Origin of the sequence: Bacteroides sp. A1C1 (assembly GCF_004328515.1) — a bacterium.
Classification (GTDB): Bacteria; Bacteroidota; Bacteroidia; order Bacteroidales; family Bacteroidaceae; genus Bacteroides; species Bacteroides uniformis.
This window is the reverse complement of record NZ_CP036491.1, coordinates 346,029-403,699: the sequence shown is the minus strand read 5'-3', so window position 1 is coordinate 403,699 and position 57,671 is coordinate 346,029. Positions and strand designations below refer to the sequence as shown.

Genomic DNA, 57,671 nt, shown 5'->3' with positions numbered 1-57,671 from the left:
CAGTGGTCATGCCAAAGTGATCATTGATATATTGCGTGCAAATCATGAACCGATTGAAGCGTTGTTTGATGATAATGAGGAAATTCATTGTCTTTTTGACTATCCCGTATTACGTCCGTCGAAGGTCTGCGGACCATTGATAATCAGTATTGGGAATAATGGTATTCGCAGGAAGATTGCCAAGGAGTTAAAGGTTGAATATGGCAAAGCTTTTCATCCTTCTGCAATTATATCTGAAGAAACTGAGATAAGAGAAGGCTCGGTAGTTATGCAGGGGGCAATTGTGCAGTCGGATGCTTGTATTGGCAGCCATTGTATTATCAATACCGGTGCTTCGGTGGATCATGAATGTCTGATTGCTGATTATGTGCATATTTCTCCCCATTGTACGCTTTGTGGCAATGTGCAAGTTGGCGAGGGGACATGGATTGGTGCCGGCAGTGTTGTTATTCCGGGTGTTAAGATAGGGAAGTGGAGTATTATAGGTGCTGGTTCCGTTGTTACAAAGGATATTCCGGATGGTGTGTTGGCTGTAGGGAATAGGTGTAAGATTATCAAGAATATAGTTTTGTAAATCACGTAATTTTATGGATAAGAGAATATATCTTTGCCTCGCCCACATGAGCGGCAAGGAGATAGGTTTCATACAAGAAGCCTTTGATACCAACTGGGTTGTTCCTCTCGGACCGAATGTGAATGCCTTCGAGCAGGATTTGGAATGTTTTGTAGGGCAGGATAAAAAGGTGGTGGCTTTAAGTGCTGGTACTGCCGCTGTGCATCTGGCCCTGCTTGCTTGCGGAGTTGGTCAGGGCGATGAAGTGATAGTGCAGAGCTTTACCTTTTGTGCCTCTTCCCATCCGGTGACCTACCTCGGTGCTACTCCGGTATTCGTGGATTCTGAGGCTGATACATGGAACATGGACCCGGTTCTTCTGGAGCAGACTATCAGGGAGCGTATCAACAAGACCGGGCGGAAACCTAAAGCAATTGTTCCGGTAGCTTTGTATGGAATGCCCTACAGGATAGACCAAATCATGTCAGTGGCAGATAAATATGGTATTCCGGTCATAGAGGATGCCGCCGAAGGCTTTGGAAGCAAGTTTGACGGGCAAGTCCTCGGAACTTTTGGCAAATATGGTGTGCTTTCTTTCAATGGCAACAAGATGATAACCACCAGCGGTGGCGGTGCTTTGATTTGCCCTGATGAAGAGTATAAGCGTGAGATAATGTTCTATGCTACCCAGGCCCGTGAGTCCTATCCCTACTACCAGCATGAGCGTATAGGCTATAATTATAGGATGAGTAACATTTGTGCGGGAATCGGCCGCGGTCAGATGACGGTGGTGGATGAGCATATAGCGCACCATAAGCATCTGTGCGGTCTGTATCGTAAGTTGTTGGCCGATGTGGAGGGAATTACGCTTCATGAGAATCCTTCCGGACGTTATGACAGCAATTATTGGCTGAACACGGTACTGCTTGACGGGAATCTGCATGTGAGAGGTGAGGAGGATGCCTACCGTGAGACAGTAAAAGGCGCCGTAGGTGGTGCCGCCGGTGTTACGCATGAGTCAGTGAGTGCCCATACTTCTTGTGAGCCTAACCGTAATGTAGAGGCCATGCGTGTTTGCTTGGACAGAGCCGGTATCGAGAGCCGTCCCTTATGGAAGCCCATGCACCTCCAGCCGGTTTATTCGGCTAATCCTGCCTATGTGAATGGTGTCAGTGAGGGCTTGTTCAAACGTGGTCTTTGCTTGCCGAGTGGTCCTTATGTGACGGATGAGGATGTGAGATACATAGTGAATGAAATGAAGGAGAGTATACTATGAAACTACATAGTATCAATTTTTTATGAACTAATTTCAGAAAACAGCTTCAGTGGGGCTGTTTTCTTTGTTTATAGGCATATTTGAGATAGTTACCGAGAAGTCTTCCCTGACTTCGGGGGATGTCCATAATGTGATCCTCTGTGATAGAGAGTCATAGTTGTGTGTTGCCACTCTTACTTGAATAACCGTTCTTTGGTGGTGAATAATAACCAATAAACGTTTATCAATTATGGCAGTAGTAGCTTATTTAAGAGTAAGTACAGAAAAACAGTTTTTAGAGAATCAGCGCGAGGAAATTATACGCTTCGCGGAAAAGAATGGGTTGAGCATCGACAGATGGTACATGGAGACGGTCAGCGGAAAAGTGAGTAGCAAAGAGCGTAAACTGGCGGGCTTGTTGGACCGGATGAAACCGGGAGACTCCTTGATTATAACGGAAATTTCGCGGCTTAGCCGGACACTGCTGGAGATAATGACCATTCTTAACTCCTGCATCAAAAGGGGAGTGGTGCTGTACAGTACCAAAGAGGGGTATGTGTTCCAGAATGACATCAATAGTAAAGTGCTGGGTTTTGCTTTTGGACTGATGGCCGAGATAGAGCGTAATCTGATTTCCATGCGCACCAAAGAAGCCTTGGAACGACGGAGGAAAGAAGGAAAACATCTGGGCAGGAAGAAAGGGGACACACCCAAGATGAAGATACTCTATGCGAACAAGAGGAAACTTGTAAGGGAGCACCAAAGAGGAGAGTCGTGTGCCGAACTTGCCCGGCAGATGGGAGTGTCACGGACTACGATGTTCCGTTTTCTGAGACGTTATTGAGCAATTCGGCTAAACGAAGGTGTCAAAGGTGGGATTCCTTTTGACACGCTTCGTGTGGGCTACTTATTCGGCCGATACTTCTTTCTCTTTCTTTTCCTTCCACTCTTTCCCGCGCTTGTGCAGGTTTTTCAGCTCGAATGACAGCATGATACGGAAGAAACCTATAATCAGGAATGCAAACGAAATCATGTACACGGCGTAAAGGGCGCCTACTGCCGGTTGCCACAAGATGATGAGCGAGCAGATGACGGCAAGAATACCGAAAGCAACATACCATCCCCAGTCTCTTGTCCCGTATCTTTTGAGGTCCATGGCATAGCCTACGGATGAGAAGCCGCGGAACATCAGCCAGAAGGCAATGATGAATGGAATGACTTCCATGCTGAGCATTGGGTAGGTTATCAGGTAGAATCCCAGAATCATGTCGATGATACCTCCAGCCAGATACCATCCCCAACTGGATACCCTTCTACGGTTACTTACTGCAAAGGATATTTCCAGCAGACCGCTGAACAACATGGAGACGCTGAACAGAATGCTCAATACTGCATACCCGCTGAGAGGGGAGAACATCAGGCTTATAGCCACTATTACATAAAGAATACCAAGAATGAGTGAAATCCACCAATTCTTTACTTCCTGCTGAAGTTCGTCAAAAATAGTTTTCATGTGAATTTAATTTTTTAAGTGATTATCATTAATTCGTCCGTAGAATAACAGTTTATCTGGAAAAAAGTTTCGGGTGAACTTTTTCTGTATGTAATTTGTTATGTATACATATAATTTGATAAAACTATGGCTACAACAAAATTTAAAGGACAACCGGTAAAGGTTATCGGTGAATTTATAAAGGTGGGCTCTGTTGCCCCCGATTTCGAATTGGTAAAAACAGATTTGTCTTCATTCTCTTTGAAGGAACTGAACGGGAAGAATGTTATTTTGAATATTTTCCCCAGCCTTGACACTGGTGTGTGCGCTACTTCTGTACGTAAGTTCAACAAACTGGCTGCCGGCCTGCCCGATACGGTAGTGTTGGCAATCTCCAAGGATTTACCTTTTGCACATGCACGTTTCTGTACAACGGAGGGTATTGAGAATGTGATTCCTTTGTCTGATTTCCGTTTCTCCGATTTTGATGAAAACTACGGGGTACGCATGGCCGACGGACCGCTTGCAGGTCTATTGGCGCGTTCGGTAGTGGTTATCGGTAAGGATGGTAAGATTGCCTATACGGAATTGGTACCTGAAATTACGCAAGAACCAGATTATGATAAAGCTATTGCAGCTGTAAAGTAGAAAGTTTGGATTTGGGATAAACAATAAAAAGCGGTGGACAGAATTTATCATGCTGTCCACCGCTTTTTTATTATCATGCCGTTTTCTTTTTTATTTCTTCTTCATTCCTTTATAGATGAAGAATGCCACGATGAGTACACCGATGCCGATAAATACATAACCTATCTCATGGCTGTATTCCGTTACTTTGGCAAGCAGCTGTTCCTCGTTCTCGATGCCGGGTACTGTGGACAAGTAATATCCGATGAAAGCCAGGATGGAATTCCAAAGGCCCGCACCCAGGGTAGTGTACAGCAAGAAAGTTCCCAGTTTCATGCGTGCCAGACCGGCAGGGATGGATATCAACTGGCGTACGGCAGGTATCAGGCGGCCGACAAAGGTTGATACGGCTCCATGCTTGTCAAAATATTCTTCCGCATGCTGCACTTTGGCTTCGTCGATGAGGCACATGTGCCCGAAACGGCTGTTGGCAAACTTGTAAATGATGGGGCGTCCCAGCCATTTTGCCAGATAGTAGTTTATCAAGGCTCCGATATTTGCCCCTATGGTTGCAAACAATACCACCAGATATATATTCATGTTGTCATTGTTGGCGGCTTTCCAAGCGGCAGGAGGGACTACAACTTCCGAAGGGAAGGGGATAAACGAACTTTCAATGGCCATCAATAAAGTGATGGTCCAGTAATTGAGGTGGTCGAGACACCATTGGATAAAGGCTACTGATTCCATTTGCTAGATTAGTGGTATATAATTACTGTTATTGTAATGCATTGAAAATATTCTTCATCACTAGGGCCAGCTCTTCCTGGTTATCTTCTTGTAGTATCTGTTGCAATTTGTCCAACTCTTCCAGCCTGAACGGATGTTCGCACAGCTGGTTGTACTTCATGAAGTTCTCCTTGTCTTTGAGCAGCATATACAGAGAGGTCAGCCTTTCGTTGATACCTTCAAAGTCCGGCTCCATCTCTTTGACATGTTCAAAGGCCAGCTTGGCATAGCTCAGTTGTCCTATTTCCATGCTACACATGCCTATTTCGTGCCAGGTATCCGCATAGGGGGCATACTCTAAGGCTTTGGCCCATCTCTTCACACCTTTCTCATACTCACCTTCTTCCATGTAGATGCGTCCCTCAATCAGGTACGGGTCTATCTCTTCGGGTGCCAGGTCGTATGCTTTTTTACAATACTGGTGTGCTTTGCGTTTCTTTCCCATCTTGTGCAGGCATAGGGCTGCATTGGCATAAAGAGAAGGCAAGGCGAAGTCATGGCTGTCTTCGGCCGTTATGGCTTTTTCCAGATAGTCGTATCCTTCTTTCCACTCTCCTTTGGAGGTTTTGTTCAGGCCGATGAAGGTGTTGATGAAACCGTGGGAGACGAGATGGAACTTTTCGGCTTGCAGGTAGTTCTCCATGGCACTTTCCTCATTTCCCAATTGGAAGAAGGAATGTCCTTTCATTAGGTAGGCATCGGCAAACTCGTCATCGGCCACCGTGGCATAGTCGCATGCTTCGATTGCTTTGTCGAACATCTGCTGGTCAAAGTAGCAACGGGCCAGTCCAAACCAGTAAGGAGCCGAATACGGATTCTTGTCAATCAGCTTATTGAAGAAGAAGGTGGCTTTTTCAAACAGTCCCTGGGCATAGTAACAATCGCCGGTGACGGCAAGGTAGGCTTCTTCTTCGGCATATTTTTCGAGTCCGCGCGTCAGCCATGTCAATGCTTTTTCCGGGAATCCCATGTCGATGTACATATAGGATACATCAACGATATTGGCCAGGTCGTCCTTATCGTCTATGCTGTCGAGTATCGCTTCCGCTTCTTCTTCTTTGCCTTCGCCCAACAGTAGGTTGGCTTTCAGCACTTTCACTTCGGAAGATTCTTCGGCAATCCGTTCCAATATATCTTTGGCTTGCTCTTTATGCTGGGTGTCGAGGAACAAGTATGCCTGTTCCACCAGCAGAGCCGTATTATCCGGATGTATTCCCAAGCCATACTCTACGACCTCGGTAGCCATGGCATATTTATGATGCACGGCATACCAGTCTGCGAGGTCGGCTAAGTCGTCTGCGTCTAGATAGATGGTTCTGTTCTCTGCTTTGGCAGCTTCATATTGTTCTGCCATTTCTTGCAGTTCTTTGTCTCTTCCGGACAGCAGGTTTTTTTTACTCATATTCTTATTTATTGATTTTACCCCAAACGTCTTTCAGACCTACAGTACGGTTGAATACCATTTTTTCTGGCGTAGAATCTTTGTCAACATTAAAATAACCGATACGTTGGAACTGCAGGTAGGAGAGGGGCTGCATGCCGGCAGCGTACTTCTCGATGTAGCAGCAGGGCAGCACATTCAGGGAGTCGGGGTTGATCATCTCTTTCATGGCTGTCAGTGCGTCGCAGTTCTTCGCTTCGCGGATGGCGGCAAGCTCGTCGCGCGGGTTCTCCACTTTCCACAGACGGTCGTAGAGACGTACTTCTGCTTCGAGGCAGTGGGCACAACTTACCCAGTGGATGGTGCCTTTCACCTTACGGTTGGCTCCGGGCAGACCGCTCTTGGTATCGGGGTCGTATTCGCAATATACTTCGGTGATTTCACCGGCATCGTTCTTCTTGCAGCCGGTACACTTCACGATGTACGCGTTCTTCAGACGTACCTCTTGTCCCGGTGTCATGCGGAAATATTTCTTCGGAGCATCTTCCATGAAGTCGTCGCGCTCCATCCAAAGTTCGCGGCTGAATTCGATGACGTGGTTGCCTTCTTCGGGATGTTCGGGGTTGTTGACGGCTTCCATCTCTTCCACTTGCCCTTCGGGATAGTTGGTGATGATAAGCTTCACCGGATTCAGTACGGCAGATACGCGGGTGGCGCGGTCGTTCAAGTCCTCGCGCACGGCGCTTTCCAGCAGGGCGAATTCATTGAGCGCATCGTAGGTTGTATATCCTATTTTGTCGATGAACTTATGAATGGACTCCGGAGAGTATCCCCTACGGCGGAAACCGCAGATGGTCGGCATGCGGGGGTCGTCCCAACCGTTTACCAGACCTTCCTTGACCAGAGTCAGCAGGTTGCGCTTGCTCATCAGCGTATAGCTGAGGTTCAGTTTGTTGAACTCATACTGATGGGGGCGGTTATCGTCGAGGTCTTTGCCTTCCTTCACCCAGTCCACGAAGAGATCGTAGAGTGGACGGTGGGGCACAAACTCCAGTGTGCAGAGCGAGTGTGTCACGCCTTCGAAGAAGTCGCTTTGCCCGTGGGCGAAGTCGTACATCGGATAAGCCTTCCAAGTGGTGCCCGTGCGATGGTGCGGATGCTTCACTACACGGTAGATGATAGGGTCGCGGAAGTGCATGTTGGGGCTTGCCATGTCTATCTTGGCACGGAGCACCATGGCACCTTCCTCAATCTCGCCGCTGTTCATCTTCTGGAACAAATCCAGTGTTTCTTCGATAGGACGGTTGCGGTAGGGACTTTCCACACCGGGCTGGGTGGGAGTTCCTTTCTGGGCGGCAATCTGCTCGGAAGTCTGTTCGTCGATGTATGCCTTGCCCTCTTTGATGAGGCGGATAGCGAAGTCCCACAATTGCTGGAAATAGTCGGAAGCGTAATATTCGTTACCCCATTTGTAGCCCAGCCACTGGATGTCTTCCTTGATGGCTTCTACATATTCCACATCTTCTTTGGTGGGATTGGTGTCATCGAAACGCAGGTTGCAGACACCGCCGTGTGCGGCGGCAATACCGAAATCAAGGCAGATGGCCTTGGCGTGTCCGATGTGGAGGTAACCGTTTGGTTCGGGCGGGAAGCGTGTCTGTACTTTTCCCCCGTTTTTACCCTCTTTCAAATCGTTTTCTACTATTTGCTCAATGAAGTTCAAGCTCTTTTTTTCGCTTGTTTCTTCGCTCTTTATTTCTGCCATAATGTTACTATTTTCGTATCGTGGGGACAAAGATAGGGTAAAAAAATGAAGAATGAAGAATGAAGAATGAAGATTTATTCTTTATGTACCGGGATATATCCGCTCTCTTTGATGATTTTCTGTCCTGCGGCAGACAAGATGAAATCGAGCAGAGGGGCTACGACCGAGGCGTTTTTTCGGTTATAATAATAGTATAGCGGGCGTACTATCGGATAAGTCTTATTGGTGGCATTCTCCAGCGTGGGAGCGGCATAATGCTGCCCGTCGTATGAAACGGCGAGTGTCTTGATACGCGGTGATACATAGGCTAGACCCACATATCCGATGGCTCCGCGAGTTTGGCTGACGGATTGGATAATGGCTCCCGTGGCAGGCATGGAGAGACTGCTGCTCATGTAGTTCTTGTTTTTCAGTACGCTTTCCTTGAAGAACTCGTAGGTACCGGAGGAAGTCTCGCGGGAGTAGACTACGATTTTGCGGTCGTCTCCGCCCACTTGCTGCCAGTTGGTGACTTTGCCCCGGAAGATATCTTCCAGTTGTTGGCGGGTCAGTTGTTTCACTGGGTTGGAGGGGTGGACCACTACGGCAAGGGCATCGTAGGCGATGGGAACTTCTGCCAAGTCTTCTCCGGCGGCTTTGGCCTTCATCTTTTCGCTGAACTTGATGGCGCGGGAAGCCATGGCGATGTCCGTGGTCTGGTCCAGCAGGGCTGAAATACCGACACCGGTTCCGCCGCCGGTCACGGTGACACGGGCAGAGGGGTTTAGGGTCATAAAGCGTTCGGCGGTCTGCTGCGCTATGGGGAGCACGGTGTCGCTGCCTTTGATGCGTTGCGCCTGCATGCCAGTGGTGGCAGCTGCCAGGGCGAGGAGTAGGAGTAATTTTCTTGTCTTCATAAAACACATGGTGCAAATAGGGTAAACACATGATGCAAATTAAGGTAATGGATATTACAAATGTGTTACATGGAATGTGCTTTGAGTCGTTGTAATAGTTTTGTAACACCTTTGAAACATTTCTTTCAAACGTTAGTCACACTGCCTTAACATCCGGCCCGTTCCTTTGCATACAGAAATCAATAGGCAACATGAAAAAGATTTTTGAGAAGATTGTAGAAGGTATACTGGCTTGTAGCGGCTTTGTGACGAGTCTTACCATCGTACTTATCGTCGTGTTCCTCTTTTCCGAAGCGCTGGGCTTGTTCAGCAGCAAGGTGATAGAAGAAGGGTATGTATTGGCCTTGAATAAGGAGAACCGGGTGAGCGAACTGACTCCGGCACAGATAAAGGATGTCTTTGATGAAGAGCTGACAAACTGGAACGAAGTGGGGGGGAGGACCTTCCTATCCGCCTTTTCCGTTTGGAGGACATCACACAGTATTATACGGAAGAGCAGTTGGGCGCTTCCTATGAAAATGCAGGTGCTTGCATTACGGAGCTGGTGGAGCGTACGCCTGGCATTATAGCCTTCGTACCGCAGCAGTTCGTCGTTCGTCCGGACTCGGTGCATCTGCTGAAAGACAACACCATCTCGGTGAAGGACGTCTTTGCCGGTGCTGAATGGTTTCCCACGGCAACACCTGCTGCGCAGTTCGGCTTTTTGCCGCTCATTACGGGGACGTTGTGGGTCAGTCTGTTTGCCATCCTTTTTGCACTGCCGTTTGGTCTGTCGGTGGCAATCTATATGTCGGAGGTAGCCAATTCCCGGGTAAGGAATCTGCTGAAACCTATCATTGAGTTGCTGAGTGGCATACCGTCGGTGGTTTACGGCTTTTTCGGTTTGATTGTCATTGTACCTTTTTTGCAGCAGGTCTTCGACTTGCCGGTCGGTGAGAGCGGGCTGGCGGGCAGTATTGTGCTTGCCATTATGGCGCTGCCCACCATCATTACGGTGACGGAAGATGCGATGAGAAACTGCCCTCGTGCTATGCGTGAAGCCAGTCTGGCACTGGGAGCGTCGCAATGGCAGACTATATATAAGGTAGTGATTCCTTACTCCATTTCGGGCATCACCTCCGGAGTGGTGTTGGGCATCGGCCGTGCGGTGGGCGAGACGATGGCTGTGCTGATGGTGACGGGCAACGCCGCCGTCATTCCCCATACCATCCTGGAACCGCTGCGCACCATTCCGGCAACGATTGCCGCCGAACTAGGTGAAGCGCCTGCCGGCGGACCTCATTACGAAGCATTGTTCTTGCTGGGTGTCGTGCTGTTCTTCATCAGTTTATTGATAAATTTCACGGTGGAAGCAGTTTCGCCAAGACGAAAATAAAAGAAGGTAGATATGGTCAATAGAAAGCATCTTTCGCAAAACGTGGCATTTGGCTTGTTCCGTCTGTTGAGCTTGAGTGTGGTGGGGATTCTTTTTGCTATCCTCGGTTTCATTATATATAAAGGTATAGGAGTCATCGATTGGGAGTTCCTCACAACGGCTCCTGCCAACGGTATGACTGCCGGCGGAATCCTTCCTGCCATTGTAGGTACGTTCTGCTTGATGGCGGGCAGTGCCTTGTTTGCTTTTCCGGTGGGAGTGATGAGTGGCATTTATATGAATGAGTATGTGCCGAAAGGCTGGGTGGTACGCTTCATACGGATGATGACGAATAATCTGAGCGGCATCCCTTCCATCGTGTTCGGTCTGTTTGGCATGGCGCTGTTCGTCAACTATATGGATTTTGGAGACAGCATCCTGGCAGGTTCGTTGACGCTGGGTCTGCTAAGTCTGCCTTTGGTTATCCGCACCACGGAAGAAGCGCTGAAAGCCATCCCCGACAGCATGCGCGAGGGAAGCCGCGCGTTGGGAGCTACCAAGCTTCAGACCATTTGGCATGTCATTCTGCCGATGGGGATGCCCAATATCATCACCGGACTGATTCTGGCGTTGGGGCGTGTTTCGGGCGAGACGGCACCCATCCTTTTCACCTGTGCCGCCTACTTCCTGCCACAGTTGCCTGCAAGCATCTTCGACCAGTGCATGGCGCTTCCTTATCACCTCTACGTCATCTCTACTAGCGGCACCGATATGGAAGCGCAGCTTCCCATCGCCTACGGCACGGCACTAGTGCTGATACTCATTATCCTCCTGGTGAACCTGCTGGCAAACGCCCTGCGGAAATACTTTGAGAAGAAGATTAAGACGAATTGAAAACATATACAATAGGTATGAAGAACAAGATAGAAACCCGTGACGTGAATTTCTGGTATGGCGATTTCCATGCCCTGAAAGGCATCAGCATGGACATTGAGGAGAAGTCTGTGATAGCCTTCATCGGCCCCTCGGGCTGTGGAAAGTCTACCTTCCTGCGCCTGCTGAACCGCATGAACGATTTGATTCCCGACACCCGTCTGACCGGCGAGATACGCATTGACGGACAAGACATCTATGGAAAAGGAGTGCAAGTGGATGAACTCCGCAAGAACGTGGGCATGGTGTTCCAGCGCCCCAATCCTTTCCCAAAAAGCATCTTCGAGAACGTTGCCTACGGACTCCGTGTGAATGGCATCACCGATAACGCCTTCATCCGTCAGCGGGTGGAAGAAACCCTGAAAGGCGCCGCTCTTTGGGACGAGGTGAAGGACAAGCTGAAAGTCTCCGCCTACGCCCTCTCCGGCGGTCAGCAGCAACGTCTCTGCATAGCCCGTGCCATGGCGGTGTCTCCTTCAGTCCTGCTGATGGATGAGCCGGCATCCGCCCTCGACCCCATCTCCACTGCCAAGGTGGAAGAGCTTATCCACGAGTTGAAGAAGCAGTACACCATCGTCATCGTCACCCACAACATGCAGCAGGCAGCGCGTGTCAGTGATAATACGGCTTTCTTCTATATGGGGCAGATGGTGGAGTTTGGAGATACCCGGAAGATATTTACGAATCCCGATAAGGTGGAGACGCAGAACTACATCACGGGACGCTTCGGGTAGCGGATTGTTCCATACAAGCAAAAATAAGTTGTACAAAAGTAATCTTAAAATAGAAACATTATGGTGAAGTTTATCGAATCTGAACTCGTCTTGCTGAAAAAGGAAATAGACGAAATGTGGACCCTGGTATATAATCAGCTCGACCGTGCAGGTGACGCCGTGCTTACGCTGGACCGGGAACTGGCCCAGCAGGTATTGGTGCGCGAACGTCGCGTCAATGCTTTCGAACTGAAAATAGACAGCGACGTGGAGGATATCATTGCCCTTTACAACCCCGTTGCCATCGACCTGCGCTTTGTGCTTGCCATGCTCAAAATCAATACGAACCTGGAGCGTCTGGGAGACTTTGCAGAAGGCATCGCCCGCTTTGCCCTCAACTGCCATGAACCGGCATTGGATACTGAGCTGGTCAAGCAACTCCGTCTCGAAGAGATGATAGCCCAGGTGCTCTCCATGCTCGAGCTTGCCAAGCAGGCACTTCAGGAGGAGAGCCAGGAATTGGCTACCGCTGTGTTTGCCAAGGACAATATGCTGGACGAAATCAATGCTGATGCCACTGCCATCCTTGCCGACTACATCAGCCGGCATCCGGAGAGTGCACTTTCTTGTCTGAACCTGGTGAGCGTGTTCCGCAAGTTGGAGCGTTCCGGTGACCATATCACGAATATTGCCGAAGAAATAGTGTTCTTTATCGACGCAAAAGTGTTAAAACATAGCGGGCGGACAGATGAACACTACTTAAATGATAAGAAATAAACAAAATTTTAGGATAATTTCAGTGTTTCATGGAAAATAGCCTTATATTTGTCCATTGAAAACGATTGCAGGTGTAGAAAAATGCTTTGAAATGATAATAAACTTAAATGATTTCTCAAAAAGATGTTATAAGACATGTTTTTTAATTTGGTTAGTATCACGAAAAGCGCCTATATTTGCATCGTTATCCTGAAAACAATCTTTTTACCTTAAAAAAAAAACTAATACCTATTGAAAACTGAAAAAGGAGGCTTTGTGAAAAGCTTCCTTTTTTTTGTACCTATACGAAGGGCTTTTTGTATCTTTGCGCATATTAATAATAAATCGCGTATAACCTAAAAGTATATAGAACCATGTTTTCCGGAATAGTAGAAGAATGTGCCACATTGGTGGCGATGGTCAAAGACCAGGAGAATGTACATTTTACTTTCAAGTGTTCATTCGTCAGTGAATTAAAAATAGACCAAAGTGTGTCTCACAACGGTGTTTGCCTTACAGTAGTCAGTCTGACAGATGATACCTATACCGTGACGGCCATGAAGGAAACGCTGGACCGTTCCAATCTTGGCTTGTTGCAGGTGGGAGATGAAGTGAATGTGGAGCGTAGTATGATGATGAACGGCCGGCTGGATGGCCATATCGTTCAAGGACATGTGGACCAGACTGCCACTTGCATCGATATAAAGGATGCGGAAGGAAGCTATTACTTTACTTTCCGGTATGCTTTTGACAAGGAGATGGCAAAGCGCGGCTACATCACGGTAGACAAAGGCTCGGTAACGGTCAATGGTGTCAGCCTGACCGTGTGCAATCCCACCGACGATACTTTCCAGGTGGCCATTATTCCTTACACCTTTGAGCATACCAATTTCCATGCTTTCAAAGTGGGCAGTGTGGTGAATCTGGAGTTCGATATCATTGGTAAGTACATCAGCCGCATGATACAATATAAATAAGGTAACGGCACTATGGACGATTTCCTGCAATTAGTGGCATCCCGTCAGAGTGACCGTGCCTATGATATGACTCGTGCCGTGGAGCCTGAGAAATATCGGTGATTTACTTTTTAGACACAGATGACGCAGATGACGCGGATTTTTTTAATATTCCCATCCGCGTCATCCGCGTCTAAAAAATAATCAAAAAGAAAGCAGATACGGAGTTTCTGGAAAGACTTCCGCGTGCTTACAAATCCTTTAGCAGCACCTTGCTTGCATTCTTGTAGTATTCCTCCCGTGCCTTCAGCAATGCTCCCCATTGGTTGTTGAATTCATTTTCCTTATCAATTTTGAAATCTTCTGAGCCGTGCGTGTCCAGTTTGTCCAGTAGGAGGGCCACATTCATTTTGTTGATATCCATGGAAGGCTGGTAAGCGATGTCTTCACTCTTTTCATCGGTCACCACTTCATGTAGGAGGTTGATTTCCTGCAATTCATAAAGGGTTTCGTGTGTCAGCCGGATGGGAATCTGGCACTCTTCGGATATCTCTTCGGCTGTATAGGGCTGGGCGTCTTGTTCAAAGCGCTTGGCTATGAGAGACATTATCAGGATGGAGATAAAATCGCGGTAGCGCCGGCTGATATTGCGCGCATCCTTGTCGAAGCTGAAGTTCCGGATATTCTGTCCGGCGTAGGTCAGTTCGGCACCGAATAGGCAGATGGTCCAGGATACCTGCAACCATAGCAGAAACATCGGAAGGGCGGCAAAACTACCATAGATGGCATTGTAACGGGAAACCCACAACTGGCTGCTGATGTAAAGGAATTGGAATGCCTGGTGTGCCGTACCTGCCAGAATACCGGATATGAGTGCGTGTTTCAGCTTGACCTTTGTATTCGGCATAAAGACGTACAGTGCTGTAAACATGAACCAGGTCAGCACGAAGGGGATGAGGCGCACCATAAACTTGCCGACGGGAGCCAGCAGGGTAAAGTCTTCGAGGTTCTTCACCATCGTACTCATGAAGATGGAAAGACCACCGGACACCACCAGCAGAATGGGCATCAGCAGAAGCATAGAGAAGTAATCCGTTATTTTGCGGTACATGCTGCGCGCCTTTTTCACCTGCCAGATGCGGTTGAAGGTGATTTCCATATTGTTGATTAGATTCAGGACTGTCCACAGCAACATAATCAGACCCACTCCGATGAATATTCCACTCTTGGTCTGAGACAAATACGAATTCACGAATTGCAGGATGACTTCCGTGGTTTCCGTAGGACCGCCGAAACCGTTGACAATCTGGCTTTCCATCAGATTATCGAATCCGAAACCGCGGGCTATGGCAAACAAAATGGCAAGAATAGGCACGATGGCAAGCAACGTACTGTAAGTCAGCGCCGAGGCTTTGTTTACTATCCGGTCTTTGGTGAAGCGGTTGATGCAAAGATAAATCGTCTTGATGATATTGTATACGGAAAAGGTCGTTCGCGTGACTTCATCTTCCGTAATACGCCAGATGTCGTAGGTGAGGAATTTCCAAAGGGCAGCAATACGCTTGTTCATGCTATTATCTCGATTATCCATTGTCAATAAAAAAGCAGTCAGTCTGTAAGCCGGGTTCTGTTCTTCTGTTTCTGAAAAAGCCTAATTAGGAATTATCCATTCTTCATTATCCATTCTCCATTAAAGAAGTGTCTGTCATTTATCTGAGCCGCATGTCACCATACAAGCTTTAGCGGTCTACCCTCCGACATGGAGCGAGCAACTCTCATAACGTCGGTTTACATGACCTTACAACTCCCAAGACGCACAGCCCTTGTGTCGCCACAAGACTGGTAGGCTCTTACCCCACCTTCTCACCCTTACCGTAGCCCAAGGGCGACGGCGGTTATTTTCTTCTACGTTACTCTACCCTCACGGACAGCTTTCTGTTAGGAAGTGGGACGCTCTGTGTTGCCCGGACTTTCCTCATACGCACGAGGCGCAAGCGACAGACCGACCAACTGCTTTATAGGGTACAAAGATACGGAATATTAATGAAGAATGAAGAATGAAGGATGAAGAATTTGTTGTGCAGTGTGCGGATGCAGTACGGATGAATCCTTCATTCTTCATTCTTTACCCTTAATTATCTTAAAAACATGTATCTATTTCGGAATAAATTCGTAGCTTTGCTATTAGTAATAACCCCCAAATCCTTTTGGCCAATGAAAAAGTTATCCTCTCTTTTTTCTTTATTTCTGTTAATCCCGCTTTTTGCTGTCGCTTCGGAAGTGGGTGACCGTACAATACCTGCAGAAGTGGCGCAACTCGCTGACAGTTTGAAACAAAAGTTTGCACCGGACAAGCGCGTGGCTTTGTTCGATGTGGATTACTCTTTCTCCGGAAAGAATGTGATGTTGCGTGGTGTCACCACTTCGGCAGAGGCAAAGACGGCTTTGCTGGATGGTTTGGCAAAGAAAGGATATGCGGTGATGGATTGTCTGCAAGTGCTTCCGGATGAGGCCGGACTTGAAGGCAAGACGTATGGCATTGTCAATGTGTCTGTGTGCAATCTTCGGGTAGCCCCGGATTTCTCTTCAGAAATGATGACGCAAGGCTTGATGGGTATGCCGGTGCGGGTGTTGCAGCGCGACGGCTGGTACCGTATCCAGACACCGGACAACTACATTGCATGGGTACACCGAGTAGGCATACATCCCGTCACGCGGGAAGAGCTGACCGCTTGGAACAATGCAGAGAAAATAGTGGTGACTTCGCATTATGGCTTTGTCTACTCACAGCCCAGCCAGGCATCGCAGACCGTCTCTGATGTTGCTGCAGGAAACCGCCTGAAGTGGGAGGGGACAAAAGGTGCCTTTTATAAGGTGGCTTATCCCGACGGCCGTCAGGGATATATCTCCAAATCCATCTCCATGCCTGAGAAGAAATGGCGTGCCACCTTGAAGCAGGATGCCGCCAGCATTATAGCCACGGCGCATAGCATGATGGGCATCCCTTATCTTTGGGCTGGCACTTCCTCCAAAGGGGTGGATTGTAGCGGCTTCATGCGCACCGTTCTTTTCATGCACGACATCATCATTCCGCGGGATGCTTCCCAGCAGGCATACGTGGGCGAGCATATCGATATCGCTCCTGATTTCAGTAACCTCCAGCCGGGCGATTTGATTTTCTTCGGGCGCAAGGCGACGCCGGAACGCAAGGAACGTGTGGTACATGTCGGCATGTATATCGGCAACAAGCGTTTCATCCATTCGCAAGGCGATGTGCGCGTCAATAGCTTCAGCCTCGACGACGAGCTGTTCGATGAATACAACCTCGGTAGACTGTTGTTCGCTACGCGCGTGTTACCTTATATAAATAAGGAGGCGTCGCTCAATACAACGGAAACGAATCCATTTTATTCAATGTAATAATGTGCTAATGTGCCAATATGCCAATGACCTGCGGCGTGACGGTGCAAACATAACGTAGCATATACATAGCGCAGTCCATTGGCACATTAGCCCATTAGCATATTGGCACATTTAATACACACACAATTATGTCAAACAGAAGAGATTTCCTGAAAACCGCCGCTTTTGCCGCACTCGGCTCAGGCATGGCAATCAATCATGTATTTGCCGGAGGAAATGACGCTCCTTCCTTGTTCAACGTGAACAGTAGGGCAGGTGTAACCCCAAAAATGAAACTGCGTTTCTTCCCCTATGAACTGAAATTGCGCCATGTCTTTACAGTGGCCACCTACTCGCGTACTACCACTCCCGACGTTCAGGTCGAGATAGAATATGATGGCATTATCGGTTATGGTGAAGCCTCCATGCCCCCGTACCTGCAACACGAACTAGGTACGATGGACAGTGTATTAGCTTTTTTGAAGAAGGTGCAGGATGTCATCGGCCAATTCTCAGACCCCTTTCAGCTGGAAGATATACTGGCTTATATAGACAGCCTCTCGGCAGGGGATTCCGCTGCTAAAACTGCTGTGGACATCGCCTTGCACGACCTTGTGGGCAAACTGTTGCAAGCCCCTTGGTATAAGATATGGGGGTTGGACAAGGAGAAGACTCCCTTTACAACTTTCACCATCGGTATTGATACGGCCGACGTGGTGCGTGAAAAGACGAAAGAGTGTGCCGACCGGTTCAATATCCTTAAAGTAAAGCTGGGGCGGGAGAACGACAAAGAAATGATAGAGACCATCCGTTCGGTGACGGACCTTCCGATTGCCATTGATGCCAACCAGGGCTGGAAAGACAAACATCATGCGCTCGATATGATACATTGGCTGCACGAAAAAGGAATTGTCATGATAGAGCAACCGATGCCCAAGGAACAATTGGACGATATCGCATGGGTCGCTCAGCAAAGCCCGTTACCCATATTTGCCGATGAGTCCATCCAGCGTCTGAAGGATGTGGCAGGCTTGAAGGGCGCCTTTACGGGCATCAACATCAAGCTGATGAAGTGTACCGGCATGCGCGAAGCCTGGAAGATGGTGACTTTGGCACGTGCATTGGACATGAAAGTGATGGTAGGCTGTATGACCGAGACCTCTTGTGCCATTACCGCTGCCTCCCAATTCTCTCCGGCAGTGGACTTTGCTGACTTGGACGGTAGTCTGTTGATTGCGAATGACCGTTTCAAGGGTATGGAGGTTGTGAAAGGTAAGATAACGTTGCCCGAATTGCCGGGTATTGGAGTGGTGAAGTTATGAGAAAGCTATTGTATACCGTCGCTCTGTTTGTGATGGCTTCTGCATGCAGCACGAAGCCCGAGAGCAAGCCCTACAATTGGGAGGACGACCTGCACCAACGTCTGCTTACGGACTTCTGTATGACGGAATCCCAGGTGAAGGACTATATCCGCAAGTATATTCCCGACGTGACCGATGAGCAGATGCGCCAGTGGGAAGCCTCCAAAGCTTTGGAGTGCATGATGCTGGATGGAGAGAAACGCTATTTCCGCAATGCCGGACCTAATCTGTTTCGTGTGGACTCCACTTGCTATGACATCAAGATAGCCAAGGAAGGCACTTCGCCGAGTGGCAGCGAGAAAGTGAATATGGAGAACCTGCCCGAAATCATTTCTGCTGTGAAGAAAGAGGGCAAGGCCATTGTTGCGCCGAAGCGCATGCGCGTCACCTACACGTTGACCGTAGATACCAATGCCGTGCCTGCCGGGAAAATCATCCGTTGCTGGTTACCCTATCCCCGTCAGGACCAGGCCCGGCAGCAGGATGTCAAGTTCATTTCGGCCAGCGAACCGCAATACACCTTTTCGTCGCCCGAGTGCCGTCACAGTACATTGTACATGGAGAAACGTGCTGTCGAAGGCGAACCGACCGTATTCTCCGAAACCTTTGAGTTTACCGCCAACGGCGAATGGCATAATCTGAAGCCGGAAGACGTGCAGCCCTATGATACGACGACCGCCCTTTATAAGGAATATACTGCCGAGCGTGAGAAGCATATCGTCTTTTCCCCGCGCTTGCGCGAACTTGCTGCCAAATTGACAGCAGGTGAAACCAACCCCTACCTGAAAGCCAAACGTATCTTCCGTTGGGTGAATGACAACTTCCCGTGGGCTTCTGCACGCGAATATTCCACCATTGAGAATATCCCGGAATATGTGTTGGATAACCGTCACGGAGACTGTGGCCAAGTCAGCCTGCTGTTCATTACGCTTTGCCGCATCAGTGGTATTCCCGCACATTTCCAGAGCGGCTTTATGATGCATCCCCGTGCATGGAATCTGCACGATTGGGCAGAAGTCTACTTCGAGGGTGTGGGTTGGGTGCCTGTCGACCAGTCATTCGGCATTCCTGCCTTTGCCCGCAATGCCGACGAAGAATATTTCTTCCTGGGTGGTATAGACTCTTGGCGCATGATTGTGAACACTGATTACGGCATGCCGCTACAGCCCGAAAAGCAGTATCCCCGCAGCGAGACCGTCGACTTCCAGCGTGGCGAGGTGGAGTGGGAGGGAGGTAACCTCTACTTCCCGCAGTGGGACTACCACATGGACATTGATTACTTGAATTATTAAGGTGCTATCTGCTCTCTAAAAACAGATGATGCGTTCAGCCCGAACACATCATCTGTTTGGTATAAACGCATCATCTGTTTACCCCAAATGCATCATCCGTTTCGGCCGCAACGGGTGATGCGTCTTTTTATGCCCTATCTGTCAGTTCTTTAACAGTCAGCAATCGTACATAAATGCTAATTTGTCAGTCTTTGCCGTTAACCGCTGTTAAGCCCTAAATATCCTCTGTTAAAAGAGAACAAAAAAGAGTGACAAGCGGAATAACTGAACGTTTTTTGTCGTTATTTTAACGTCGTAATGTTAAACGAAACTTGAATATTAACAATTTAAAGAATAGGAAGAATAGTATGAAACAGACAACAAAAAACATCCTTGGAGTTGCGGCTATCGTGCTCCTGAGCTCTGGAGTGGCTGGATTGACCACTTATAAGATGCTGAATAAGGAAAAGCCTGCCGCATTCAGCGAGTTGTTCCAACAGAACCCCAATAATCTGCTACCGGCGGCTTTCCATGCAACGGATGCCCAGCCTGTGGATTTGACACAAGCAGCGGAGAGTTCGCTCCATGCTGTAGTGCATATACGTGCCACTCAGTTGAGTAAGACCCAGACGGTACAAGAACAGCCGGATATTTTTGACTTCTTCTTTGGAGACGGTCGTGGACGCCAGCGCCAGATACAGACCCAGCCGCGTGTAGGTTTCGGTTCGGGTGTCATCATCTCCAAAGACGGATATATTGTGACGAACAATCACGTGGTGGAAGGTGCTGATGAAATCACTGTGAAACTGAATGACGACCGTGAGCTGAAAGGACGCATCATCGGTACTGACCCCAGCACGGACTTGGCATTGATTAAGATTGAAGGGGATGACTTCCCGACAATTCCGGTTGGTGACTCCGACCAGTTGAAGGTGGGAGAATGGGTATTGGCAGTAGGTAATCCGTTCAACCTGAACTCTACCGTAACAGCTGGTATCGTCAGTGCAAAAGCCCGTTCCATTGGCTCTTCTGCCTCCAATGGACAAGCTGCAAACATCCAGTCTTTCATTCAGACGGATGCTGCCATCAACCAAGGTAATAGTGGTGGTGCGTTGGTGAATGCCAAAGGCGAGCTGGTTGGTATCAATGCCATGCTTTACTCACCCACGGGTGCTTATTCCGGCTATGGTTTTGCCATTCCTACCAGCATTATGACAAAGGTGGTAGCCGACTTGAAACAGTTTGGTACCGTGCAGCGCGCGCTCCTTGGCATCAAGGGTAGTGATTTGAGCACAGACCTGCAGATGGACGAACGCTGGACCGAAGAACTGAAGAAGAAGGCCGACGAACTTGGTGTGAAAGAGGGTATCTATGTGGCCGAAGTTGTTGAAGGTGGTTCCGCTGCCGGCATCTTGAAGGAAAATGATGTAATCATAGCATTGAACGGCAAGAAGATTCACAAGTTCTCGGATTTGCAGGAAATGCTGGCAAAACACCGTCCGGGCGACAAAGTGAAGGTAACAGTGGTTCGTGACAAGAAGGAAAAGGAATTCGAAATCACGCTGAAGAATGAGCAAGGCACTACGAAGGTAGTGAAGGATGCCGGAATGGAAATCTTGGGTGCAGCCTTCAAGCCCGTATCTTCCGAGCTGAAGAAGCAGTTGAACCTGGGTTACGGTCTGGAAGTTACCGGGGTTACCAATGGCAAGATGGCCGATGCAGGTATCCGCAAGGGCTTCATCATTCTGAAAGCCAACGGAGTGCCGATGAAGACGGTGGACGATTTGGAAAAGGCGATGAAAGAGGCAAGAAAGTCTCCTGAGCAAGGTTTGTTCATCACCGGTATGTTCCCGTCAGGAAAACGTGCAATGTATGCCGTTGATTTGACTCAAGAATAAAAAATAGGGATAGTTAGGTAAGAAGATTGTAATATTAGCTAACAATAGCGAAAAAGGGGGTGTCGGTACAATACATACCGGCATCCTTTTTGTTATATAGGATAAGATATAAATAAGGTGAAAAAGTTGGGATGAAATTATTGTAACAAAATAATTTGTCGTACCTTTGCAACCCAAATCTGTATTATAAGAATGAGACAACTTAAAATTACAAAAAGTATCACTAACAGAGAGAGCGCTTCTCTTGACAAGTATTTGCAGGAAATCGGTCGCGAAGACCTCATTACTGTTGAAGAGGAAGTGGAGCTCGCTCAGCGCATCCGCAAGGGTGACCGTGTTGCACTGGAGAAATTGACACGTGCCAATCTGCGTTTCGTTGTATCTGTGGCCAAGCAGTACCAAAACCAAGGTTTGAGTTTGCCCGACTTGATTAACGAGGGTAATTTAGGACTGATCAAGGCTGCCGAAAAGTTCGATGAAACACGTGGTTTCAAGTTCATCAGTTATGCAGTATGGTGGATACGTCAGTCCATTCTGCAGGCTTTGGCAGAGCAGTCGCGTATTGTACGTCTTCCGTTGAACCAGGTAGGCTCGCTGAATAAAATCAGCAAGGCCTTCTCCAAGTTCGAGCAGGAAAACGAACGTCGTCCGTCTCCTGAAGAGCTTGCCGATGAACTGGAAATCCCTGTTGACAAAATCTCTGATACGCTGAAGGTGTCCGGCCGTCACATTTCGGTGGACGCACCTTTTGTAGAAGGAGAGGACAACAGCTTGCTCGATGTGCTGGTCAACGACGACTCCCCTATGGCCGACCGCTCTTTGGTGAACGAGTCTCTTGCGAGGGAAATTGATAGAGCTCTTTCTACGTTAACCGATAGGGAAAAAGAAATCATACAGATGTTTTTCGGTATCGGACAGCAGGAAATGACATTAGAGGAAATCGGCGACAAATTCGGCTTGACCCGTGAGCGTGTGCGTCAGATTAAGGAAAAAGCAATCAGAAGATTAAGACAAAGTAATCGTAGTAAATTGCTCAAATCTTATTTGGGATAAATAAGAAATATCAGTTTCCGACAAATAGAAGGAATTAAAAAACCGTACGTCTTTAGTAGGCGTGCGGTTTTTTTTATATCTTTGCCCCCATTGATAATTCATAACTTATAACTCATAACTCAATGAAATACGTTCGTATACTTTGTGCCGTAGCTTTGGTTTTTGCATTGTGCTCGGCTTTTACAATGAAAGATAAGGAAAAGGCTGTATATGCTTTTGGTGTGGCGGCTTCTTTCAATGACTCCATCGTATATTATACAGACATCCAGGTATTGGACAGCGTAGAGCTGGATAAGAATGGATTCTTGCCCAAGCGTGATTTATACACTTACCAGCTCAAGAACTATCTGGAGTACAATCTGAAGAAGCCGGACTATACTTGTATGATTTATTTCTCTGAAAACAGGAAAAAGTTGGAAAAAGAGGCTGTAAAGGTAAAAGGTAAGTATAAGAAGAGTAAGAATATGGTTTTGCAGGTGGTGAAGCCTGAAGCTTTCACATTTACAAAACCGCAGGAATAATTTAGGGAATATACATATGATGAAATCCAGACTCTTTCTACTATTGTGGATGTGCTGCTCGGTTTTACTGACAGCATGCGAAAACGAGGATCCCATACCGGAACCTCCCGTTGCTGGTAGCCGCACGGTACTGGCATATCTTGCGGCAGATCATCGTGGTACACTTAATAATTTGTCTTCTTTAGCCTTATTAGATTTGGAGGAAATGAGATTGGGTATGGCAAAAGTGAACAATAGTAGTAATATGCGCCTATTAGTTTATATTGATACTGATTCTTCTCCACGTCTCATTGAGTTGAAAAATGAAGGTGGTAAATTGCAGGAAACAACGGTAAAGACCTATGAAAATCGTAATTCTGTGGGTGTGGCTGAGACTTTGGAAGTCTTTAATGATGTCTTTAAAAACAGTGAATACAGAGCTGAAAGCTATGGTTTGATTTATTGGTCGCATGGAGATGGTTGGATTCCTAATCCACTTCCTTCTACCAGATGGGTAGGGCAAGACACAGGTTCGGGCACTCATTACATGAATATTGAAGATTTGGTTACAATATTGTCTGCTGATGCTGTTCCTCATTTTGATTTTGTCTTGTTCGATGCCTGCTTTATGCAGTCCATTGAAGTGGCTTATGCCTTGCGCAACTTTACTGATTATTATATTGGTTCACCTACAGAAATACCTGGACCGGGGGCACGCTATGATGTACTTGTTCCTGCGTTGTTTTCGGACGGTGAAGTGGCGTTGAAGGTAGCTGCCGCTTATTACGAGCCTTACAAGAAAATTTATAATGGAGGGAGTGGAATATCCAATACGAATTGGACAGGCGGTGTTTCCGTTTGTGCGCTACAGAGTTCAGTGTTAGAGTCTTTGGCAAGTATTACCAAGCAAGTCTTGTCAGAGAATGCTGATAGTGAGGAATTGCGTTCTCTTGTTTTTAATTACGACCAACGTCGTGAAAGTAGTAATATTGGTTATTATGATTTTGTCCAGCTGATGCAACAGTTAACTGATGCTTCTGGCTTTGCTACTTGGAAGCAGGTTTATGATATGGCAGTACCCTATTGGGAGACTACTTCCAAGAACTATTCTGGTTATACCGGCATGTTTTCTATGGAAGGTTCAAGCGGTGTTTCCCATTATATACCGTCTTTGTCTAAACAGGCGGCTGCCGCAGCGTTTCGTTCCACGGATTGGTATAAGTCTGCCGGTCTTTCCAAGCTGGGTTGGTAAGGCTATTCAAAGTTACATATTGTATAAGGCTGTGTCCGGAAAAAGTATATGAGTGCTTTCTCATAATCTATTTTTAGGCGCGGATTACGCGAATTACGCGGATTAGTTAATCGAATCCGTGAACTTCGCGTAATCCGCGCCTAAAATATATCTATTAAGAGTACTTTTACCCCTTCTTTTTATGCCTATTCTTGTTGAAAATTAGTTATTTAACAATATTTTCTTATGGAAATTATGTTTTATTGAAAATAATTCTTTTCTTTGCATCGTCAAACTTAAAAAAACAAAGAATTATGAAATATGTAATCATTGGCGGTGTAGCAGGTGGAGCCACGGCAGCCGCCCGACTAAGAAGAGTGGACGAAATGGCTGAAATTCTCTTATTGGAGAAAGGCCCTTACATCTCGTACGCTAATTGTGGTTTACCTTATTATATAGGCGGAGTGATAGCAGAGCGCGAGAAGCTGCTGGTGCAGACACCCGAATCTTTCGGCAAGCGCTTCCGCATTGATGTGCGTGTGCAGAATGAAGTAATCGCCATCCATCCCAAAAACAAGACCGTTACCATACGCAATGTGGAAGGCAAGGAGTACGACGAAAGCTATGACAAACTTTTGCTTTCTCCCGGTGCCAACCCCGTGAAGCCCCCCTTGGAAGGCATTAATTCCGAAGGCATCTTCACGTTGCGCAATGTAGAAGATACCGACCATATCAAGGCTTATATCTCAGACAAGCAGGTGAAGCGCGCCGTGGTGGTAGGTGCCGGTTTCATCGGATTGGAGATGGCAGAGAACCTGCATCATGCAGGTGTCCATGTGTCCGTAGTCGAAATGGGTAATCAGGTAATGGCGCCTATCGATTTCTCCATGGCGGCACCCATCCATCAGCATTTGTTACAGAAAGGCGTCTCCCTCTATCTGGAAGAAGGCGTGACCCATTTCAAGCGTACGGACAACGGAATCACTGTATTCCTGAAAAGCGGAAAGACCATTCCTGCCGATATGGTGTTGCTCTCCATCGGTGTGCGTCCTGCCACTGTATTGGCGCAACAAGCCGGCTTGAAGTTGGGCGAGATGGGCGGTATCTGGGTAGACGAACACTTGGAGACTTCCGAAAAAGACATCTATGCCGTGGGCGATGCCATCGAATATCCTCATCCGCTGACCGGAAAGCCGTGGCTCAATTACCTGGCAAACCCTGCCAACCGCCAGGGACGTATCGTTGCCGATAATATGGTGTTTGGCAATACCGTCTCCTACGAAGGAGCTATCGGCACCTCCATTGCCAAAGTATTCGACATGACGGTAGCTTCTACGGGTCTTGCAGCCAAACGCTTGAAGCAGTGGGGCATGGAATACCAAAGCTCGGTGACGCACTCGGCATCTCACGCCGGTTACTATCCGGATGCCCTGCCTTTGACTTTGAAACTGACTTTCCATCCTAAAACCGGTAAACTCTATGGCGCGCAATGTATCGGTTACGAGGGGGTGGACAAGCGAATCGACCAGATTGCCGGACTCATCAAGCAGGGTGGCACAGTCTACGATTTGATGGAGACGGAGCATACGTATGCACCTCCTTTCTCCTCAGCCAAAGACCCCATCGCCATTGGCGGATATGTGGCATCGAATATTATTAGCGGTGCTATGCCCGTCATCTCTTGGCGCGAGTTGGTGGAAGAGAAGGATAAAGTGATGCTGATAGATACCCGTACGCCCGAGGAGTTCTCTTTCGGCACCATTCCGGGAGCTGTTAATATTCCGTTGGATGAAATGCGCGAGCATTTGGCAGAGATACCTACGGACAAGCCGGTAGTGCTTTTCTGTGCTGTGGGTTTGCGTGGTTATCTGTCCCTGCGCATCCTGATGGGACGCGGTTATCGCAATGTGCGCAATCTGATAGGTGGTTATAAGACCTATTCCATGGCAACAGCGCCTCTGCCGTCTCCATCTGCTCCGGCAGGAGGTGACTCTTCTTCTGCTTCTTCGGCTGCCTCTGCTGACAACGACGATGTTCCTGCGGCGGCATCTGTCTCCAAAAAGGAACCGTTGAAGATAAACGCTTGCGGCTTGCAATGTCCGGGACCTATCATGCAGGTGAAGAAGGCGATGGATAGCATTGCTGTGGGCGAGCGTGTGGAGATTGTGGCTACCGATGCCGGTTTTGCCCGCGACGCCTCTGCCTGGTGCGATACAACGGGAAATAAATTGATAGAGAAGCATGACGAGAAAGGACGCTATACGGTAGTCATCGAAAAAGGCGCTCCGGCTTGTACATCCGCTTCCAACACTCCCGTAGCCGGGGGGAGGGGAAAGACGCTGATTCTGTTCAGTGACGACCTGGACAAAGCGCTGGCAACCTTCGTTTTGGCAAACGGAGCAGCGGCAACGGGACAGAAAGTAACCATTTTCTTCACCTTCTGGGGACTGAACGTCTTGAAGAAAGTGCAGAAACCCAGCGTGCAGAAAGATTTCTTCGGCAAGATGTTCGGCATGATGCTGCCGGCCAGTTCTTTGAAACTGAAGTTGTCGCAGATGAATATGTTTGGCATGGGCAGTCGCATGATGCGCTTCCTGATGAAGCGCAAGGGTGTGGATTCTCTGGAGTCGTTGCGCTCGCAAGCATTGGCGCAAGGAGTGGAATTCATCGCTTGCCAGATGTCTATGGATATGATGGGCATCCGGCACGAAGAACTTCTGGATGAAGTAACCATCGGTGGCGTGGCTACCTATATGGAACGTGCGGACAAAGCAAATGTGAACTTATTTATATAGGAGAAAAAGATATGGAGACTTTATGTAAAATTCGTGATATTTATCGGGCTATTGCCGAATTCGAGGTGCAGTTTACGCAGATGTACGATTTGTCACTGAATGAAGGAATGCTGTTGTGCACGCTGCTCAATACTCCTAAGCTTACCTCCAGTAAGATAGCTGAGGCACTGGGTTTGTCTGCCTCCAACACTTCAAAGGTCATTCGTTCCGTAGAGGAAAAGAAACTCATTACCCGTCTGATAGGTAAGGAAGATAAGCGTCAGATGCGTTTTTTTCTTACGACAGAAGGCAAGAACCGGATTTCGGATATCAAGAATGCTACTTTTGAATTGCCGGGGCTGTTGCAGCAGGTGGTCAGCCTCGTATAGCTTTGTATAAAAGCAAATAAATATCGTGTTTGCAGGAGGTTAATATCCTGCAAACACGATATTTATTTTTTGTATGACACGTTGTTAACTTCTTGCACGACATGTTGTTAGTATCGTGTATTGCACGCTATTAATTGTTTGTATCTGTTCATGTGTATTTCCATCTTTTATTACTGAGAAATTTACTAAGAATCCTTAATAATATTTTTTCGACAATTCTTAACTCTTAATCAATTCTTTTCTCTGTTTTAAATAACGAACTTGATTGGAAAAGCCATTCCAGATAGTATGGGGGGCATAGCTCCGTACGTATGGATATGGTGGGAGGATGGACGAACACTCTGCCTTACTCCTTGTTTACCTGTGAGAATGTGGTGAGTATTGCTATTGAGCTGAACGGGCAGCACCTTTACAAGTGTACATCAAACCTTGCGTAGAACACCGCATAGTGTTGCGCTCTATTGTACGCTGGCTGCCCGAGCATTTTAATTATTCATGATGATACGGCCCCCCATTTAGTATGTTCATTGCCCTGTAGAGTTGTTCCACAAAAATGAGGCGTACCATCTGATGGGAAAAGGTCATGCGTGAGAGGGACATCTTCTCGTGTGCCGCTTCGTATACTTTTTGAGAGAATCCGTAAGGGCCTCCGATAATAAATACCAGCCGTTTGTTTACGGTATTCATCTTGCGCTTCATATAGTCTGCAAACTCTATGGAGCGCATCTCTTTTCCACCTTCGTCCAGCAGTACGACCACATCTCCCGGCTGGAGAGCTTTCAGTATCAGTTCCCCTTCTTTTTCCTTCTGAACTTCCATAGAGAGGCTTTTGGTGTTTTTCAGTTCGGGGATGACTTCCATCTCGAATGAGAGATAGCGCTTGGTGCGTTGCACATAGTCGTTGATGGCTGTTATAAAGTGTTGTTCTACAGTCCGTCCTACGACGAGCAGAGTAGTTTTCATACTGGTTCTGTTTTGATTAGCGCACAAATTTAGCATTTTTTTATTGTATTTTGAGACAAATGCTTACCTTTGCCTATCATAAATACTTGTGAAAATGAAAAAACGGGTAGTCTTTTTGTTGACCGGTCTCTTCATTTGGACGTCTGTGCTGCTGGCCCAGAACGTTCCCGAGGGAGTGATTGGGGCCTTCAAGGAAGGAAGCTCTCAGGAACTCAACAAGTATCTGGGTGACAAGGTCGATTTAATCATTCAGAATAAGTCGACCCACGCCGACAAGCGGACGGCAGAGGGCACAATGGCTGCTTTCTTCTCCAACCACAAGGTTGGCAGTTTTAATGTGAACCATCAGGGGAAACGTGATGAGTCTGGTTTCGTCATTGGTACCTTGACGACCGCAAATGGAAACTTTCGGGTGAATTGTTTCTTCAGAAAAGTACAGAACAAATATGTTATACATCAAATAAGGATAGATAAAACAGATGAATAAGGAAGAAGAATTGATTGACAGGCTGATAGACCTGGCTTTCGCCGAAGATATAGGCGATGGAGACCATACAACCCTTTCATGCATTCCTGCTACGGCAATGGGCAAGTCCAAACTGCTGATAAAAGAACCGGGCATACTGGCCGGTATCGAGATAGCCAAGGAGGTGTTCCGTCGTTTCGACCCTACCATGAAGGTGGAAGTGTTTATTAATGACGGTACAGCCGTAAAGCCGGGTGATGTGGCCATGATTGTGGAAGGCAAGATACAGTCTTTGTTGCAAACGGAGCGTCTGATGCTGAACATCATGCAGCGCATGAGTGGCATTGCCACCATGACACATAAGTATGCCGAGCAATTGAAAGGTACGAATACCCGTGTACTCGATACCCGCAAGACTACTCCGGGCATGCGTATCCTCGAGAAAATGGCGGTGAAAATCGGTGGCGGTGTAAACCACCGTATCGGCTTGTTCGACATGATTTTGCTGAAAGACAACCATGTGGACTTTGCGGGAGGCATTGACAAGGCCATCAACCGTGCGAAGGAATATTGCAAGGAAAAAGGTAAGGACCTCAAGATAGAAATAGAAGTGCGCAACTTCGACGAATTGCAGCAAGTACTCGACCTGGGTGGCGTAGACCGTATCATGTTTGACAACTTCACCCCGGCAATGACAAAGAAAGCTGTGGAGATGGTAGGTGGCCGCTATGAAACGGAATCTTCCGGTGGCATCACGTTTGATACGCTCCGCGACTATGCCGAATGCGGTGTAGACTTTATTTCCGTAGGAGCTTTGACTCACTCTGTGAAAGGATTGGACATGAGCTTTAAAGCATGTTGATAAAGGCGGAAAGCATTATTGCAGAATAATAAGGAAAGCCTCTCATAAAGAATGCTGCATTACGGCAGATTTATGAGAGGCTTTCTATTGGTAACTAGCAAAGTAGTGGCTCTTGGAAAAACAGAAGGTGTATTGGGGTGAAACAGGTGGTCTGTTTGGGACGGATAGATGATGCGTTTGGCTATAACGGATGATGTGTTTCATAGTAATGGATAATAGTGTAGGAAGATATGAAAAACATAACATGGAATAAAGTAAAAACAACTGTCAAAGATTGGCAAGTGGGAGACTACATCCGGCAGACTTCCATTGTGGTGATTGGCGTACTGATTACTTTTGTCGGTAGTGAGTTGGTTACTCAAAACTCCGAGAAAAAGGATATTCAAGCCACCATGTCGCTGATTAGGGATGAACTGAAAAGTAACCGGGAAAATTATAAGAGTATCGTTTCAGAGTTTAGAGAGGATGAACGTCTTTCCAGCTTATTGGTGGAGCATGACTTAAAGCATCGGACGATACCGGAAGATTCATTGATACAGTTCCGCTTTCTTATGGGGCATATCCGCAGTTTTTATTATAGTCAGAATGCATTGGATATACTTAAAAACTCCATGTTGATGCAGAAGATTTCAGATAAAGAGCTACTGTTGCAGTTGACCGGAATCTATGAGGTATTGGATGGATTTAAGGCAACTATGAATGGCTATTACGATATGAAGGACGAAATTATGGTTCCTTTCCATTTGGCATTGACTGACGAACAGACGGACCAGATAAATCGTGGAGGATATGAGGCGTGGGATATTTACTTGTCGGACAGGTCGGTACGGAACTTTGTCAGGGTAGCGCAGAACTATTTCACGCCGGACTATGTAGAACGTGTGGGAAAACGTATAGACGAGGCAATACAAGCGCTTGAAAAGAAGTATCATTTAGAATAAAAAGATATGGGAAAGATAAACTTTAATAGGCTGAACCATACGGTAAAAAGTTGGCACATAGGTGATTATTTCCGTCAGTTCAGTATTGTGGCTGCGGGTATCATTGTCACTTTCTGGGGAAGTGACCGGATTACCGAGAATGCCCGTCAAAAGGAAGTGCGTGCTACGATGCAGTTGGTAACGGAAGAGTTGGAATATAATAGGCAGGAGCTCCGTAATATAAAGCACTTGTTGGATATTGACATACACATGAGTCTGTTGTTGAGGGAACATGATATGGATGTATCCAAGATACCGATAGATACTCTGTGGAAGTATGGCAAGCTTTTCAATAATATGGATGAATTCTCTTATAGGACAGATGCGCTGGACGTGCTGAAAGGTTCTTCATTGATGCAGTATATACCGGACAAACGTATGTTGCAGGATGTATTGCAGACTTATTTTGAGTTGGGCAGGAAACAAAAGGATGTCAGTGATTACTATGCAACGAAAACAGATGCTCTTATGAGTGCTGCCATGTCCAGGGAGTTGGCGCATGTTTTTGATGGTGACGACAGTCTTCGGGACCAGGCCTTGTTTCTTGTGCAGTATAAGAAATTTATCAATTACGTCAACATGGTTCCCGGTTTTCTGTATTGGCATGAATTTGATGAATTGGATGAGATGCTGGACAAGCAAATACAGGCTTTGAGAGCCAAATATAAATAATCTCCGTTCTTTAACTTCTTTTTAGAATTAATTCAGCAGCATTTTCCGCAATGCTGCGTCTAACTAACAAACGACGCGAAGAGGCGTCCGTAAAACGAGCACTGACATTGGAAAATGAGATAGAACTGATTGAGGGCTGCCGGGCAGGAAAGGATTCCGCCCGAAAGGAATTATACACCCTCTACTCCAAGCAGATGCTGGCGGTATGTTACCGCTATACGGGCGATGTCGATGCGGCCCATGACGTATTGCACGATGGCTTCATCAAAATTTTCACCCACTTCACCTTCCGTGGCGAATGTGCATTGGGTACCTGGGTGACAAGGGTAATGGTGACGCAGGCGATAGACTACCTGCGGAAACAGCAACGTTTCAGCCAACTGGTGGTGAATGAGGAACAATTGCCCGACATTCCGGATGAAGCGGGCATTGCCGAAACTGGAGGCCGCATTTCCGAAGAAATGCTGATGGCGTTCGTGGCGGAACTTCCCGATGGATGCCGTACTGTATTCAACTTATACGTCTTTGAGGAGAAATCGCACAAGGAAATAGCCGAAATCCTCCACATCAAAGAGCATTCGTCTACCTCGCAGTTGCATCGTGCCAAGTGTTTGTTAATAAAAAGAATTAAAGAATATACTGAATATGAGAGAAAATGATGAAATAACCGGTTTATTCCGCAGTCGTCTTGCCGGCGCAGAGATGACAGTGCGGGAGGACTTCTGGGAAGGGTTGCAACGTGACTTGCCGTCACCGGTTGCCGCAAAAGGCAGGAGGCAGCTTTTTCTTTCTCCGAGGTTTCACCGCGTAGCCGCAGCCGCCTCTGTTGTATTTGTACTGGGAGCTGCTTCTGCCGCTTTCTGGTATTTCTCTCCGAAAGAGGAAATCAAGGAGGCCTTTACACAAGTGGCGGCCATGACGCCGGAAGGTAACTTGAACGGGGATGTGGTGCAGGAAAGTTTTCCCTCTATCCATCAGGCCAACCCCATGGCACAAAAGCCCGGTACACAGCATCCCGCCAACGGCATTCCGGCAGGATTGACGGCGCAGGCCGATGAGGATGAATCCGTGTCTGTCCATGTTTCCATCCGGATTACCCAACGGGTGTACGGAAACCGGCAGCAGCCGGGAAACGGTTATTACAGTAACGGAACTCCGGCCGGAAACGGAAACTACCATTCAAATCCTGGCCATAAGGATGCTGATATAGATAGAATGCTGCCATCTTCTGAGGAAGAACCGGCAAAGTCTGTGGCTGTATCGCCATCCAAGCCCCGTAATTGGGCATTGAAAGCAGGCATCGGCATTTCCCTGCCGAAAGGGAATTTTCATATGCCGTTCACGGCCGGGGTAAGCGTGGAACGTCGTTTGAACAAGCATTTCTCCTTGGAAGCTGGTCTTCAGTATAATTGCTTGGATGGTGACCATACGTTGCATACGCTGGAAGTTCCGGTAAGGCTGAACATGATGCTGGCCAGTACGCCGAAAGTGGATTTCTATGCTATGGTAGGCGGAGCAGCCGAGAAATGCATTGCAGGTGCTCCGGACAATGGTTTCGGCGCAGAGCCGGTACAGTTGTCGGTTGCTGCCGGAGTAGGGGTACGCTATAAAATGAACGACCGTTTTGCCTTGTTTGCAGAGCCGTCTGTATCCCATCATTTCGATACGGACTCGCAGACAAGAACCTTGCGTACGGAACGGCCCACCAATCTGAATCTGTTGTGCGGCGTGCGCATGACTTATTAATCTTAAATACCATACAAATATGAAGACTCTATACAATAAATTACATATATTCGGGCAGACTATGCTGCTCATATTCTTTACTCTTTCTGTTCTCTCTTTGGGCTCTTGCAGCAAAGAAACGTTGGACTACAACCATCCGGATGTAGACTTGTTTGTCAAGCAGTTGAAGGCTGGTAAATATTCTACCCAAAGTCCGGATGGATTGAGTAATATGCCCAAGTTCACTTCCGAAGATATAGAGGAATTGCTGAAGTATGCCGAGGACTTGACGGTTATTCCCTCTTTCCCCTTGGCTCCGGTATCCTATTCGGCAGGTGGTAAGTTGCGTTTGGGCGAATGCATCTTGTGGACGGTAGAGACTATCCGTCTCGGGAACAACGCTTCAATGGGATGCAAGATGGTGCATACGGATGCGGAGAATTATGAAGGTATTTACTTCCTTTCGGACGAAGAGGTGCTGGATGCCGCCTCGCGCTACCGCCGTTGGTGGGAAACCCGTAAGTATCCACGGACTATGTGGACGATTGATCCCTGCTATGACGAACCACTTTGTGGCAGTGGATATATGTGGTGGTGAAATGTTTTTAGGGATTAGGGATTAAGGATTAGGTATTAAGTAATCAAACTGTCAAGTGAAGAGATTTATACTTGTAATGGGGTTGCTCTGTGCAGTAGCCTTCCCTTTTTATGCCCAAAATTGGACTTCTCAAGACTCGTTGAGGCTGAACCGGTTGCTGAAGGGAGAAGGGGAGGTGAAGCTGAATCCGGAGGTATTGAAGGAACTTGAAATGAACAGTTCCTTAGGTACTCCGAAAGCGGTGACGGACAAGTCATGGATGGATTTTGATAATTCGCTGCCCGTCATACCGAAAGTGCCCGAGAAAAAGGTTGTGCTTACCCTACGCCCTTATACGGCCAATACTAAATATAATTGGGACCCCATTTACCAGAAAAAGATTAAGGTGGACAAAGATACTTGGCGGGGAGACGAATTTTATGCACTTAAGATTCTGATGATTCCTACGAACTGGGCTAAACATCCGTTTGATGCTGGTCCGCGTGAGACGGTGGAGCAGATTGAAGCAACCGGTTTGCGTTACCGGGTGACGGAGCGGGCCAATAATATGGCTGTGGGCGGTTGGCAGGGTACCAGTGGCGGTGGAATTTCCGGTTTAGACCTGATGGCGCCTTTTACCCGTGAGTTTTGGAATTTCAAAGGTCGCAAGCGCCGTGCCCGTACGCTGGAAGTATTGAAGGCGTATGGAGATTCGATAACTGTTTTGGAACAACAGTAATTTATCACTTTTTGTCAAATTTTGAACTTTCTTTCTCCCCTTCTTGTTTTCATTAGTAAACCTTTAAAAAAAGTAATAATGAACAGAGTGACTTCTCTATTCGGAATAAGATATCCGATAATTCAAGGTGGTATGGTGTGGTGTAGCGGCTGGAGACTTGCTGCTGCTGTAAGCAATGCGGGAGGGCTGGGCTTGCTCGGCGCAGGTTCGATGCATCCCGAAACGTTGCGGGAGCATATCAGGAAATGCCGTGAGGCTACGCATCATGCTTTTGGTGTGAACATTCCCTTGATGTATCCCCAGATAGAAGAGATAATGCAGATTGTGGCCGACGAGGGAGTGAAGATTGTATTTACATCTGCCGGCAGCCCGAAGAAATGGACCGGTTGGTTGCACGAGCGTGGCATCACGGTGGTGCATGTTGTTTCGTCCTCGCGTTTTGCCGTGAAGGCTGAAGAGGCGGGTGTTGATGCAATAGTTGCCGAAGGCTTCGAAGCCGGTGGGCATAATGGGAGGGAGGAGACTACCACTCTGTGCCTGATACCTGCTGTACGTGCAGTTACTACACTTCCGCTGATTGCCGCCGGTGGCATTGCAACGGGTGAGGCCATGTTGGCTGCCCGGGTGCTGGGTGCGGAAGGTGTGCAGATTGGTACACGCTTTGCCTTGACGGCAGAGAGTTCTGCAAGCGAGGTGTTCAAGGATTACTGCTTGCATTTGGAAGAAGGGGATACCCGTCTGCTTTTGAAGAAGTTGGCTCCGGTGCGTCTGGTGCGCAATAACTTTCGCAGCGCCGTAGAGGCTGCTGAGGCTGTGGGAGCTTCAGAGGAAGAACTTCGTATCCTTTTAGGGCGCGGCCGTGCCAAACGTGGTATTTTTGAGGGTGACTTGGAAGAAGGGGAACTGGAAATAGGGCAGGTATCTGCCTTGCTGCATGGAAAGGGAGTGCAGTCTGTGGCGTCGGTCATGCAAGAGTTGGTGGAGGAGAGCAGAAGGGCGTGGGAGAGAATGCAGGAATTGGATCTCTGACTATTCCCGTCTTTTGGTATCATATAACACTAAAAAAGGAATATCCCCGAAATCACCGGGAATATTCCTTTTTTAGTTTCAACTTATAACCTTTTATCCTTTGGGGATATTGGTTGTGTCTTTTGCCATATTTCCACTTGTGGTAGAATTACTTGTGCCATTGTTGCTGGTAGTGGCGCTACCGGTAGCCATATTTGTAACACTTTTACCGGTTGTCTGTACAGCGGGTTGTTCTTCCCAATGGAACGGTTCGAAGCTACTGTTCGGGTCAACCCAGGACGGTTTCTTGGAAGCATAAATAATGAATGGGGCAATGACTACAATCAGCGCACCGATGATGAGTACGGAGAACCATACTGTGTTGCTGCCTGTTGAAATCTGGCTGGGCGGGATAAAGCTCAGTACGAATGCCAGCAATGATCCGCAGAAACCAAGACCACCGATGAGCCACATCAATCCGTTGCCATTCTTGCCGATACGGAACGGACGGTTCAGCTTCTTCATCTTATAACGCAGCACGATGGCTCCGGAGAACATCAGCATATACATGATAAGATAGAGGACTACGGTCAACTGTGACAGAATCTGGTAGAAACTCTGTACGGAAGGCATGACTACGAACAGAAGGCTCAACACGGTTACTGCACCACCTTGTACATAAAGGATATTCTTCTGTACGCCCAGCTTGTTTGTCTTTTGGAAGAACGGAGGCATGTAGCCTGCTTTTCCTACGGCAAAGATACCTTTGGACGGACCGGCAACCCATGTCAATACACCTGCCAGTACGCCAAATGCCAAAGCGATGGCAATAATCGGTGACAGCCAGGAAGCACGGATGTAATGGAAGTAGTTGTCGAAGCCTACAAGCAGACTCTGTGTCAGACTGATGTCTTTGGCCGGGATGATGATACCCAGTGAGAAAGTACCGAGTACGAAGATGATAACCGTAATGGCCGCACCGATGAACACTGCCTTCGGATAATTCTTGGAGGGATTGTTCACGTCTTTTACGTGAATACCGCCCATTTCCATACCGGCATAGAAGAGGAAGATACTGGCAGCAAGCACCACGTTGTCGAAGTTCGTCAAGTCGGGGAAGAAGCTGCTGTGGAAATCCAGGTTGGAGTGTCCGCCGGTGGCAAGGTAGATGATACCTAGGATAATCAGCAGTGCGGCAGGAATAATGGTCCCGACCAGGCCGCCGACTTTTGCCACTTTACCTACCCAGCTCATACCCTTCATGGAGATGAATGTGGCTAGCCAGTAGATGATGAGGACAACGACGAGCGAGTAATATTTGTTGTTGGCCAGTGACATGTCGTGTACGTCGTTCATGCCGATGAAAGCAATGGATACGGCACCGAATGTCAATACGGTAGGATACCAGATTGTACTTTCAATCCATTGTACCCAGATGGCAAGGAAGCCCAGCTTTTTTCCGTAGGCTTCGCCTACCCAGCGGAACACACCGCCTTGCTTGTCTTGAAACATGGCAGCCAGTTCCGCGGCGACAAGTGACGTCGGAATCAGAAAAACAATGGCTGCAAATAAGTAGTAGAAGGCCGAACTCATTCCGTACACGGCCTCGGCAGGAAGTCCACGTAGGGATACTACTGCCGTCACATTCATGATTGCCAGGGTAAATACCCCCAGCTTCACTGTTTGTTTAATATTTGCCATAAGTTAAGGTTTTAGATGAAAAATATATTCAAAATCAGCGTCTATAACAACACTTGGGAAGAGTTGTTCCCAACGGATAAGTGAAAATTCCGGTTTTAACTATTCAGGAAGCATCAGCTTTAGGCGCGGGCTTCTGTGCCGCTTTCTTGTAGAACTCTTCTTTTTCCTTATTGCGCCGTTCGACCAGGCTCGTTACATACACTGTAAAGATAGGGAACATCATCATGCCCAGCGCAGCCAGCAGTACAGACAGTACCCGTCCGGTGGGAGTGACTGCTATGATATTGGAACCTACCGTCGTCACATCCATAAATGCCCACCACAAAGCATCTCCATATCCTTTGACCAGAGGATTGGGACCATGCTCCATGACATAAAAGGCCAGGCTGGAAAAATAGACGGTGGCCAGCAGCATGGTAAGATAGGAAACGAACAGTCCCGATGCACGGTTGTACGTCAGCCAACCCACTACGATAGCCATGGCATATCCACCCCGTACTAATGGGATAAAGCGCAACATATAGGTTATTTCCGGTGAGAAAGTCCATCCCATATAGGCAATGATATTTTGGTAAGGTATGGCTACCAGTAGGAAAATGAAATGTGTGGCTACATAGTGCCCCTTCTTCTCTGCCAGAAACCATTCCAACACAAAATCAGCCAGGAACAGAGCGCATATCCACAGCTGTACTTTCATGTAGACTGACTGTTCGTAAAAGGGAATCCCCTTGAACGTGTCGACAGAGATACTGATGACTAAAAATAACGAAAGTATCAGTATGATGACATGTAATATGCCGTAAATACCTTTTTCCCGCAATACAAATTCTGATAGAGCCATTTTCATGATGAAGTCCATTATGAAGTTATGAGTTATTAGTTATAAGTTATTTGCTAATTACGATGCATATACCAACAAATAACTCATCACTTATAACTCATAACTAAAAAATCTTATTCTGTAATTGTCACGTTATCACCGTTGAACACACCCAGACCGAGCTTGTTCATGATGAACTTAATTGCCGATTGGGCCTTTACGGAATTTCCCGCTTCGTCCAGGGGAGGAGCGAAGGCCGATACCCCCATGACACCGGGCAATACGGCCATTACGCCGCCGCCCACACCGCTTTTGGCCGGTATGCCGGCGGTGTACATCCAGTCGCCTGAATGTTCGTAGAAGCCTACGGTAGAAATCATCGACGTGATTTTCGGTGCCAGGCTGGCTTCGAACACCGTTTGTTTGGTGACTGGGTTCACACCGTTATTGGCGATGGTTCCTGCGGCAATGCCCAGTTGCTGGGCCGTGATGCCGAGAGAACACTGGCGGGTATAGAGGTCGAGTGCCATATCCGGATCATCGTAGATGCGGTTGTAGTTTTTCAGCAACCAGGCAATGGAGCGGTTGTTGAAATTGGTAGCCGTTTCCGATTTGTACAGTTCGTCGATGAGTTGCGGGGCAGAGCCGCATAGCTCGGTAATGTTCTGTACAATGGCATCCCATTTCTTGTCGGAGTTTCCTACTGGCTGCACCATGGAACAGGCTGAAATGGCACCGGCATTTACTAACGGAGTGGAAGGGTGGTCGTTTTCCAGCAAAATGGCGATGATGGAGTTGAACGGTAGTCCCGTGGCATCGGCACCTATCATGTCCAGCACTTTCTGTGCGCCGTATTGGCGCAGGATAAGGATGGCTGTGTGTACCTTCGAGACGGACTCTATACCGAAACGATAGTCTGTATCGCCTATATTGATGGTCTGCCCGTTCATCAGGCAGATGCTGAGTCCGAACAGTTTGGAGTCTATGTTGGCAAGGTAGGGGATATAATCCGCATTCTTGCCTCCCGTACTGCCCTTCACCTCGTTGTAGGCTTCTTGGGCAACCTCCTTTATTTGTGAAATTGATATTTTCTTTTCCATATTAGCTGTTACTTTTTATGTGTACGGCATCCGTGATTGAATATTTTGGCTTCCACCGGCAGATTCTTTTCCTGCGCCATACGGGTGGGAGTCGGGTAGTCCAGTTTCTCCAGCTCCGTGATGGCATTCTTGATGTCACCCAGCAGCATGTCTGCCATGTCGCGGCTGAATCCTTGGCGAACAACGACACGCATTACGACATAGTCTTCCAGCTTTGAAGGCAGAGTATAGGCGGGTACCATCCAACCGTGTTGTGACAGCTTGTCCTGCAGGTCATAGAGAGTCCATTTGGCAGCTTTTGCATATTCCGGTTTCAAGTACCAGATGAACAGCGGGTTCACAACTTCGTCGGAATAGTTTACGAACGGAGCCATCTTGCCGATTTCGTCATGGATATACTTGGCGATGGTCAGGGAGTTGTACTGTACTTCCTTGTAACCCTGGAATCCCAAACGGATGAACTGGTAATATTGACCCAGAATCTGTGCGGCAGGACGGGAGAAGTTCAGGCCTACCTGAGTAATGTTGGCACCGAGGTAGTTTACGCTGAATGACATTTCTTCGGGCAGATATTCCTTGCCTTTCCAGCAAACCCAACCCAGCCCCGGATAAACCAGGCCGAATTTATGTCCGCTGACGCTGATGGAGAGTACCCACTTCAGACGGAAGTCCCACTTCTTTTCGGGATAGAGGAACGGGAGGATGAAACCGCCGCTGGCGGCATCTACGTGGATAGGAATGTCGTAGCTGGTCTTTGCATTGTAGGCATCGAGGGCTTTGTCGAGGGCTTCGACGTCATCGTTCAGTCCTGTCCATGTAACACCTTGGATAGGCACGATACAGATGGTGTTCTCATCACACATCTTCAAGGCTTCTTCGGGGTCGAGCGTGGTCTTGTCGAGTGTCAAGGGCACTTCACGCATTTCAATCTGCCACAATTGGGCGAATTTTTCCCATACCACCTGGAAACCGGTTGAAATAACGAAGTTGGGTTTGTCGAACGGTTTGCCTTGTGCTTGACGTTTCTTGCGCCAGCGCAACCAGGCTGCCACACCACCCAGCATACATGCCTCCGAGGAACCGATAGCAAGTGCGCCGGTTTTCCAGGTTTCTTTTTCAGGAGAGTTCCAGAGGTTGGCCACGATGTTGATACATTTACCGTTCATTACGGCGATGCGCGGATATTCGGTCTCGTCGATGTAGTTGATGTTGATGGCTTCGTTCATCAGCTTGGTGGCATATTCGTCCATATAGGTAGTGACGAATGTAGCCAGATTCAAGCGAGGCTGCGTTTGGGCGAAGGTCTCGTCTTTCACCATCTGATAGGCGATTTCCGGGGTAGTAGGTCCGTCGGGAATCTTTTCTACGGGTGAGGGTTGTAACATACGGTTTGAGCCGAATACTTCAGTTTTTGCATCTCCTTTTCTGAAATTCAAATCTTCCATATTAATAAGTTTTTTAAAGGTTTAGGCGGCGGGGCTTTTCCCCGTCGAATATCCCACAACAACGGGGTTTGCGGATGAAAGTTCCGGGGTTTTGCATTATTTGGCGTTTATTAAAGGGCAGCGTAGTAAAATCTTAAAAAACGAACATTCTGAAGGTGGGTTTGTTGTTCCCACATTATTCATTTAATTAATATACTACTATATGAAAATCAATACCGGAAGGGGTACAATCCCCCTAATCACGCTTGTCGGCATTTGGTCTGTCTCTGCATTGACTTCCTTGCCGGGGTTGGCCGTGTCACCTATTTTGGGACAGCTTACCACCATTTTTCCACATGCCACGGAATTGGATATACAGATGCTTACCTCCCTGCCTTCGCTGCTGATAATTCCTTTTGTGCTGTTGGCGGGCAAGCTGGCCGAGAAACGTGACTTTGTGCGTCTGCTGAAAGCGGGACTTTGGATGTTTGCCGCCAGTGGGGTACTTTATCTTTTTTCGGACAAAATGTGGCAGTTGATGGTGGTCAGCGCTTTGCTTGGCATCGGTTCGGGGGTGATTATTCCGTTGTCCACCGGTCTGGTTTCACGTTATTTCACGGGGGAATATCGGGTGAAGCAGTTTGGTTACAGTTCTGCCATCACCAATGTGACGCTGGTTGTGGCAACGGCGGTGACTGGGTGTCTGGCAGAGGTAAACTGGCACTTGCCTTTCGTGGTATATCTGCTTCCGTTGGTTTCTCTGCTGCTTGTCGGATATTTGAAGGGGGATACCGGTCAGCCGCAGACAGCAGAAGATACGGCTGCCGTTGTTCCGGAGGAATCCAAACGTGCGGTTCCCGGTAAATACGGCATCCATATCCGCCATCTGCTACAGTTGATGCTGTTTTATGGCGTCACTACGTATGTAGTGCTGGCGGTTACTTTTGACTTGCCTTTTTTGATGGAGGCCCATCACTTCTCCAGCGGAAATTCTGGATTGATGATCTCCTTATTCTTCTTTGCCATTATGGCTCCGGGTTTCTTCCTGGGGCATATCGTGAAGTGGATGGGGAAACACACAAAGTTCTACAGCCTTTTGTCCATTGCAGTGGGTTTGCTCTTGATATGGATTTCGCCTAAAGAATGGCTGATAATACCGGGATGTATGTTGGTTGGTTTGGGATATGGTGTCATTCAACCGCTGATTTATGACGAGACAGTAGATACGGCCATACCGGAAAAAACAACTTTGGCACTGGCCTTTGTAATGGTGATGAATTATCTGGCGATTCTATTGTCCCCGTTCATTACAGATTTCTTTCAGACCTTGTTCCACACTAATTCCAAGGAATTTCCGTTTATTTTCAACCTCTGCATCACACTGCTCGCTATGTGGTGGGAGTATGCGAGGAAGAAGGATTCTTTGTTGGGGAGGAGTTATGAGTGATTTGTTGGTAATTGTGCTGCGCTATCATGCTGAAAGAAAAACACCAACAAATCACTCATCACTTATCACTCAATGGCTTCATATTTCAGCCCGAAGACGTCGGCTACAGCTTTGTATGTTACTTTGCCTTCCACTACGTTCAATCCCTGCGCCAGAGCCGGGTCGTCCTTGCAGGCTTGTCTCCAGCCTTTGCATGCCAGGGCTACGGTGTAGGGCAGGGTGGCATTTGTCAGTGCCATGGTGGAGGTGAAGGGTACGGCGCCGGGGATATTGGCAACGGCGTAGTGTACAATTCCGTCCACAATGTAGGTAGGGTCGCTGTGCGTGGTGGGGTGGGAGGTTTCGAAACAACCGCCCTGGTCGATGGCTACGTCTACGAGTACCGTACCGGGTTTCATCATCTTCAGCATTTCGCTGGTGATGAGGTGTGGGGCCTTGTCACCGGGGATGAGGACGGAACCGATTACCAAGTCGATGTTCGGCAATTCCATCTTGATGTTATGGGTGGAAGAATAGAGTGTCTTTACGTTTTTCGGCATCACTTCACTCAGGTAGCGCAGGCGGGGAAGGTTGATGTCGGCAATCAGTACCTCGGCACCCATTCCGGCAGCTATCTGTGCGGCATTGGTGCCCACGATACCACCTCCAAGGATAAGTACGCGTGCGGGACGTACGCCCGTTACTCCGCCCATCAGTTTTCCCTTGCCGCCTTGTGGCTTTTCAAGGAAGCGGGCTCCTACTTGTGTAGCCATGCGTCCTGCCACCTCACTCATAGGAGTAAGTAGCGGAAGTGAGTGGTCTTCTTTTTCCACGGTTTCGTAGGCAATGCAGACGGCACCGCTTTCAATCATGGCTTCGGTTAGTAATTTATCGGCTGCAAAGTGGAAATAGGTGAATACCACTTGTCCCTTTTTAATCAGTTTGTACTCCGGTGCAATAGGTTCCTTTACCTTGACAATCATGTCGGCTGCGGCATACGTGTCTTCAATGGTCGGTAAAGTCTTTGCACCTACGGCGATGTAGTCATCGTCGGAGAAACCGCTGTTTACGCCTGCTGTGGCCTGCACATACACCGTATGACCTTTTTTCACCAATTCGGCTACTCCGGCAGGGGTCATTCCCACGCGGTTCTCGTTGTTCTTGATTTCTTTAGGTACTCCGATAATCATAACCTTAAAGTTTTAATTGGGGGGTTAAACATGGCGCAATATAGCGATTTCCCGGCTTGGGTGTTATCGGTGCATCTATGTTCTTCAACAGAATTTTTATGCATGTTTTAATCAATGATAATTGTAGCTTTCTGTAGGTAGAGAGAACTATTCTTTTTATATTTGCATGCATTTAAAATAATATTGACTGTACAAAATATGAAATATTCTATATTTTTCTCTCTTTTGTTCTTTATTGGTAGTGTGCAAAGCGGCTATGCCCAAGAAACCGATACAGACAAGCCTTCCTTCATCCCGCCTTTTGATTTTCCCATCACTTTCTCCGGTAACTTCGGCGAGATACGTGCCAACCATTTTCATGGCGGACTGGATTTCAAGACAGGTGGCACCATAGGCAAGCCGGTACGCGCTCTGGCAGACGGATATATTTCGCGTATCCGCGTCACCCACGGCTCAGGTTATGTGCTCGATGTAACTTATGACAACGGCTATTCGACGATAAACCGCCATTTGAGTGCTTTTGTGGGTGACATTGCCCGTCGGATAGAAGATTTACAATATGAAAAAGAAAGCTGGGAGGTGGAAATAACTCCCGACCCCGATGAATATCCCGTGAAGGCCGGTCAGATAATAGCTTTAAGCGGAAACACCGGTTACTCTTTCGGTCCGCACCTGCATCTGGATATGATAGAGACGGCTACGGACGAATATATAGACCCGTTGCCTTTCTTCATGAACAAGGTGAAAGACAAGACTGCCCCGCGTGCCGAAGGTATCATGCTGTTTCCACAGCCGGGAAAAGGAGTGGTGGAGGGCAAGCAGACGCGACGGGCTTTTCCGGCACATCCAACAAAACCCATTACCGCCTGGGGACTGATTGGTGCAGGTATCCGTGCCTACGACTATATGGACGGAGTGCAGAATAAATATGGTGTGAAGGCGGTGATTCTCGAAGTGGACGGCGAGGAAGTCTTCCGCAGTACGGTAGATCGCTTTGCCTATGAGGAGAACCGCTATATCAATTCGTGGACACACGGCCAGTACATGAAGTCTTTCATAGAGCCGGGCAACCACTTGCGCATGCTACAGGCATCCAACGGCAATCGCGGACTGGTGGACATCAACGAAGAACACCCTTACCGGTTTGTCTATACACTGAGCGATGCGCTGGGAAATACCTCTAAAGTCCGCTTTACAGTCCAGGGACAGAAGACGATAATTGCTCCGGTGGAATGTCGTGAGAAATATGCCCTCAAATGGGACAAGGTGAACTATCTGCAGGAACCGGGGCTGGAATTGGTCATCCCGAAAGGAATGCTCTACGATGATGTCTTGCTGAACTATTCCGTGCGGGCTGATAGCGGCGACATAGCTTTCACCTATCAATTGAACGATACCCGTATTCCTATGCACAATGCCTGCGATTTGCGTATCGGCTTGCGCCGGCGTCCGGTAGAGGATGTGACCAAATATTATGTGGCGGGCGTAACGGCGCGCGGTGGAAAATACCGTATCGGCGGTAAGTATGAGGATGGTGTCATGAAAGTGCGTATACGGGATTTGGGGACTTATACCGTGGCGGTGGATACGGTTCCGCCGGTGATAACTCCCGTGAACCAAGCCCAATGGGGACGTACGGGAAAAATCATCTTCAAGGCCAAGGACAAGGAAACCGGCATCAATACCTATCGGGGTACGATTGACGGGAAGTATGCCTTGTTTGGAAAGCCCAATTCCATCAGCGGTAACCTGGTGTGCGAGCTTGACCCGAAACATGTGGAGAAAGGCGGCAAGCACGTGGTGGAGATGACGGTGACGGATGGCTGTGGCAACCGTACCACCGAACAGTTTGATTTTGTATGGTAAAGACTGAAATATTTAGTAACATTATAATTTAGAAGTATGAAAAGTAAAAGACTGACTCTTTCCGTCTTGTTTGTTGTGGCAGCCGTGGCGAATGCGCTGGCCTGCACCAATCTTATCGTGGGCAAGAACGCTTCTGCGGACGGTTCTACCATTGTTTCCTATTCTGCCGATTCTTATGGTTTGTTCGGCGAGTTATATCATTATCCTGCCGGTATGCACAAGAAAGGTACGCTGATTGACATACACGAGTGGGACACCGGCAAATACCTCGGGCAGATAGAGCAGGCCCGCCAGACGTACAATGTCATCGGCAATATGAATGAGTTCCAGCTCACTATCGGTGAGACGACATTCGGCGGACGTCCCGAGCTGGTGGATACCACCGGCATCATCGACTATGGCAGCCTGATTTACCTCGGTCTGCAACGCTCACGCACCGCCCGCGAGGCCATTAAGGTGATGACGGAGTTGGTGCAGGAATACGGCTATTACAGCAGTGGCGAGTCCTTTACCATTGCCGACCCCAACGAAATATGGATTATGGAGATGATTGGCAAGGGACCCGGTGTGCGCGGTGCCGTATGGGTGGCTGTCCGCGTGCCCGATGATTGTATCTCTGCTCATGCCAACCAGAGTCGCATTCATCAGTTCAACATGAACGACAAGGAGAACTGTATGTACTCCGCCGACGTCATCTCCTTTGCACGCGAGAAGGGCTATTTTGACGGTGTGAACAAGGATTTCAGCTTTGCCGATGCCTACGCTCCGCTCGATTTCGGTGCCCGTCGCTATTGCGAGGCCCGTGTATGGAGCTATTTCAATATGTTTACCGACCGTGGCAACGAGTTCCTGCCTTATATATTAGGTGAGACGAACACTCCGATGCCTCTGTTTGTGAAGCCCAACCGCAAGGTTTCCGTGCAGGATGTGAAGAACGCCATGCGCGACCATTATGAAGGTACTCCTCTCGACATCAGCAAAGATTTCGGCGCAGGCCCGTATCATACCCCGTACCGCCTTTCCTCGCTTTCTTTCAAGGTGGGTGACCAGGAATACTTCAATGAACGTCCCATCTCCACCCAGCAGAGCGGTTTCGTATTCGTGGCACAGATGCGCTCCGAGTTGCCCGATCCTATCGGTGGAGTATTGTGGTTCGGCACAGATGATGCCAACATGACGGTATTTACGCCCGTATACTGCTGTACGGACAAGGTTCCCGTATGCTACACCCGTGTGGACGGCGCCGATTACATCACTTTCTCCTGGAACTCCGCTTTCTGGATTTTCAACTGGGTGGCCAATATGGTTTATCCCCGTTATGACTTGATGATGGGCGACGTGCGTGCCACTCAGACAGAGTTGGAGACAACCTTCAACGAAGCGCAGGAAGGCGTTGAGGCTGCTGCTGCCAAACTACTGGAAAAAGACCCTGCCAAAGCAAAGGCATTCCTTACCAACTATACGAACATGACTGCCCAAAGCACTTTCGATACTTGGAAACGTCTTGGCGAGTTTCTTGTCGTAAAGTATAATGACGGCGTTGTCAAACGTATGAAAAACGGTCAATTCGAACGTAATTCCATCGGCCAGCCGGCAGGCGTAATCCGCCCGGGATACCCGAAGGAGTTCCTTGAAGAGTATGTTAAGCAGACGGGAGACAGATATAAAATGCCTGAATAAAATTAGGATATTTGAACTTATTCTTCTACATTTGTGTCTTACAAAAAAGTTTATATTAACCCTTAAAACAATAACAGTCTTATGGAAAATCAGGAACTGATTAAGCAGGTGACTGAGAAAGCCGAAAAATGGCTTACCCCGGCATATGATGCCGAAACTCAGGCAGAAGTGAAACGCATGTTGGAAAATCCAGATAAAACCGAATTGATAGACAGTTTTTACAAAGACCTGGAGTTTGGAACGGGTGGTCTGCGTGGCATCATGGGTGCCGGTACAAACCGCATGAACATCTACACCGTAGGTGCCGCAACACAGGGCTTGTCCAACTATCTGAACAAATGTTTTGCCGGAAAGAAGGATATTTCCGTTGTTGTGGGGCACGACTGCCGCAACAATAGCGACAAGTTCGCAAAGATTTCTGCCGACATCTTCTCTGCAAACGGCATCAAGGTATATCTTTTTGATGACCTTCGTCCTACGCCCGAAGTTTCATTTGCCATTCGCCACTTCGGCTGCCAGAGCGGTATCAACATTACAGCCAGCCACAACCCCAGAGAATACAACGGCTACAAGGCTTATTGGGATGACGGTGCGCAGGTGCTCGCTCCGCACGATACAGCCATCATAGACGAGGTGAATAAGGTGACGGTGGCCGACATCAAGTTCAACGGCAACAAGGACTTGATTCAGATTATCGGCAAGGAAGTGGATAAGGTTTATCTGGACATGGTTCACTCCATCTCCATCGACCCCGAAGTCATCCGTCGCCAGAAAGACCTCAGCATTGTGTATACTCCGCTTCATGGCGCAGGCCGCGTGCTCATTCCGGACTCATTGAAGGAGTGGGGATTTGAGAATATCAACTGCGTGCCCGAACAGATGGTGAAGGACGGCAATTTCCCGACGGTGGTTTCTCCGAACCCCGAAAATGCCGAAGCCCTTTCCATGGCCATTGCGCTCGCCAAGAAGATTGACGCCGACATCGTGATGGCAAGTGACCCGGATGCCGACCGTGTCGGTATGGCCTGCAAGGACGATAAGGGCGAGTGGGTGCTTATTAATGGTAACCAGACTTGTCTCATTTTCTTGTACTACATCATCAAGAACCGTATTGCAATGGGCAAGATGCAGCCGAACGACTTCATCGTGAAGACCATCGTGACCACTGAACTCATCAAGGCTGTGGCAGACAAGAACAAGATTGAAATGCGCGACTGCTACACCGGCTTCAAGTGGATTGCTCGCGAAATCCGTCTGAGCGAAGGCAAGCAGCAGTATATCGGTGGTGGTGAAGAAAGCTATGGCTTCCTGGCCGAAGACTTTGTCCGTGATAAAGATGCGGTTTCTGCCTGCTCCTTGCTGGCCGAAATCTGTGCTTGGGCCAAAGACCAGGGTAAGACGCTCTATGACGTATTGATGGAAATCTATGTAGAATACGGATTCTCAAAGGAAACCACCGTGAACGTGGTGAAACCCGGTAAGAGCGGTGCCGAAGAAATCAAGGCGATGATGGATAACTTCCGTGCCAATCCTCCGAAGGAAATCGGCGGTTCGGCTGTCAGCTTGATTAAGGATTACAAGACATTGGAGGCTACCGATGTCCGGGGTAATGTAAGCAAGCTGGATATGCCCGAGACTTCCAATGTACTTCAATATTTCACTGTAGACGGCACGAAGATTTCTGTCCGTCCTTCCGGTACGGAACCGAAGATTAAGTTCTATATCGAGGTGAAGGGCGAGATGGGTTGTCCGAAATGCTATGCCGGCGCTGATGCCGAAGCTGAAAAGAAAGTGGAGGCAGTGCGCAAGTCACTCGGCATTTGATAGGAAAGAGGAAAAAATGTGTATATAGTGTTTGGAGAGGCGTAACCCGTGAGGGCTGCGCCTTTTCTTTTTGCTTCTGTGTTGAAAGAAAACTTAAATAAAGACTTAAACCCGATGGTTGATGAACAAAACGTTTGCAGGGAAGTTTAGTATATGTAGATTGCGGTTACACACCGATTGGTTGATGTGAATGAGAGTCGTTTCATTCGTAGTTGTTCGTTTGTGAGTGTGTGTTTTCCGCAATTTGCTTTTTTAAATTTCTTCCCCCCTCTTTTTTATTCTTTAATTTTTAATTGTTCTCCATCCACCAGTCTATCAGCCTTCTTGCTATACTCAGCTTTCGTGGTATTTCGGGCAGGTTGTCTTTGGAATAGAAGGCGGCAGCGGTCAGCTCATCTTCCTGCAGTTTTATCTCTCCGCTTTCGTAGTCGGCAATGAAACCCACCATCAATCCGCTGGGGTAGGGCCAGGGCTGGTTGCTGAAGTAGGTGATGTTCTTTACCTTCAGCCCCGTTTCCTCAAAAACTTCCCGTTCCACACATTCTTCCAGTGTTTCGCCGGCTTCGAGGAAACCTGCCACCAGTCCGTAGAAGGTCCCGCGGAAATTGCGTGCATGCACCAGCAGGATTTCGTTTCCTTTGCGTATTAGTACGATGATGGCGGTGGAAACGGGAGGGTACATCTCATTGCCGCAGTTGGGACACTTCTTCATGATGGGGGTCTGGTGCTCCATGGCGGTGCCACACACGGGGCAGAAGCGGCTGTGCTCGTCCCAATAGAGTATCTGGAAGGCCTTTCCTGCGGAACGGTATTCGTCCGGGGTGATGTAGTCGTACGATGCGCGCAGGCCTATCATTACCCATTCGTCGCTCTCGGTCACAGGCTGTTTCAGGGCAAATGCACGTACTTGCTTGCCGTTGGGGGGGAACACTTCGTGTATATTACTTCCGGCTTCCGGTGTCAGAGGAGGCTCTATACTGACGGGTACGCTGTATTTTATTTCTCCTTTGTCTGTATATCCTTTTTTCAGTAGCAGTTGGTCTTTGAAGAAGACGAACCACTGAGTGCAGGGTTGGGGTTCTGTTGATTTTTCCATTGTTTGTTGTTTTATTATTTGGGGGGATGAACACGAAAATACCAAGGCACAGAGATTCTTTTCAAAGAGATAAAGCATTAATTTCTATGTCTTTGTGTCTCTGTGTTCGCCCCCCCTAAATTTCGTTTGCTGTGTCTTTTTCTTGCCGCACATAGACCGTTGACCTTCCCATTCCGCGGCGGCGCAGGAACCCTTGCCGGATGAATTTGTTCAGCTCGTCTATGGCGGCATGTCTGGTTAGTCCGCTCAATTGGATGTATTCGTTCTTGTTGATGCATACATTCTGCTTGAGGAACAGTTCCAGTTCGGCTTTTCTTGTTTCTTCGGTGGTCTCTACTACTTTTTTCGATTTCTTGGTAGTGGAGTGTACACGTTCCAACGTCATTTTCTTCTTGATGTTGTTGCGGAACGTGCTGCTGATGCGCAGGTGTACGTTTTGGAATTGGACGGATTCGGAGCGGATTTTCTTTTTCTCGTCGTCGGTTTCGCGCAAGCATTTCAGTGAAGTGCTGAAGAATCCGAGTTCTCCCAGCTCCACGATGTTTCCGTTGGCAAGGAGGTCGCACAACTCGTCAATGCAGGCATCCAATGCTGCCCCTATCACATTCTTGGGCAGATGTTGGAAAGTTGCGATATGTTCCACAAACTCCTTTTGGGTATAAGTCCTTTTCGGGCAGATACGTGCGTGGAGTGATTTCTTGTCTTCTTTCCCGTCGGGCGAAGGCGTTTCGTAAAGGTCGTAATACGCGCTCATAAGATATTTATTTTTGTTTATAGCGATAAACAGTTCTCGTCGCTTCGGGGAATTATTTTTGTCGCTAAGCGGATTAATTTTCTTCTTCCTAAAAACTAATCGTCCGATAACTGTTGCATTATCGTCCAACAGTTGTTTAATTATCGTCCGACAGCTGTCGGACGAAACGGAAATGGGTATGTGACGATTATTTCTTAGTGAACAAAGGTATAAAATATAGTGATACGAAGAGTAGTGTTTGGGGAGGAAAGTTTTAGTTTTCGGCAAAAGGGGGATATTGGAAATGATAATTAGTTTTTGGAAATAAAAAATCCCCCGTTAAGGACGAGGGAACCTAATGTTTTCACAACGGAATAATCCTTATTGTGACTTGCTTCATTTTAGTATGACAAATGTATAAAATAAATATGGAAATACAATGCTTATATTGAAAAAAAAAATACCTTTGAAGAAAATATTCAAAATATAATACTATGAGAACGATACTTGGATTGGATTTGGGAACCAATAGTATAGGATGGGCTGTAATAAACTCTGTAATTAAAGAACAGACCGAGAAAATTTGGATAGAAATGGCTGGCAGTAGAATAATTCCGATGGATGCTGCTATCTTGGGAGACTTTGACAAAGGGAATTCTATATCACAGACAGCTGAAAGAACCCGTTTTAGAGGGGTGCGTCGATTGAGAGAGCGACAATTACTACGCCGTGAACGGTTGCATAAAGTTTTGAAGATTCTTGGCTTCCTGCCGGAACACTATTTAAAAGGAATAGATTTTGAAAAGCATACGGGTAAATTCTTGTCAGGCAGCGAACCGAAATTGCCATGGGTAAAGGATAGATGGGGAAAATACTCTTTTTTATTTCAGACAGCGTTTAATGAAATGTTGGCGGATTTTGCAAAGCACCAACCTTCATTGGTTTTTGATGGTAAAAAAATCCCTTATGACTGGACAGTTTATTATCTCCGTAAGAAAGCTTTGACAGAAATGATAAGTAAAGAAGAACTGGCATGGATTCTTTTGAACTTTAATCAGAAACGTGGTTATTATCAGCTTAGAGGAGAAGAGGAGGAAGACAATGCAGGAAAATCTGTTGAATTTTATGCATTGAAAGTCTTGTCGGTGGAAGCGACTGATGAAAAGAAAGGCCGGGATATATGGTATAATGTACATCTGGAGAATGGATGGGTATATCGTAGAAGCAGTAATGTCCCATTGGACTGGGAAGGACGGGTAAAAGAGTTTATTGTCACTACTGACTTAAATCCGGACGGTACTCCAAAGCTTGATAAGTATGGTGAGGTGAAGCGTTCTTTCAGAGCGCCTAAAGAGGATGATTGGATGTTAATAAAGAAAAGGACCGAAGCGGACATTGCCGGTACTCATAAAACGATTGGGAGTTATATATATGATGCTTTGTTGCAGGAGCCACAACAAAAGATAATAGGAAAATTGGTGAAAACAGTAGAACGAAAGTTTTACAAGGAGGAACTGAACTTGATTTTGCAGAAGCAATGTGCTTTTCATGCAGAATTGCAGGATAGAGATTTATACATGAGGTGTATTGAAGCGTTGTATCCGGGTAATGAAGTGCAACGGAGAAATATAGCTAACCGGGACTTTATCTATTTGTTAATAGATGATGTCTTGTTTTATCAAAGGCCGTTGAAAACCAAAAAGTCATTGATAGCTAATTGCCCTTATGAGGAAAATGAATATGTAAACCGCAAAACAGGTGAAATCAAAACAGCTCCGTTAAAGTGTATAGCCAAGTCACATCCTCTTTTTCAGGAATTCCGTTTATGGCATTTCCTTTCCAATATTCGGGTATATCAAAAGGAAAGGGAAGTAAATGGAACTTTATATTTGGATGTGGATGTGACAACGGAGTTTTTGAAAACAGAAGATGATTATGTGGCTCTATTTGATTGGCTGAACTCTCGAAAGGAAATAGATCAGAAAGCTTTTCTGAGATATCCTGCGTTTGGACTGAAAAAGGAAATAAATAATTATCGTTGGAATTATGTCGAGGATAAGTTCTACCCATGTAATGAGACGAGACATGCGATTCTTTCCCGTTTGGAAAAGGCCGGTATTGGTATTGACTTTTTATCTGATGAAAAAGAAACAGCCTTGTGGCATATCTTATATTCTGTAAGTGACAAGCAGGAAATAGAGAAAGCATTGGCGACTTTTGCGGTTAAGAACGGATTGAATGAATCCTTTGTGGAAGTGTTCAAGAAGTTTCCTCCTTTCAAGTCTGAATATGGCGCTTATTCTGCCAAGGCGATAAAGAAGTTGTTGCCTTTGATGAGGTGCGGAAAGTATTGGGATATGTCGTTGATTGATGGTACAACCAAGGAAAGAATAGAAAGGATAATAGCAGGTGAGTGTGATGAGAGTATAGGTGCCAAGGTTAGAGAAAAGGCGATGAACTTGTCGGATATATCTTGTTTTAAGAGGCTTCCGTTGTGGTTGGCTTGTTATGTAGTGTATAATCGTCATTCCGAAGATAAAGAAATAACCAAATGGGAAACCCCTGCTGATATTGATGCTTATCTGGCTGCTTTTAAGCAACATTCACTACGAAATCCTATCGTAGAACAAGTGATAACCGAGACATTGAGAGTTGTCAGGGATATTTGGAAACAGGTTGGGAAAATTGATGAAATCCATATTGAGTTAGGACGCGAGATGAAAAATCCTGCGGACAAGCGAAAAAGAATGACTACTCAGATTCTGGAGAATGAAAATGCCAATTTACGTATAAAGGCATTGCTTGCTGAATTTGTGAATCCGGAATATGGGGTAGAGAATGTCCGTCCCTATTCACCAAGTCAACAAGAAATATTGCGGATTTATGAGGATGCAGTTTTAAAGGGGGAAGAACAGATTCCGGAAGATATAGATGTGATATTGAAAAAATTCAATACCAGTAAATTACCGACGAAATCAGAATTCTTGCGTTATAAATTATGGCTGGAACAGAAATATCGTTCACCTTATACCGGTGAGCTGATACCTTTGGCTAAATTATTTACTGCTGCGTATGAGATAGAACATGTTATACCTCAATCCCGCTATTTTGATGATTCATTCTCTAACAAAGTGATATGTGAATCTGCTGTGAACAAGTTGAAAGATAATCAACTGGGATATGAGTTTATCAAGAATCATCATGGACAGAAAGTGGAAGTGGGTTTTGGAAAGACAGTAGAAATCTTTTCTGTGGATAGTTACGAACGTTTTGTAAAAGAACAATATGCAAAATCGGGCATAAAAATGAAGAAATTGTTGATGGATGATATTCCCGAGCAATTTATTGAACGCCAATTAAACGATAGCCGGTATATCAGTAAGGTTGTCAAAGGACTTTTGTCGAATATCGTTCGTGAAAAGAATGATAGCGGTGAATATGAACCGGAGGCTGTTTCAAAAAACATATTAGTTTGTACAGGAAACGTGACGGACAGGCTGAAAAAGGATTGGGGCATGAATGACGTCTGGAATAGTATTGTAAGTCCTCGTTTTGAACGTTTAAATGCTTTGACCGAAACCCAGTGTTTTGGACATTGGGAGAATAAAGACGGAAAAAAAGTTTTTCAAACAGCAGTGCCCCTTGAATATCAGAAAGGATTCAGTAAGAAGCGTATAGACCATCGGCATCATGCTATGGATGCAATAGTAATAGCTTGTGCTACACGGAATCATGTAAACTATCTGAATAATGAGTCTGCAAGCCGGAATGCGAAAATTTCCCGTTATGATTTGCAGAGACTGTTGTGTGATAAGAGTAGGGGGGATGGTAATGGTAATTATAGATGGATTATAAAGAAACCATGGACTACTTTTACGCAAGATGCAAGGGAAGCGTTGAGTGGGATAATAGTTAGCTTGAAACAGAATTTGCGTATAATAAATAAAACAACCAATATCTATCAACATTTTGATGCAAATGGGACTCGTGTTTATGAGAAACAGAAAATCGGTGATAGTTGGGCTATCCGTAAACCGATGCACAAAGATACGGTTTTTGGAGCGGTAAATTTAAGAAAGGTAAAGGTGGTACGCCTATCTGTCGCTTTGGATACTCCTTCTATGATTGTTGACAAAAGAGTAAAAAATAAGGTTCTTGAATTGTTATCATATAAGTATGATAAGAAGAAAATTGAAAAATATTTCAAAGAGAATGCTTTCTTGTGGAAAGAGCTGGATATAGCCAAAGTCGCTGTTTATTATTTTACGGAAAATACTACTGAACCTTTAGTTGCAGTACGTAAATCATTGGACTCAACTTTCAATGAGAAGAAGATAGCATCGGTGACGGATACTGGCATACAGAAAATACTCCTGAATCATCTGAAATCGAAAGAAGGAAAGGCGGAGTTGGCTTTTTCTGCAGAAGGTATAGAAGAAATGAACCGTAATCTTTTACAACTGAATGATGGTAAAGGACATCAGCCTATATATAAGGTGAGGGTGTATGAACCGCGTGGAAATAAATTTAAAGTCGGTGTACTTGGCAATAAAGGTGCCAAATGGGTGGAAGCTGCTAAAGGTACTAACTTGTTCTTTGCTATTTACATAACAGAAGATGGAAACAGAACGTATGAGACTATTCCTTTAAATTGGGTTATAGAGCGTGAGAAACAAGGGCTTGTTCCTGTACCGGACAGAAATGAAAAGGGAGATAAATTATTGTTTTGGCTGTCTCCTAATGATTTGGTATATCTGCCAACCGAAGAAGAGCGGGATTTTGGTAGGATAAATGAACCGATAGATAGGGGGAGGATTTATAAGATGGTTTCATCTTCTGGTAATCAATGCTTTTTTATACCTCAAAGTATATCAAATGCTATTATTTCCACTAAAGAATTAGGTTCTAATAATAAAGCAGAAAAATCATGGGATGGTGAAATGATAAAGAATATTTGTATTCCAGTAAAAGTTGATAGGTTAGGCCGTATTATAGAAGTTAAGTATAGAGTAAATGAATAATATAAAGTTGTTTCAAGAGAAAAAGATCCGTTCCGTATGGAACGAGGAAGAACAGCAATGGTATTTCTCTGTTGTAGATGTAGTTGGTGTATTGACTGATAGTGTGAATCCTACGGATTATCTGAAGAAGATGCGAAAACGGGATGAAGAACTGGCTACTTACCTGGGGACAACTTGTCCCCAGGTAGAAATGGTGACAGATACAGGAAAAAAACGAAAAACGTTGGCGGCAAATGTGCAGGCTTTATTCCGCATCATCCAATCTATTCCTTCTCCTAAAGCTGAACCTTTCAAGCTTTGGTTAGCACAAGTAGGTTATGAGCGTGTACAGGAAATAGAAAATCCGGAATTGGCTCAAGAGCGCATGAAAGAACTATATGAGCAAAAAGGTTATCCAAAAGATTGGATTGACAAACGTTTGAGAGGAATCGCCATTCGTCAGAATTTGACGGATGAATGGAAAGAAAGGGGAATCACGGAAAAAAGTGATTATGCCATTCTTACGGCAGAAATATCTAGAGCAACGTTTGGATTGACTCCTTCGGATTATAAAATATATAAGGGGCTGACGAAGAAAAATCAGAATCTTCGTGACCACATGTCTGATTTGGAGTTGATATTTACAATGCTTGGAGAACGTGTCACAACGGAAATTTCTCAGAAAGAAAAACCAGATACATTTACTAAAAGTAAGCAAGTAGCACAACGTGGAGGAAATGTAGCCGGAGTAGCACGTGAACAAGCTGAAAAAGAGTTGGGTAGAAGTGTTGTTTCTCCTGAAAATTTTCTGTTGGATTCTGATAAACAGAATGATACTTTAGAGCTTCCTTTTCTTGAAAATGATGAATGAATAACTTGTAAAGTCTATATGCTATGATTAAGAAAACACTTTATTTTGGGAATCCGGTCTATTTGTCTTTAAAAAATGCCCAGTTGGTGATTAAATTGCCGGAGGTGGTGAAGAACAGTGCTTTACCCGAAGGGTTCAAACGAATGTCCGAAGTGACTAAGCCAATAGAAGATATTGGAGTAGTGGTGTTGGACAATAAGCAGATAACCATTACTTCGGGAGTATTGGAAGCTTTGCTTGAGAATAATTGTGCAGTCATAACCTGCGATTCTAAAAGTATGCCGGTTGGTTTAATGCTTCCTTTGTATGGGAATACTACACAAAATGAAAGGTTTCGTCATCAACTTGGTGCGTCTCTACCATTGATGAAACAACTTTGGCAGCAAACAATAAAAGCCAAAATAGAGAATCAGACGGTAGTATTGCATGAATGTGCTGGAGAAGAAATAAAGTGTATGAAGGTGTGGGCTGCAGATGTAAAGAGTGGAGATTCTGATAATTTGGAGGCTCGTGCAGCTGCTTATTATTGGAAGAATTTGTTTAAAATAGAAGGCTTTACAAGGGATAGAGAAGGTATTCCTCCTAATAATTTGTTAAATTATGGGTATGCTATTTTGAGGGCAGTTGTTGCTCGTGCTTTGGTGACAAGTGGGCTTCTACCTACTTTGGGAATACATCATCATAATCGTTATAATGCTTATTGTCTGGCAGATGATATAATGGAACCTTATCGCCCTTATGTGGATAGGTTGGTATATGATATATTCAAGGAAGCAGAACCGAATTGTGTTGAATTGACGAGAGAATTGAAAGCGAGGTTACTGACAATTCCTACATTAGAGACTGTTATTTCGGGAAAACGTAGTCCGTTGATGGTAGCTGTTGGGCAGACTACGGCTTCTCTGTATAAATGTTTCAGTGGTGAGTTGCGTAAAATATCCTATCCAGAGATGTGATGGACCGGTTTAGTGAATATCGCATTATGTGGGTATTAGTGTTGTTTGATTTGCCTACCGAAACCAAGAAGGATAAAAAGGCGTATGCGGAATTTAGAAAAAATCTGCAAAAGGATGGATTTACGATGTTCCAGTTCTCTATATATGTTCGTCATTGTGCGAGTTGTGAGAATGCGGAGGTACATATAAAAAGAGTTAAATCTTTCTTACCGGACTATGGAAGTGTCGGAATTATGTGCATTACGGACAAGCAATTTGGAAATATAGCACTTTTTTATGGGAAAAAGACTGTGGATGTGAATATGCCTGGACAACAATTAGAATTATTCTAAAAAAATCCCGCGCAATGGCGGGATTTTTTTAGAAGCAGCATTCTTTTTTTATATTCTAATACTATGTGTAATCGTTTGAATATTAGATTGTTACTTGTAATCAGCTGTTTCCAATGGTTCAAAGATACTAAAATGAGAGCAAATCACAACTGACTCGTTGTCAGAATCCTCGCACAGTTGCTGTTTCCAATGGTTCAAAGATACTAAAATGAGAGCAAATCACAACCAGTTACTATCTGCTGCGTTTACAGCGCCGCTGTTTCCAATGGTTCAAAGATACTAAAATGAGAGCAAATCACAACGCGTTAATC

Annotated in this window: 48 protein-coding genes, 1 other RNA gene, 3 pseudogenes and 1 CRISPR repeat array (2 of these 53 cut by a window edge); of the genes and pseudogenes, 37 read left to right on the top strand and 15 right to left on the bottom strand. The window is 46.6% G+C overall.

Going from position 1 to position 57,671, the window contains the following annotated elements:
• The 3 genes from EYA81_RS01735 to EYA81_RS01725 form a co-directional block, all read left to right on the top strand.
• Window positions 1–574, top strand: partial view of an acetyltransferase gene (locus EYA81_RS01735; RefSeq protein ID WP_008664826.1) — the 3' portion only. 17 nt of this gene lie to the left of the window's left edge; only the last 574 of its 591 coding nucleotides appear in the window; its start codon lies beyond the left edge, outside the window; it ends in the stop codon at window positions 572–574.
• A gap of 13 nt (window positions 575–587) precedes the next feature.
• Window positions 588–1,829, top strand: a complete 1,242-nt coding sequence (locus EYA81_RS01730; protein WP_008664824.1) for a DegT/DnrJ/EryC1/StrS aminotransferase family protein — start codon at window positions 588–590, stop codon at window positions 1,827–1,829.
• A gap of 229 nt (window positions 1,830–2,058) precedes the next feature.
• Window positions 2,059–2,652, top strand: a complete 594-nt coding sequence (locus tag EYA81_RS01725; RefSeq protein WP_005831322.1) for a master DNA invertase Mpi family serine-type recombinase — start codon at window positions 2,059–2,061, stop codon at window positions 2,650–2,652.
• 63 nt (window positions 2,653–2,715) lie between these two features.
• On the opposite strand, the gene EYA81_RS01720 is transcribed toward EYA81_RS01725, so the two are convergent.
• Window positions 2,716–3,321, bottom strand: a complete 606-nt coding sequence (locus EYA81_RS01720) for an HdeD family acid-resistance protein (RefSeq protein ID WP_008664823.1) — start codon at window positions 3,319–3,321, stop codon at window positions 2,716–2,718.
• A 126-nt stretch (window positions 3,322–3,447) separates the two neighbouring features.
• Between EYA81_RS01720 and tpx the strand changes: the two genes are divergently transcribed.
• Window positions 3,448–3,948 carry a thiol peroxidase gene (tpx, locus tag EYA81_RS01715; protein ID WP_005831317.1) on the top strand — a complete coding sequence of 167 codons (501 nt, stop codon included), beginning with the start codon at window positions 3,448–3,450 and terminating at the stop codon, window positions 3,946–3,948.
• A gap of 90 nt (window positions 3,949–4,038) precedes the next feature.
• Here tpx and EYA81_RS01710 read toward each other — a convergent pair whose 3' ends face one another.
• The 4 genes from EYA81_RS01710 to EYA81_RS01695 form a co-directional block, all read right to left on the bottom strand.
• Window positions 4,039–4,677: a DedA family protein gene (locus EYA81_RS01710; protein ID WP_005831315.1), complete on the bottom strand. Its 639-nt coding sequence runs from the start codon at window positions 4,675–4,677 to the stop codon at window positions 4,039–4,041.
• Window positions 4,678–4,705: 28 nt separating this feature from the next.
• The gene (locus tag EYA81_RS01705; RefSeq protein WP_005831314.1) at window positions 4,706–6,118 is read right to left on the bottom strand and encodes a tetratricopeptide repeat protein; all 1,413 of its coding nucleotides are present in this window, start codon (window positions 6,116–6,118) and stop codon (window positions 4,706–4,708) included.
• Window positions 6,119–6,122: 4 nt separating this feature from the next.
• Window positions 6,123–7,862 carry a glutamine--tRNA ligase/YqeY domain fusion protein gene (locus EYA81_RS01700; protein WP_005832304.1) on the bottom strand — a complete coding sequence of 580 codons (1,740 nt, stop codon included), beginning with the start codon at window positions 7,860–7,862 and terminating at the stop codon, window positions 6,123–6,125.
• A gap of 74 nt (window positions 7,863–7,936) precedes the next feature.
• On the bottom strand, window positions 7,937–8,758 hold the full coding sequence (locus EYA81_RS01695) for a PstS family phosphate ABC transporter substrate-binding protein (RefSeq protein ID WP_131225304.1): 822 nt from the start codon (window positions 8,756–8,758) through the stop codon (window positions 7,937–7,939).
• A gap of 191 nt (window positions 8,759–8,949) precedes the next feature.
• Between EYA81_RS01695 and pstC the strand changes: the two are divergent.
• The 6 genes and pseudogenes from pstC to EYA81_RS01665 form a co-directional block, all read left to right on the top strand.
• Window positions 8,950–10,133 (top strand): annotated as a pseudogene (gene pstC, locus EYA81_RS01690) (phosphate ABC transporter permease subunit PstC).
• A gap of 12 nt (window positions 10,134–10,145) precedes the next feature.
• Entirely contained in the window at window positions 10,146–11,006 is an 861-nt protein-coding gene (gene pstA, locus EYA81_RS01685) for a phosphate ABC transporter permease PstA (protein WP_035448806.1), read from the top strand.
• Window positions 11,007–11,023: 17 nt separating this feature from the next.
• Window positions 11,024–11,779 carry a phosphate ABC transporter ATP-binding protein PstB gene (gene pstB / locus EYA81_RS01680; protein ID WP_016274364.1) on the top strand — a complete coding sequence of 252 codons (756 nt, stop codon included), beginning with the start codon at window positions 11,024–11,026 and terminating at the stop codon, window positions 11,777–11,779.
• Between the two features lie 60 nt (window positions 11,780–11,839).
• Window positions 11,840–12,535 (top strand): phosphate signaling complex protein PhoU, encoded by a 696-nt coding sequence (gene phoU, locus EYA81_RS01675; RefSeq protein ID WP_057282083.1) that lies wholly within the window; start codon window positions 11,840–11,842, stop codon window positions 12,533–12,535.
• Window positions 12,536–12,888: 353 nt separating this feature from the next.
• Window positions 12,889–13,491, top strand: coding sequence for a riboflavin synthase (locus EYA81_RS01670; RefSeq protein ID WP_005832292.1), 603 nt, complete (start codon window positions 12,889–12,891; stop codon window positions 13,489–13,491).
• Window positions 13,492–13,503: 12 nt separating this feature from the next.
• Window positions 13,504–13,584: pseudogene (locus tag EYA81_RS01665) on the top strand (NAD(P)H nitroreductase); the annotation flags it as partial.
• 136 nt (window positions 13,585–13,720) lie between these two features.
• Here the strand turns inward: EYA81_RS01665 and EYA81_RS01660 are convergent.
• Together EYA81_RS01660 and rnpB are read right to left on the bottom strand one after the other, a co-directional pair.
• On the bottom strand, window positions 13,721–15,040 hold the full coding sequence (locus EYA81_RS01660) for a YihY/virulence factor BrkB family protein (RefSeq protein WP_005832288.1): 1,320 nt from the start codon (window positions 15,038–15,040) through the stop codon (window positions 13,721–13,723).
• A gap of 30 nt (window positions 15,041–15,070) precedes the next feature.
• Window positions 15,071–15,484, bottom strand: an RNA gene (gene rnpB / locus EYA81_RS01655) — RNase P RNA component class A.
• 200 nt (window positions 15,485–15,684) lie between these two features.
• Here rnpB and EYA81_RS01650 point away from each other — a divergent pair.
• The 10 genes and pseudogenes from EYA81_RS01650 to EYA81_RS19855 form a co-directional block, all read left to right on the top strand.
• Window positions 15,685–16,890, top strand: coding sequence for an NlpC/P60 family protein (locus EYA81_RS01650; protein ID WP_034522629.1), 1,206 nt, complete (start codon window positions 15,685–15,687; stop codon window positions 16,888–16,890).
• A 131-nt stretch (window positions 16,891–17,021) separates the two neighbouring features.
• The gene (locus EYA81_RS01645) at window positions 17,022–18,194 is read left to right on the top strand and encodes a dipeptide epimerase (protein WP_131225303.1); all 1,173 of its coding nucleotides are present in this window, start codon (window positions 17,022–17,024) and stop codon (window positions 18,192–18,194) included.
• Window positions 18,191–19,525, top strand: coding sequence for a transglutaminase family protein (locus tag EYA81_RS01640; protein ID WP_119957825.1), 1,335 nt, complete (start codon window positions 18,191–18,193; stop codon window positions 19,523–19,525). The genes EYA81_RS01645 and EYA81_RS01640 overlap by 4 nt, the downstream gene beginning before the upstream one ends.
• 347 nt (window positions 19,526–19,872) lie before the next feature.
• Window positions 19,873–21,402, top strand: a complete 1,530-nt coding sequence (locus EYA81_RS01635) for a Do family serine endopeptidase (RefSeq protein ID WP_005831283.1) — start codon at window positions 19,873–19,875, stop codon at window positions 21,400–21,402.
• A gap of 192 nt (window positions 21,403–21,594) precedes the next feature.
• Window positions 21,595–22,455, top strand: coding sequence for an RNA polymerase sigma factor RpoD/SigA (locus tag EYA81_RS01630; protein WP_002561589.1), 861 nt, complete (start codon window positions 21,595–21,597; stop codon window positions 22,453–22,455).
• A 122-nt stretch (window positions 22,456–22,577) separates the two neighbouring features.
• Window positions 22,578–22,976, top strand: coding sequence for a hypothetical protein (locus EYA81_RS01625; protein ID WP_005832284.1), 399 nt, complete (start codon window positions 22,578–22,580; stop codon window positions 22,974–22,976).
• 19 nt (window positions 22,977–22,995) lie between these two features.
• Complete coding sequence (locus EYA81_RS01620) at window positions 22,996–24,207, top strand: clostripain-related cysteine peptidase (protein WP_034523208.1); 1,212 nt, start codon at window positions 22,996–22,998, stop codon at window positions 24,205–24,207.
• A 293-nt stretch (window positions 24,208–24,500) separates the two neighbouring features.
• The gene (locus EYA81_RS01615; RefSeq protein WP_131225302.1) at window positions 24,501–26,981 is read left to right on the top strand and encodes an FAD-dependent oxidoreductase; all 2,481 of its coding nucleotides are present in this window, start codon (window positions 24,501–24,503) and stop codon (window positions 26,979–26,981) included.
• An 11-nt stretch (window positions 26,982–26,992) separates the two neighbouring features.
• Window positions 26,993–27,349: a MarR family transcriptional regulator gene (locus tag EYA81_RS01610; protein WP_117601275.1), complete on the top strand. Its 357-nt coding sequence runs from the start codon at window positions 26,993–26,995 to the stop codon at window positions 27,347–27,349.
• Between the two features lie 280 nt (window positions 27,350–27,629).
• A pseudogene (locus EYA81_RS19855) lies at window positions 27,630–27,812 on the top strand (hypothetical protein); the annotation flags it as partial.
• 26 nt (window positions 27,813–27,838) lie between these two features.
• On the opposite strand, the gene rlmH reads toward EYA81_RS19855, so the two are convergent.
• Window positions 27,839–28,312: a 23S rRNA (pseudouridine(1915)-N(3))-methyltransferase RlmH gene (rlmH, locus tag EYA81_RS01605; RefSeq protein WP_117601274.1), complete on the bottom strand. Its 474-nt coding sequence runs from the start codon at window positions 28,310–28,312 to the stop codon at window positions 27,839–27,841.
• 94 nt (window positions 28,313–28,406) lie between these two features.
• On the opposite strand from rlmH, the gene EYA81_RS01600 reads away from it, so the two are divergent.
• The 9 genes from EYA81_RS01600 (at window position 28,407) to EYA81_RS01560 (ending at window position 35,362) form a co-directional block, all read left to right on the top strand.
• Complete coding sequence (locus EYA81_RS01600; RefSeq protein WP_119962138.1) at window positions 28,407–28,799, top strand: DUF4783 domain-containing protein; 393 nt, start codon at window positions 28,407–28,409, stop codon at window positions 28,797–28,799.
• Entirely contained in the window at window positions 28,792–29,640 is an 849-nt protein-coding gene (nadC, locus tag EYA81_RS01595) for a carboxylating nicotinate-nucleotide diphosphorylase (RefSeq protein ID WP_117866338.1), read from the top strand. Before EYA81_RS01600 ends, nadC begins: the two co-directional genes overlap by 8 nt.
• A gap of 230 nt (window positions 29,641–29,870) precedes the next feature.
• Window positions 29,871–30,581 carry a hypothetical protein gene (locus EYA81_RS01590; RefSeq protein WP_117965814.1) on the top strand — a complete coding sequence of 237 codons (711 nt, stop codon included), beginning with the start codon at window positions 29,871–29,873 and terminating at the stop codon, window positions 30,579–30,581.
• A 6-nt stretch (window positions 30,582–30,587) separates the two neighbouring features.
• Window positions 30,588–31,292, top strand: coding sequence for a hypothetical protein (locus EYA81_RS01585; protein ID WP_117601270.1), 705 nt, complete (start codon window positions 30,588–30,590; stop codon window positions 31,290–31,292).
• A gap of 50 nt (window positions 31,293–31,342) precedes the next feature.
• Window positions 31,343–31,951, top strand: a complete 609-nt coding sequence (locus tag EYA81_RS01580) for an RNA polymerase sigma factor (RefSeq protein ID WP_117601269.1) — start codon at window positions 31,343–31,345, stop codon at window positions 31,949–31,951.
• The gene (locus EYA81_RS01575) at window positions 31,938–33,038 is read left to right on the top strand and encodes an outer membrane beta-barrel protein (protein ID WP_131225301.1); all 1,101 of its coding nucleotides are present in this window, start codon (window positions 31,938–31,940) and stop codon (window positions 33,036–33,038) included. Before EYA81_RS01580 ends, EYA81_RS01575 begins: the two co-directional genes overlap by 14 nt.
• 19 nt (window positions 33,039–33,057) lie before the next feature.
• The gene (locus tag EYA81_RS01570) at window positions 33,058–33,615 is read left to right on the top strand and encodes a DUF4943 family protein (RefSeq protein ID WP_117601267.1); all 558 of its coding nucleotides are present in this window, start codon (window positions 33,058–33,060) and stop codon (window positions 33,613–33,615) included.
• Between the two features lie 55 nt (window positions 33,616–33,670).
• Window positions 33,671–34,333 (top strand): DUF4858 domain-containing protein, encoded by a 663-nt coding sequence (locus EYA81_RS01565; protein ID WP_117601266.1) that lies wholly within the window; start codon window positions 33,671–33,673, stop codon window positions 34,331–34,333.
• 78 nt (window positions 34,334–34,411) lie between these two features.
• A complete protein-coding gene (locus tag EYA81_RS01560; RefSeq protein ID WP_117601265.1) occupies window positions 34,412–35,362 on the top strand; it encodes a nitronate monooxygenase family protein in 951 nt (316 codons plus the stop codon).
• A gap of 93 nt (window positions 35,363–35,455) precedes the next feature.
• On the opposite strand, the gene gadC is transcribed toward EYA81_RS01560, so the two are convergent.
• The 4 genes from gadC to EYA81_RS01540 all read right to left on the bottom strand — a co-directional run bounded on the left by gadC (window position 35,456) and on the right by EYA81_RS01540 (window position 40,407).
• Window positions 35,456–37,042, bottom strand: coding sequence for a putative glutamine/gamma-aminobutyrate antiporter GadC (gene gadC, locus EYA81_RS01555; protein WP_117601264.1), 1,587 nt, complete (start codon window positions 37,040–37,042; stop codon window positions 35,456–35,458).
• A 103-nt stretch (window positions 37,043–37,145) separates the two neighbouring features.
• Window positions 37,146–37,889 carry a potassium channel family protein gene (locus tag EYA81_RS01550; protein WP_117601288.1) on the bottom strand — a complete coding sequence of 248 codons (744 nt, stop codon included), beginning with the start codon at window positions 37,887–37,889 and terminating at the stop codon, window positions 37,146–37,148.
• A 107-nt stretch (window positions 37,890–37,996) separates the two neighbouring features.
• The gene (gene glsA, locus EYA81_RS01545) at window positions 37,997–38,962 is read right to left on the bottom strand and encodes a glutaminase A (RefSeq protein ID WP_117601263.1); all 966 of its coding nucleotides are present in this window, start codon (window positions 38,960–38,962) and stop codon (window positions 37,997–37,999) included.
• 8 nt (window positions 38,963–38,970) lie between these two features.
• Complete coding sequence (locus EYA81_RS01540) at window positions 38,971–40,407, bottom strand: glutamate decarboxylase (RefSeq protein WP_117601262.1); 1,437 nt, start codon at window positions 40,405–40,407, stop codon at window positions 38,971–38,973.
• Window positions 40,408–40,609: 202 nt separating this feature from the next.
• Here EYA81_RS01540 and EYA81_RS01535 point away from each other — a divergent pair, with 202 nt between their 5' ends.
• The gene (locus EYA81_RS01535; RefSeq protein ID WP_131225300.1) at window positions 40,610–41,833 is read left to right on the top strand and encodes an MFS transporter; all 1,224 of its coding nucleotides are present in this window, start codon (window positions 40,610–40,612) and stop codon (window positions 41,831–41,833) included.
• A 65-nt stretch (window positions 41,834–41,898) separates the two neighbouring features.
• Here EYA81_RS01535 and ald read toward each other — a convergent pair whose 3' ends face one another.
• Complete coding sequence (ald, locus tag EYA81_RS01530; RefSeq protein WP_117965796.1) at window positions 41,899–43,002, bottom strand: alanine dehydrogenase; 1,104 nt, start codon at window positions 43,000–43,002, stop codon at window positions 41,899–41,901.
• A gap of 198 nt (window positions 43,003–43,200) precedes the next feature.
• On the opposite strand from ald, the gene EYA81_RS01525 reads away from it, so the two are divergent.
• From EYA81_RS01525 to EYA81_RS01515, 3 genes are all read left to right on the top strand, one after another.
• On the top strand, window positions 43,201–44,868 hold the full coding sequence (locus tag EYA81_RS01525) for a M23 family metallopeptidase (RefSeq protein WP_227201771.1): 1,668 nt from the start codon (window positions 43,201–43,203) through the stop codon (window positions 44,866–44,868).
• Window positions 44,869–44,904: 36 nt separating this feature from the next.
• Entirely contained in the window at window positions 44,905–46,548 is a 1,644-nt protein-coding gene (locus EYA81_RS01520) for a C69 family dipeptidase (RefSeq protein WP_131225298.1), read from the top strand.
• 81 nt (window positions 46,549–46,629) lie between these two features.
• Window positions 46,630–48,372 (top strand): phospho-sugar mutase, encoded by a 1,743-nt coding sequence (locus tag EYA81_RS01515; RefSeq protein ID WP_035448791.1) that lies wholly within the window; start codon window positions 46,630–46,632, stop codon window positions 48,370–48,372.
• Between the two features lie 289 nt (window positions 48,373–48,661).
• Here EYA81_RS01515 and nudC read toward each other — a convergent pair whose 3' ends face one another.
• Both nudC and EYA81_RS01505 read right to left on the bottom strand, forming a co-directional pair.
• Window positions 48,662–49,468, bottom strand: a complete 807-nt coding sequence (nudC, locus tag EYA81_RS01510; RefSeq protein ID WP_131225297.1) for an NAD(+) diphosphatase — start codon at window positions 49,466–49,468, stop codon at window positions 48,662–48,664.
• A 115-nt stretch (window positions 49,469–49,583) separates the two neighbouring features.
• A complete protein-coding gene (locus EYA81_RS01505; RefSeq protein WP_131225296.1) occupies window positions 49,584–50,222 on the bottom strand; it encodes an HU family DNA-binding protein in 639 nt (212 codons plus the stop codon).
• A gap of 473 nt (window positions 50,223–50,695) precedes the next feature.
• On the opposite strand from EYA81_RS01505, the gene cas9 reads away from it, so the two are divergent.
• Genes cas9 through cas2 form a run of 4 tightly spaced genes read left to right on the top strand, consistent with a single transcriptional unit; the run spans window position 50,696 to window position 57,360 of the window.
• A complete protein-coding gene (gene cas9, locus EYA81_RS01500; protein WP_131225295.1) occupies window positions 50,696–55,222 on the top strand; it encodes a type II CRISPR RNA-guided endonuclease Cas9 in 4,527 nt (1,508 codons plus the stop codon).
• A complete protein-coding gene (locus EYA81_RS01495; RefSeq protein ID WP_005832239.1) occupies window positions 55,215–56,072 on the top strand; it encodes a BRO family protein in 858 nt (285 codons plus the stop codon). The genes cas9 and EYA81_RS01495 overlap by 8 nt, the downstream gene beginning before the upstream one ends.
• A gap of 23 nt (window positions 56,073–56,095) precedes the next feature.
• Window positions 56,096–57,028 carry a type II CRISPR-associated endonuclease Cas1 gene (cas1, locus tag EYA81_RS01490; RefSeq protein ID WP_005832238.1) on the top strand — a complete coding sequence of 311 codons (933 nt, stop codon included), beginning with the start codon at window positions 56,096–56,098 and terminating at the stop codon, window positions 57,026–57,028.
• Complete coding sequence (cas2, locus tag EYA81_RS01485) at window positions 57,028–57,360, top strand: CRISPR-associated endonuclease Cas2 (protein ID WP_131225294.1); 333 nt, start codon at window positions 57,028–57,030, stop codon at window positions 57,358–57,360. Before cas1 ends, cas2 begins: the two co-directional genes overlap by 1 nt.
• A 103-nt stretch (window positions 57,361–57,463) precedes the next feature.
• A CRISPR array of direct repeats spans window positions 57,464–57,671; the repeat unit is 47 nt; unit sequence GCTGTTTCCAATGGTTCAAAGATACTAAAATGAGAGCAAATCACAAC (it continues 605 nt past the right edge of the window).

Excerpts from the sequence above, each read along its gene's own strand:
- pstB (WP_016274364.1), top strand. The coding sequence starts at position 11,024 with ATGAAGAACAAGATAGAAACCCGTGACGTGAATTTCTGGTATGGCGAT.
- rlmH (WP_117601274.1), bottom strand. The coding sequence starts at position 28,312 with ATGAAAACTACTCTGCTCGTCGTAGGACGGACTGTAGAACAACACTTT.
- EYA81_RS01505 (WP_131225296.1), bottom strand. The coding sequence starts at position 50,222 with ATGAGCGCGTATTACGACCTTTACGAAACGCCTTCGCCCGACGGGAAA.
- phoU (WP_057282083.1), top strand. The coding sequence starts at position 11,840 with ATGGTGAAGTTTATCGAATCTGAACTCGTCTTGCTGAAAAAGGAAATA.
- EYA81_RS01590 (WP_117965814.1), top strand. The coding sequence starts at position 29,871 with ATGAAAAACATAACATGGAATAAAGTAAAAACAACTGTCAAAGATTGG.
- EYA81_RS01575 (WP_131225301.1), top strand. The coding sequence starts at position 31,938 with ATGAGAGAAAATGATGAAATAACCGGTTTATTCCGCAGTCGTCTTGCC.
- glsA (WP_117601263.1), bottom strand. The coding sequence starts at position 38,962 with ATGGAAAAGAAAATATCAATTTCACAAATAAAGGAGGTTGCCCAAGAA.
- pstA (WP_035448806.1), top strand. The coding sequence starts at position 10,146 with ATGGTCAATAGAAAGCATCTTTCGCAAAACGTGGCATTTGGCTTGTTC.
- EYA81_RS01610 (WP_117601275.1), top strand. The coding sequence starts at position 26,993 with ATGGAGACTTTATGTAAAATTCGTGATATTTATCGGGCTATTGCCGAA.
- EYA81_RS01625 (WP_005832284.1), top strand. The coding sequence starts at position 22,578 with ATGAAATACGTTCGTATACTTTGTGCCGTAGCTTTGGTTTTTGCATTG.
- cas2 (WP_131225294.1), top strand. The coding sequence starts at position 57,028 with ATGGACCGGTTTAGTGAATATCGCATTATGTGGGTATTAGTGTTGTTT.
- EYA81_RS01515 (WP_035448791.1), top strand. The coding sequence starts at position 46,630 with ATGGAAAATCAGGAACTGATTAAGCAGGTGACTGAGAAAGCCGAAAAA.
- EYA81_RS01550 (WP_117601288.1), bottom strand. The coding sequence starts at position 37,889 with ATGAAAATGGCTCTATCAGAATTTGTATTGCGGGAAAAAGGTATTTAC.
- EYA81_RS01630 (WP_002561589.1), top strand. The coding sequence starts at position 21,595 with ATGAGACAACTTAAAATTACAAAAAGTATCACTAACAGAGAGAGCGCT.
- EYA81_RS01585 (WP_117601270.1), top strand. The coding sequence starts at position 30,588 with ATGGGAAAGATAAACTTTAATAGGCTGAACCATACGGTAAAAAGTTGG.
- nadC (WP_117866338.1), top strand. The coding sequence starts at position 28,792 with ATGAATAAGGAAGAAGAATTGATTGACAGGCTGATAGACCTGGCTTTC.
- nudC (WP_131225297.1), bottom strand. The coding sequence starts at position 49,468 with ATGGAAAAATCAACAGAACCCCAACCCTGCACTCAGTGGTTCGTCTTC.
- EYA81_RS01710 (WP_005831315.1), bottom strand. The coding sequence starts at position 4,677 with ATGGAATCAGTAGCCTTTATCCAATGGTGTCTCGACCACCTCAATTAC.
- EYA81_RS01560 (WP_117601265.1), top strand. The coding sequence starts at position 34,412 with ATGAACAGAGTGACTTCTCTATTCGGAATAAGATATCCGATAATTCAA.
- EYA81_RS01700 (WP_005832304.1), bottom strand. The coding sequence starts at position 7,862 with ATGGCAGAAATAAAGAGCGAAGAAACAAGCGAAAAAAAGAGCTTGAAC.
- EYA81_RS01540 (WP_117601262.1), bottom strand. The coding sequence starts at position 40,407 with ATGGAAGATTTGAATTTCAGAAAAGGAGATGCAAAAACTGAAGTATTC.
- gadC (WP_117601264.1), bottom strand. The coding sequence starts at position 37,042 with ATGGCAAATATTAAACAAACAGTGAAGCTGGGGGTATTTACCCTGGCA.
- EYA81_RS01600 (WP_119962138.1), top strand. The coding sequence starts at position 28,407 with ATGAAAAAACGGGTAGTCTTTTTGTTGACCGGTCTCTTCATTTGGACG.
- EYA81_RS01620 (WP_034523208.1), top strand. The coding sequence starts at position 22,996 with ATGAAATCCAGACTCTTTCTACTATTGTGGATGTGCTGCTCGGTTTTA.
- EYA81_RS01615 (WP_131225302.1), top strand. The coding sequence starts at position 24,501 with ATGAAATATGTAATCATTGGCGGTGTAGCAGGTGGAGCCACGGCAGCC.
- EYA81_RS01725 (WP_005831322.1), top strand. The coding sequence starts at position 2,059 with ATGGCAGTAGTAGCTTATTTAAGAGTAAGTACAGAAAAACAGTTTTTA.
- EYA81_RS01670 (WP_005832292.1), top strand. The coding sequence starts at position 12,889 with ATGTTTTCCGGAATAGTAGAAGAATGTGCCACATTGGTGGCGATGGTC.
- ald (WP_117965796.1), bottom strand. The coding sequence starts at position 43,002 with ATGATTATCGGAGTACCTAAAGAAATCAAGAACAACGAGAACCGCGTG.
- EYA81_RS01525 (WP_227201771.1), top strand. The coding sequence starts at position 43,201 with ATGAAATATTCTATATTTTTCTCTCTTTTGTTCTTTATTGGTAGTGTG.
- EYA81_RS01660 (WP_005832288.1), bottom strand. The coding sequence starts at position 15,040 with ATGAACAAGCGTATTGCTGCCCTTTGGAAATTCCTCACCTACGACATC.
- EYA81_RS01645 (WP_131225303.1), top strand. The coding sequence starts at position 17,022 with ATGTCAAACAGAAGAGATTTCCTGAAAACCGCCGCTTTTGCCGCACTC.
- EYA81_RS01695 (WP_131225304.1), bottom strand. The coding sequence starts at position 8,758 with ATGAAGACAAGAAAATTACTCCTACTCCTCGCCCTGGCAGCTGCCACC.
- EYA81_RS01730 (WP_008664824.1), top strand. The coding sequence starts at position 588 with ATGGATAAGAGAATATATCTTTGCCTCGCCCACATGAGCGGCAAGGAG.
- EYA81_RS01720 (WP_008664823.1), bottom strand. The coding sequence starts at position 3,321 with ATGAAAACTATTTTTGACGAACTTCAGCAGGAAGTAAAGAATTGGTGG.
- EYA81_RS01520 (WP_131225298.1), top strand. The coding sequence starts at position 44,905 with ATGAAAAGTAAAAGACTGACTCTTTCCGTCTTGTTTGTTGTGGCAGCC.
- EYA81_RS01635 (WP_005831283.1), top strand. The coding sequence starts at position 19,873 with ATGAAACAGACAACAAAAAACATCCTTGGAGTTGCGGCTATCGTGCTC.
- EYA81_RS01650 (WP_034522629.1), top strand. The coding sequence starts at position 15,685 with ATGAAAAAGTTATCCTCTCTTTTTTCTTTATTTCTGTTAATCCCGCTT.
- EYA81_RS01640 (WP_119957825.1), top strand. The coding sequence starts at position 18,191 with ATGAGAAAGCTATTGTATACCGTCGCTCTGTTTGTGATGGCTTCTGCA.
- cas1 (WP_005832238.1), top strand. The coding sequence starts at position 56,096 with ATGATTAAGAAAACACTTTATTTTGGGAATCCGGTCTATTTGTCTTTA.
- cas9 (WP_131225295.1), top strand. The coding sequence starts at position 50,696 with ATGAGAACGATACTTGGATTGGATTTGGGAACCAATAGTATAGGATGG.
- EYA81_RS01705 (WP_005831314.1), bottom strand. The coding sequence starts at position 6,118 with ATGAGTAAAAAAAACCTGCTGTCCGGAAGAGACAAAGAACTGCAAGAA.
- EYA81_RS01535 (WP_131225300.1), top strand. The coding sequence starts at position 40,610 with ATGAAAATCAATACCGGAAGGGGTACAATCCCCCTAATCACGCTTGTC.
- EYA81_RS01570 (WP_117601267.1), top strand. The coding sequence starts at position 33,058 with ATGAAGACTCTATACAATAAATTACATATATTCGGGCAGACTATGCTG.
- EYA81_RS01580 (WP_117601269.1), top strand. The coding sequence starts at position 31,343 with ATGCTGCGTCTAACTAACAAACGACGCGAAGAGGCGTCCGTAAAACGA.
- EYA81_RS01495 (WP_005832239.1), top strand. The coding sequence starts at position 55,215 with ATGAATAATATAAAGTTGTTTCAAGAGAAAAAGATCCGTTCCGTATGG.
- tpx (WP_005831317.1), top strand. The coding sequence starts at position 3,448 with ATGGCTACAACAAAATTTAAAGGACAACCGGTAAAGGTTATCGGTGAA.